Origin of the sequence: Rubellimicrobium sp. CFH 75288, from assembly GCF_009904055.1 — a bacterium.
Classification (GTDB): domain Bacteria; phylum Pseudomonadota; class Alphaproteobacteria; order Rhodobacterales; family Rhodobacteraceae; genus Rubellimicrobium.
Genome location: NZ_WYDP01000001.1, coordinates 111,002 through 167,024, shown reverse-complemented (window position 1 = coordinate 167,024; position 56,023 = coordinate 111,002). Strand labels below are relative to the sequence as shown.

Annotated in this window: 49 protein-coding genes and 1 tRNA gene (2 of these 50 cut by a window edge); 21 read left to right on the top strand and 29 right to left on the bottom strand. The window is 70.0% G+C overall.

The features are described from left to right. Positions 1–628: the 5' portion of an ABC transporter ATP-binding protein gene (locus tag GT358_RS00790; RefSeq protein WP_166580668.1), read on the bottom strand. It extends 401 nt beyond the left edge of the window; only the first 628 of its 1,029 coding nucleotides appear in the window; it begins with the start codon at positions 626–628; its stop codon lies off the left edge, out of view. A gap of 187 nt (positions 629–815) precedes the next feature. Between GT358_RS00790 and GT358_RS00785 the strand changes: the two genes are divergently transcribed. Then, positions 816–2,003, top strand: a complete 1,188-nt coding sequence (locus GT358_RS00785; protein ID WP_166580667.1) for a M20 aminoacylase family protein — start codon at positions 816–818, stop codon at positions 2,001–2,003. Here the strand turns inward: GT358_RS00785 and GT358_RS00780 are convergent. Genes GT358_RS00780 through moaA form a run of 3 tightly spaced genes read right to left on the bottom strand, consistent with a single transcriptional unit; the run spans position 1,906 to position 5,290 of the window. Continuing rightward, positions 1,906–3,015: a glycosyltransferase family 4 protein gene (locus GT358_RS00780; protein ID WP_166580666.1), complete on the bottom strand. Its 1,110-nt coding sequence runs from the start codon at positions 3,013–3,015 to the stop codon at positions 1,906–1,908. The genes GT358_RS00785 and GT358_RS00780 overlap by 98 nt on opposite strands. Continuing rightward, positions 3,012–4,283 (bottom strand): 3-deoxy-D-manno-octulosonic acid transferase, encoded by a 1,272-nt coding sequence (locus GT358_RS00775; RefSeq protein WP_166580665.1) that lies wholly within the window; start codon positions 4,281–4,283, stop codon positions 3,012–3,014. Before GT358_RS00775 ends, GT358_RS00780 begins: the two co-directional genes overlap by 4 nt. Next, positions 4,283–5,290, bottom strand: a complete 1,008-nt coding sequence (gene moaA, locus GT358_RS00770) for a GTP 3',8-cyclase MoaA (RefSeq protein ID WP_166580664.1) — start codon at positions 5,288–5,290, stop codon at positions 4,283–4,285. Before moaA ends, GT358_RS00775 begins: the two co-directional genes overlap by 1 nt. 130 nt (positions 5,291–5,420) lie before the next feature. On the opposite strand from moaA, the gene GT358_RS00765 reads away from it, so the two are divergent. Then, a complete protein-coding gene (locus tag GT358_RS00765; RefSeq protein ID WP_371416182.1) occupies positions 5,421–6,011 on the top strand; it encodes a D-galactarate dehydratase in 591 nt (196 codons plus the stop codon). A gap of 11 nt (positions 6,012–6,022) precedes the next feature. Here GT358_RS00765 and GT358_RS00760 read toward each other — a convergent pair whose 3' ends face one another. Continuing rightward, on the bottom strand, positions 6,023–7,042 hold the full coding sequence (locus GT358_RS00760; protein WP_166580662.1) for a LacI family DNA-binding transcriptional regulator: 1,020 nt from the start codon (positions 7,040–7,042) through the stop codon (positions 6,023–6,025). Positions 7,043–7,130: 88 nt separating this feature from the next. Then, complete coding sequence (locus tag GT358_RS00755; RefSeq protein ID WP_166580661.1) at positions 7,131–7,940, bottom strand: response regulator; 810 nt, start codon at positions 7,938–7,940, stop codon at positions 7,131–7,133. A 111-nt stretch (positions 7,941–8,051) separates the two neighbouring features. On the opposite strand from GT358_RS00755, the gene GT358_RS00750 reads away from it, so the two are divergent. The 5 genes from GT358_RS00750 (at position 8,052) to clpX (ending at position 12,805) form a co-directional block, all read left to right on the top strand. After that, positions 8,052–8,255: a hypothetical protein gene (locus GT358_RS00750; RefSeq protein WP_166580660.1), complete on the top strand. Its 204-nt coding sequence runs from the start codon at positions 8,052–8,054 to the stop codon at positions 8,253–8,255. After that, positions 8,252–8,872, top strand: coding sequence for an RNA polymerase sigma factor (locus GT358_RS00745; RefSeq protein WP_166580659.1), 621 nt, complete (start codon positions 8,252–8,254; stop codon positions 8,870–8,872). The genes GT358_RS00750 and GT358_RS00745 overlap by 4 nt, the downstream gene beginning before the upstream one ends. Continuing rightward, positions 8,869–10,668, top strand: a complete 1,800-nt coding sequence (locus GT358_RS16890; protein ID WP_166580658.1) for a sensor histidine kinase — start codon at positions 8,869–8,871, stop codon at positions 10,666–10,668. The genes GT358_RS00745 and GT358_RS16890 overlap by 4 nt, the downstream gene beginning before the upstream one ends. A gap of 72 nt (positions 10,669–10,740) precedes the next feature. After that, a complete protein-coding gene (locus tag GT358_RS00735) occupies positions 10,741–11,382 on the top strand; it encodes an ATP-dependent Clp protease proteolytic subunit (RefSeq protein WP_166580657.1) in 642 nt (213 codons plus the stop codon). Positions 11,383–11,536: 154 nt separating this feature from the next. Then, positions 11,537–12,805, top strand: coding sequence for an ATP-dependent Clp protease ATP-binding subunit ClpX (gene clpX, locus GT358_RS00730; protein WP_166580656.1), 1,269 nt, complete (start codon positions 11,537–11,539; stop codon positions 12,803–12,805). Between the two features lie 21 nt (positions 12,806–12,826). Here the strand turns inward: clpX and GT358_RS00725 are convergent, their stop codons facing one another. Further along, entirely contained in the window at positions 12,827–14,197 is a 1,371-nt protein-coding gene (locus GT358_RS00725) for a M20/M25/M40 family metallo-hydrolase (RefSeq protein WP_166580655.1), read from the bottom strand. A 170-nt stretch (positions 14,198–14,367) separates the two neighbouring features. Here GT358_RS00725 and hemA point away from each other — a divergent pair, with 170 nt between their 5' ends. The 3 genes from hemA to ispG all read left to right on the top strand — a co-directional run bounded on the left by hemA (position 14,368) and on the right by ispG (position 18,299). Continuing rightward, positions 14,368–15,591, top strand: a complete 1,224-nt coding sequence (gene hemA, locus GT358_RS00720; RefSeq protein ID WP_166580654.1) for a 5-aminolevulinate synthase — start codon at positions 14,368–14,370, stop codon at positions 15,589–15,591. A 117-nt stretch (positions 15,592–15,708) separates the two neighbouring features. Further along, positions 15,709–17,091, top strand: coding sequence for a helix-turn-helix domain-containing protein (locus tag GT358_RS00715; protein ID WP_166580653.1), 1,383 nt, complete (start codon positions 15,709–15,711; stop codon positions 17,089–17,091). 80 nt (positions 17,092–17,171) lie between these two features. Then, entirely contained in the window at positions 17,172–18,299 is a 1,128-nt protein-coding gene (gene ispG / locus GT358_RS00710; RefSeq protein WP_166580652.1) for a flavodoxin-dependent (E)-4-hydroxy-3-methylbut-2-enyl-diphosphate synthase, read from the top strand. 6 nt (positions 18,300–18,305) lie between these two features. Here ispG and GT358_RS00705 read toward each other — a convergent pair whose 3' ends face one another. Next, positions 18,306–19,064, bottom strand: a complete 759-nt coding sequence (locus GT358_RS00705; protein ID WP_166580651.1) for a DsbA family protein — start codon at positions 19,062–19,064, stop codon at positions 18,306–18,308. A 160-nt stretch (positions 19,065–19,224) separates the two neighbouring features. Between GT358_RS00705 and GT358_RS00700 the strand changes: the two genes are divergently transcribed. After that, a complete protein-coding gene (locus GT358_RS00700; protein WP_243730637.1) occupies positions 19,225–20,466 on the top strand; it encodes an N-acetylmuramoyl-L-alanine amidase in 1,242 nt (413 codons plus the stop codon). Between the two features lie 13 nt (positions 20,467–20,479). Here GT358_RS00700 and GT358_RS00695 read toward each other — a convergent pair whose 3' ends face one another. Further along, positions 20,480–21,088 carry a trans-aconitate 2-methyltransferase gene (locus GT358_RS00695; RefSeq protein ID WP_166580650.1) on the bottom strand — a complete coding sequence of 203 codons (609 nt, stop codon included), beginning with the start codon at positions 21,086–21,088 and terminating at the stop codon, positions 20,480–20,482. Positions 21,089–21,238: 150 nt separating this feature from the next. Between GT358_RS00695 and GT358_RS00690 the strand changes: the two genes are divergently transcribed. From GT358_RS00690 to GT358_RS00675, 4 genes are all read left to right on the top strand, one after another. After that, positions 21,239–23,743 carry a penicillin-binding protein 1A gene (locus tag GT358_RS00690; RefSeq protein ID WP_371416180.1) on the top strand — a complete coding sequence of 835 codons (2,505 nt, stop codon included), beginning with the start codon at positions 21,239–21,241 and terminating at the stop codon, positions 23,741–23,743. A 63-nt stretch (positions 23,744–23,806) separates the two neighbouring features. Next, the gene (prfB, locus tag GT358_RS00685; protein ID WP_166580649.1) at positions 23,807–24,934 is read left to right on the top strand and encodes a peptide chain release factor 2; all 1,128 of its coding nucleotides are present in this window, start codon (positions 23,807–23,809) and stop codon (positions 24,932–24,934) included. A gap of 54 nt (positions 24,935–24,988) precedes the next feature. Then, a tRNA-Pro gene (locus GT358_RS00680) sits at positions 24,989–25,065 on the top strand. 357 nt (positions 25,066–25,422) lie between these two features. Beyond that, positions 25,423–29,028 carry a vitamin B12-dependent ribonucleotide reductase gene (locus tag GT358_RS00675; RefSeq protein ID WP_166580648.1) on the top strand — a complete coding sequence of 1,202 codons (3,606 nt, stop codon included), beginning with the start codon at positions 25,423–25,425 and terminating at the stop codon, positions 29,026–29,028. 10 nt (positions 29,029–29,038) lie between these two features. Here GT358_RS00675 and GT358_RS00670 read toward each other — a convergent pair whose 3' ends face one another. From GT358_RS00670 to GT358_RS00645, 6 genes are read right to left on the bottom strand one after another with little or no spacing between them, the layout of a single operon-like run. Continuing rightward, a complete protein-coding gene (locus GT358_RS00670; protein ID WP_166580647.1) occupies positions 29,039–29,899 on the bottom strand; it encodes a dihydrodipicolinate synthase family protein in 861 nt (286 codons plus the stop codon). After that, entirely contained in the window at positions 29,893–31,041 is a 1,149-nt protein-coding gene (dgoD, locus tag GT358_RS00665) for a galactonate dehydratase (RefSeq protein WP_166580646.1), read from the bottom strand. Before dgoD ends, GT358_RS00670 begins: the two co-directional genes overlap by 7 nt. Then, positions 31,038–32,081, bottom strand: a complete 1,044-nt coding sequence (locus GT358_RS00660; protein ID WP_166580645.1) for an ABC transporter permease — start codon at positions 32,079–32,081, stop codon at positions 31,038–31,040. Before GT358_RS00660 ends, dgoD begins: the two co-directional genes overlap by 4 nt. Beyond that, positions 32,078–33,580 carry a sugar ABC transporter ATP-binding protein gene (locus tag GT358_RS00655; protein ID WP_166580644.1) on the bottom strand — a complete coding sequence of 501 codons (1,503 nt, stop codon included), beginning with the start codon at positions 33,578–33,580 and terminating at the stop codon, positions 32,078–32,080. Before GT358_RS00655 ends, GT358_RS00660 begins: the two co-directional genes overlap by 4 nt. A 58-nt stretch (positions 33,581–33,638) precedes the next feature. Next, complete coding sequence (locus tag GT358_RS00650) at positions 33,639–34,601, bottom strand: substrate-binding domain-containing protein (RefSeq protein ID WP_166580643.1); 963 nt, start codon at positions 34,599–34,601, stop codon at positions 33,639–33,641. A 34-nt stretch (positions 34,602–34,635) separates the two neighbouring features. Then, positions 34,636–35,466 (bottom strand): FadR/GntR family transcriptional regulator, encoded by an 831-nt coding sequence (locus GT358_RS00645; RefSeq protein WP_166580642.1) that lies wholly within the window; start codon positions 35,464–35,466, stop codon positions 34,636–34,638. A gap of 156 nt (positions 35,467–35,622) precedes the next feature. On the opposite strand from GT358_RS00645, the gene GT358_RS00640 reads away from it, so the two are divergent. After that, positions 35,623–36,519 (top strand): N-acetylmuramic acid 6-phosphate etherase, encoded by an 897-nt coding sequence (locus GT358_RS00640; RefSeq protein WP_166580641.1) that lies wholly within the window; start codon positions 35,623–35,625, stop codon positions 36,517–36,519. Here the strand turns inward: GT358_RS00640 and GT358_RS00635 are convergent. Continuing rightward, positions 36,491–37,294 (bottom strand): lytic murein transglycosylase, encoded by an 804-nt coding sequence (locus tag GT358_RS00635; protein WP_166580640.1) that lies wholly within the window; start codon positions 37,292–37,294, stop codon positions 36,491–36,493. The genes GT358_RS00640 and GT358_RS00635 overlap by 29 nt on opposite strands. 131 nt (positions 37,295–37,425) lie before the next feature. Here GT358_RS00635 and GT358_RS00630 point away from each other — a divergent pair, with 131 nt between their 5' ends. The 3 genes from GT358_RS00630 (at position 37,426) to GT358_RS00620 (ending at position 42,472) form a co-directional block, all read left to right on the top strand. After that, the gene (locus GT358_RS00630) at positions 37,426–38,538 is read left to right on the top strand and encodes a S1C family serine protease (protein WP_371416179.1); all 1,113 of its coding nucleotides are present in this window, start codon (positions 37,426–37,428) and stop codon (positions 38,536–38,538) included. A gap of 111 nt (positions 38,539–38,649) precedes the next feature. Continuing rightward, a complete protein-coding gene (locus tag GT358_RS00625) occupies positions 38,650–40,461 on the top strand; it encodes an ABC transporter transmembrane domain-containing protein (RefSeq protein ID WP_166580639.1) in 1,812 nt (603 codons plus the stop codon). A gap of 118 nt (positions 40,462–40,579) precedes the next feature. Further along, positions 40,580–42,472, top strand: a complete 1,893-nt coding sequence (locus GT358_RS00620; protein WP_166580638.1) for an acyl-CoA synthetase — start codon at positions 40,580–40,582, stop codon at positions 42,470–42,472. A gap of 28 nt (positions 42,473–42,500) precedes the next feature. Here GT358_RS00620 and GT358_RS00615 read toward each other — a convergent pair whose 3' ends face one another. From GT358_RS00615 to GT358_RS00570, 11 genes are all read right to left on the bottom strand, one after another. Next, positions 42,501–43,430, bottom strand: a complete 930-nt coding sequence (locus GT358_RS00615; RefSeq protein ID WP_166580637.1) for a LysR family transcriptional regulator — start codon at positions 43,428–43,430, stop codon at positions 42,501–42,503. Positions 43,431–43,559: 129 nt separating this feature from the next. After that, a complete protein-coding gene (locus GT358_RS00610) occupies positions 43,560–44,399 on the bottom strand; it encodes a sulfite exporter TauE/SafE family protein (RefSeq protein ID WP_371416178.1) in 840 nt (279 codons plus the stop codon). Positions 44,400–44,436: 37 nt separating this feature from the next. Continuing rightward, positions 44,437–45,099 (bottom strand): amino acid ABC transporter permease, encoded by a 663-nt coding sequence (locus GT358_RS16555; protein ID WP_243730636.1) that lies wholly within the window; start codon positions 45,097–45,099, stop codon positions 44,437–44,439. Continuing rightward, entirely contained in the window at positions 45,089–45,829 is a 741-nt protein-coding gene (locus GT358_RS00605; protein ID WP_166580635.1) for an amino acid ABC transporter permease, read from the bottom strand. Before GT358_RS00605 ends, GT358_RS16555 begins: the two co-directional genes overlap by 11 nt. Beyond that, entirely contained in the window at positions 45,826–46,848 is a 1,023-nt protein-coding gene (locus GT358_RS00600) for a Gfo/Idh/MocA family protein (protein WP_166580634.1), read from the bottom strand. Before GT358_RS00600 ends, GT358_RS00605 begins: the two co-directional genes overlap by 4 nt. A gap of 21 nt (positions 46,849–46,869) precedes the next feature. After that, positions 46,870–47,679, bottom strand: coding sequence for an ABC transporter substrate-binding protein (locus GT358_RS00595; RefSeq protein ID WP_166580633.1), 810 nt, complete (start codon positions 47,677–47,679; stop codon positions 46,870–46,872). A gap of 79 nt (positions 47,680–47,758) precedes the next feature. Next, positions 47,759–48,997 carry a diaminopropionate ammonia-lyase gene (locus GT358_RS00590; RefSeq protein ID WP_166580632.1) on the bottom strand — a complete coding sequence of 413 codons (1,239 nt, stop codon included), beginning with the start codon at positions 48,995–48,997 and terminating at the stop codon, positions 47,759–47,761. An 8-nt stretch (positions 48,998–49,005) separates the two neighbouring features. Continuing rightward, on the bottom strand, positions 49,006–49,524 hold the full coding sequence (locus GT358_RS00585; protein ID WP_166580631.1) for a VOC family protein: 519 nt from the start codon (positions 49,522–49,524) through the stop codon (positions 49,006–49,008). Then, positions 49,521–50,615: an acetoin dehydrogenase dihydrolipoyllysine-residue acetyltransferase subunit gene (locus GT358_RS00580; RefSeq protein ID WP_166580630.1), complete on the bottom strand. Its 1,095-nt coding sequence runs from the start codon at positions 50,613–50,615 to the stop codon at positions 49,521–49,523. Before GT358_RS00580 ends, GT358_RS00585 begins: the two co-directional genes overlap by 4 nt. Then, complete coding sequence (locus GT358_RS00575) at positions 50,612–51,625, bottom strand: alpha-ketoacid dehydrogenase subunit beta (RefSeq protein ID WP_166580629.1); 1,014 nt, start codon at positions 51,623–51,625, stop codon at positions 50,612–50,614. Before GT358_RS00575 ends, GT358_RS00580 begins: the two co-directional genes overlap by 4 nt. Then, on the bottom strand, positions 51,625–52,605 hold the full coding sequence (locus GT358_RS00570; protein WP_166580628.1) for a thiamine pyrophosphate-dependent dehydrogenase E1 component subunit alpha: 981 nt from the start codon (positions 52,603–52,605) through the stop codon (positions 51,625–51,627). The genes GT358_RS00575 and GT358_RS00570 overlap by 1 nt, the downstream gene beginning before the upstream one ends. Positions 52,606–52,751: 146 nt before the next feature. Between GT358_RS00570 and GT358_RS00565 the strand changes: the two genes are divergently transcribed. After that, positions 52,752–53,231, top strand: a complete 480-nt coding sequence (locus GT358_RS00565) for an Lrp/AsnC family transcriptional regulator (RefSeq protein ID WP_166580627.1) — start codon at positions 52,752–52,754, stop codon at positions 53,229–53,231. 6 nt (positions 53,232–53,237) lie between these two features. Here the strand turns inward: GT358_RS00565 and GT358_RS00560 are convergent, their stop codons facing one another. After that, on the bottom strand, positions 53,238–53,987 hold the full coding sequence (locus GT358_RS00560) for an SDR family NAD(P)-dependent oxidoreductase (RefSeq protein ID WP_166580626.1): 750 nt from the start codon (positions 53,985–53,987) through the stop codon (positions 53,238–53,240). Between the two features lie 59 nt (positions 53,988–54,046). Here GT358_RS00560 and GT358_RS00555 point away from each other — a divergent pair, with 59 nt between their 5' ends. Further along, positions 54,047–55,219, top strand: a complete 1,173-nt coding sequence (locus GT358_RS00555) for a M20 family metallopeptidase (RefSeq protein ID WP_166580625.1) — start codon at positions 54,047–54,049, stop codon at positions 55,217–55,219. 2 nt (positions 55,220–55,221) lie between these two features. Here the strand turns inward: GT358_RS00555 and GT358_RS00550 are convergent, their stop codons facing one another. Further along, on the bottom strand, positions 55,222–56,023 hold the 3' portion of the coding sequence (locus tag GT358_RS00550; RefSeq protein ID WP_166580624.1) for a gamma-glutamyltransferase family protein. It continues 671 nt past the right edge of the window; the window shows 802 of its 1,473 coding nt (coding positions 672–1,473); its start codon lies off the right edge, out of view; it ends in the stop codon at positions 55,222–55,224.

Here is a 56,023-nt window from a genome sequence, read left to right as displayed (position 1 = left end):
CGAGGCGCGCGCGCAGCTCGGCCATGAGTTCGAGGATCTGGGCCTGGATGGTGACGTCGAGCGCGGTGGTCGGCTCGTCGGCGATGAGCACCTGCGGATCGCAGGCCAGCGCGACCGCGATCATCACGCGCTGGCGCATGCCGCCCGAGAACTGGTGGGGATAGTCGTCGAGCCGGCGCGCGGCGTCGGGGATGCCGACGAGCGCCAGAAGCTCGGCCGCACGGGCGCGGGCGGCGCGGCGGCTCAGGCGCAGGTGGCGGCGCAGCGGCTCCATGATCTGGAAGCCCACCGTGAAGACCGGGTTGAGGGAGGTCATCGGGTCCTGGAACACGAAGCCGATGCGCGCGCCGCGGATGCGCCGCAACTCCGCCTCGGGCAGGCGGAGGAGGTCGCGGCCGTCGAACAGGGCCGGTCCCCCCGAGACGACCGCCGGCGGCGAGGGCACGAGACCCAGAAGCGCCATCATCGTGACGGACTTGCCCGAGCCGGATTCGCCCACCACGCCCAGAAGCTCGCCCGCGCGCAGCTCGAAGGAGACGCCGTTGACCGCGTGGATGTCGCCGGCGCGGGTGCGGAACACCGTCCGCAGGTCCCGCACGTCGAGCACGGGCGCGGCCCGATCGGGCATCGGAGGATCTCCCTGTTCCCCTCTGTTCTTGCGCCCGCCGCCGGGGGCAGCGCTTGACCCGGCACGCTAGCACCGCCCTGCTGCCGCACAAGCCCTTGCGTGGCGTCATCCGGCATGTGCGATCGGGCGGGCTTGAACCGGCCGCGGCGCGGGAGGCAGGATGCGGCGGTCCGCGAGGAGAGAACCCATGCCGCCGCGCAACGCCCTGGCCGCCCTTCTGCCCGAGATCCGGGAATGGCGGCGCGACATCCACCGGCACCCGGAGATCCTGTTCGACACGCATCGCACGGCCGCGCTGGTGGCCGCCAAGCTGCGCGAATGGGGCTGCGACGAGGTGGTGGAGGGGATCGGGCGCACCGGGGTGGTGGGCGTGATCCGGGGGCAGCGGACGGAGTCCGGCCGGACGGTGGCCCTTCGGGCAGACATGGACGCGCTGCCCATCGAGGAGGCGACGGGCCTGCCCCATGCCTCCACGGTCAGGGGGGCGATGCATGCCTGCGGACATGACGGGCACACGGCCATGCTGCTGGGGGCTGCGCGGTATCTGTGCGAGACGCGCGCCTTCGACGGCACCGCGCTGGTGGTGTTCCAGCCGGCCGAGGAGGGCGGCGGCGGCGGGCGCGAGATGGTCGAGGACGGCCTGATGGAGCGCTGGGGCGTCAGCGAGATCTACGGGATGCACAACTGGCCCGGCCGGCCCGTGGGCAGCTTTGCCATCCGCGAGGGCGCGTTCTTTGCCGCAACCGACCAGTTCGAGGTGGTGGTGGAGGGGCGCGGCGGCCATGCGGCCAAGCCGCAGGAGACGGTGGACCCGGTCGTGGCGGGCAGCGCCATCGTGCTCGCCCTCCAGACCATCGCGAGCCGCAACGCCGACCCGGTGGAGCAGATCGTCGTCTCGGTGACGAGCTTCCGCACCGCGTCGGACGCCTTCAACGTCATCCCGCCGCGGGCGGTGCTGCGGGGCACGGTGCGGACCCTCTCGGCCGGCCTGCGCGAGATGGCCGAGCGGCGGCTGCGCACCATCTGCGAGGCGACCGCGGCAGCGCACGGGGCCGAGGCGCACGTGGACTACCGGCGCGGCTATCCGGTGATGGCCAACCACCCCGCCGAGACGGAGCATGCCCGGGCCGTGGCGCGCGAGGTCTCGGGCGGGTGCGAGGAGGCGCCGCTGGTCATGGGGGGCGAGGATTTCGCCTACATGCTGGAGGCGCGGCCGGGGGCCTATATCCTGCTCGGCAACGGCGACAGCGCGCCGGTCCACCACCCGGAATACGACTTCAACGACGAGGCGATCCCGGCGGGCTGCTCGTGGCTGGTGGGGATGGTGGAGTCGCGCCTGCCCCTTCGCCCAGAAGGCGACGATAGAGGGCGTTGAGCGCCGCCGCCTCGTCCTCGAGCCGGAAGCGCGACAGGACGCGGGCGCGACCCGCCTCGCCCCAGCGGGCGAGGCGGGCAGGGTCCGACAGCGCCTCTGTCAGCGCGGAAGACAGGGCGGGGCCGTCGTCGCGCGGCACGAGAAGACCCGTCTCGCCCGGCACCACGAGGTCGGGGAAGGCGCCCGCATCGGTGGCAAGGACGGGGACGCCGCAGGCCATCGCCTCGAGCGGGGTGACGCCGAACCCCTCCCACCGCTGGGGCGCCACGAAGAGGTCGAGCACGGCATACCAGCGGGCGACCTGGTCCACCGGCACCTCTCCGCGGAACAGGATGCGGTCGCCGAGGCCCGCCGCGGCGACGCGCGCGCGCAGGCCGTCGAGGAAGGCGCGGTGGTCGGGCGTGGCGCGGCCCAGCACGACCGCCGCGCCGTCGGGGCGGCCGGCCAGCGCGGCGATGACGGCGTCCACGAACAGGTCGGTGCCCTTCTGAGCGCGGATGCGGCCGAAGCAGCCGAGGATCGGCCCCGCCTCGGGCAGGCCGAGCATGCGGCGGAGCGCGGCGCGGTCGGGCGCGGGGCGGAAGGCCTCGGCGTCGATGCCGTGAGGGATCACGAAGGCGGGGCGTTCGAGATAGGCGGCACTCTGCGAGGAGGTGGCCACGACCGCATCCATCCGCGCGATCAGGGCGCGGGTCCAGCGCGTGTGCCGCCGCTGGGAGGCGGAGGTGAAGACGAGGCGCAGGTCGTGCCCCATCGCCCGCAAGGCGAGGCCCAGCAGCATCTCGGAATTGCGGCGGGCGTGCCAGACGCGCGGGCGGCGCGGCATGAGGGGGAGCGCGGAGAGGCGCATCCGCGGCAGCCCGGGCGGCAGGGCGGGGCCCACCACCGCGAGGGGGATGTCGCGCGCCTGAAGGGGGGCGAGGCGGAACAGGGTGGACGTGACGCCCGACAGGCGCCGCTTGAGGTTGGGGGCGATCACCGCCACCCCGGCCGGATCGAGCCACCCGCTCATCCGCGCATCCCGTGCAGGGCCCTCGCGATCGCCTCGGCCCGGCCCGCCTGCGCCTGCCAGAGCGCGCGGCCCGCCGCGCCCATCGCGGCGGCGCGGGCGGGATCGGAGAGGAGGGCCGCAACCGCCTCGGCCAGCGAGGGGGCGTCGCGCACCTCGGCCGCGGCGCCCGCAGCGGAGAGGGCGGCCCAGTCGGCGGCGATCGTCCCCCGCGAAGGGCCCATCAGCAGCGCCGCGCCGCAGGCGGCGGGCTCCCACGGGTTGTGGCCGCCCTTGGGGACGAGCGAGGCGCCGAGAAAGGTCACGAGAGACAGGCGCAGCCACAGCCCCGCCTCGCCCAGCGTGTCGGCGAGAAGCCCCGCCTCGGCCCAGCCTTCGCCCCGGCTGCGCCGGCCGAGGGGCAGGCCCCGCGCCTGCGCGAGGGCGGCGACCTCCCCGCCGCGCTCGGGGTGGCGAGGGGCGAGGACGAGGCGGGCACCGGGCAGGCGGGCGCGCAGGCGGGCATGGGCGTCGAGCACCGCCTCCTCCTCGCCGGGATGGGTCGAGAGGGCGGTCCAGACGGGGGCGTCCCCGAGGGCGGCGGAGAGGGCCGCGCGCTCCGCGTGGTCGGGGGGCGGGGGGGCGGCGGCCTTGAGGTTGCCGCCCACCGCCGTGCGCGCCGGCTCGGCGCCGAGCGACAGGAGCGCTGCGCGCCCGTCCTCGTCCTGGGTCCAGATCCGGTCGAAGAGGCCGAGGAGCGCGCGCGCGCTGTGGCCCAGCCGCGCCCAGCGGTCGCGCGAGCGGGGCGAGAGCCGCGCGCCGACCAGCGCGAGGGGAATGCCGCGGGCGGCGGTCTCGCGGAGCGTGCGGGGCCAGATCTCGCTTTCGGCGAACACGGCGAGGTCGGGGCGCCAGGCATCGAGAAAGCGTCGCACGGGCCGCCCCGCGTCGAGCGGCGCGAAGTGGTGGAGCGCGCCGGGCGGCAGGCGCGGGCCGAGGACGCGGGCCGATCCGGCCGTGCCGGTCGTCACCAGCACCGGTCCATCGGCCGCGAGCGCCGTCGCCAGCGGCAGGATGGAGAGACCCTCGCCCACGCTCGCGCCGTGGAACCAGACGAGGCGCCCGGGGGGGCGGGGCAGGGATGCCCGGCCCAGCCGCTCGGGGGCACGGGCGCCGAAGCCGCCGGCACGGAGGCGGCGGGCCGCGCGGACCTGCGCGACGGGCAGGAGCAGGTCGGCAGCCCCCTCGTAGAGGCGCAGCGGCAGGGGCCAGCGCCCCGCGGGCCGGACCATCAGCCGCCCGTGTGGCTCATGTGGCGGGAGATGCGCCCGCCGACCGTGCCGGGACGCGAATAGTCGAAGTCGTGGCCGCGCGGCTTGAGGCGGATGGCGGCGCGGATCGCTTCCTCGAGGGCGGCGTCGTCCCCGGAGGCGCGCAGCGCTGCGCGCAGGTCGGACGAACCCTCCTGCCCGAGGCAGGTATGGAGCTGGCCGGTGCAGGTCAGGCGCACGCGGTTGCAGGATTCGCAGAAGTTGTGGCTGAGCGGCGTGATGAAGCCGAGACGCTGGCCCGTCTCGGCCACGCGGACATAGCGGGCAGGCCCGCCCGTGCGCTCGGGCGTGTCGATCAGGGTGAGGCGCTCCTCGATCCGGCGGCGCAGGTCGCGCAACGACAGGAACTGGTCGAGGCGCATCTCGTTGCCGATGTCGCCCATCGGCATGACCTCGATGAAGGTGAGGTCGTGCCCCTCCTGCGCGCACCAGGCCATGAGGGCCCACAGCTCGTCCTCGGTCTCGCCCTTCAGGGCGACGGCGTTGATCTTGACGGAGAGGCCCGCCACGCGCGCGGCGCGGATGCCCTCCAGCACCTGGTCGAGGCGGCCGCGCCGCGTCAGACGGGCGAAACGGTCGGGGTCGAGCGTGTCGAGCGAGACGTTGACGCGCCGGACGCCTGCCTCGCGCAGCGCCTCGGCATGGCGGGCGAGCTGGCTGCCATTGGTGGTGAGCGTCAGTTCCCGCAGGGCGCCCGAGCGCAGATGCCGCCCCATCGCACGGAAGAACGACAGGATGTCGCGGCGCACCAGAGGCTCGCCCCCGGTGATGCGCAGCTTCTCGACCCCAAGACGGATGAAAGCCGAGCAGAGGCGGTCCAGCTCCTCGAGAGACAGGATCTCGGCCTTGGGCAGGAAGGTCATCGACTCCGCCATGCAATAGACGCAGCGGAAGTCGCAGCGGTCCGTCACGGACACGCGCAGATACCGGATGGTGCGGCCGAACGGGTCGGAGAGGGGCGCGTCCATGTGGCCAAGGTAGGAGACAGGACCCGGCGCGGCAAGCGCAGGCGGTGCGCCGCCGGCGCCTGATCCTGCCGGACCGGGGGCGTTGCGGGCGACGAGGGGGCAAGCTAGCGTCGCGGCCATGACAATCCGCGTGATCCCCCTTCTTGCCGCCCTGCCGTTGCTGGCCGCCTGTGTGCAGCCGGATGCCGCCCAGCAAGCCGAGGAGACGGTGACGGTCGCCGCGCCGGCGGCTGCTCCCGTTCCGGCCGCCAGGCCGGAGCCGGTTCTCGTGACGCCGCCGCCCGCTCCGCCGCCCCCGCCGCCGCCGGCCGAACTTCCGGCCGTCGAAGGCGGCATTCCTGCGGCGCTGCCGCCGGGGGGCCTCGAGGTGGGCGATCCGCTTCCGGGGGCGGTTCCCCCGCCGCCACCCGCTGCGGCGGACGAATCGGCACCGGCATCCCCGGCCTCTGCCCCGGCCCCGACCGGCGGCGCGAACCGGCTGGGGACCACGGTGGCCTCGCTGGGGCCGCCGGGCCAGGGCGGGATGTGGCTCGAGACGCCGCTGGTGACGGAGGTGACGCGGGGCCGGATCGAGTATCCCGTCACGGGACGCAGCGTGACGGTCGAGCTGCGTCCCTCTGGAGGAGAACGGGGTTCGGGCAGCCAGATCAGCCTCGAGGCGATGCGCGAGATCGGGGCGCCGCTGACCGCCCTGCCGGAGATCGTCGTCTTCCGGAGCTGAGAACGGCTCCCCTACTCGGCCGCAAGGGCGGGTCTCGCCGCCGGCGGGCGGAGCGTGCCGCGTTCCACGAGCACGGCTTCGAACCGCCTTTGCGGCGCGGCGACCGGCTCGCCCCGCAGCGCCGCAAGCAGCAGCTCCGCGGTCTCCGTCACCATCCGGTCCATGGGCGGGGCCAGGGTGCTCAGGTCGATGCCGGTCCAGCCCCCGGCCTCGATGCCCCCTAGGCCCAGAAGGCCCGCGCCGTCCGGCACTGCCACGCCGCTCTCCCGCAGGGCGGCCAGGGCGCCGATGGCGAGACGGTCGTCCGTGCAGAAATACGCGTCCGCCCCTCCGGCGGCGAGAAGGTCCAACACCTCGCGCCGACCTTCGGCATAGCTCGAGGCGGCGGCGAAGCGGACGGCGATCGTGGCCCCGTGCCGTTCGGCCAGGTTGCGGAACCCGGCCCAGCGGTCCCGGATCGCCGGCTGGACTGCAGGACCTCCGACGAAGGCCAGATGCCGATAGCCGCGCGACAGCAGGATGGAGGCCGCCATGCGGCCGACCCCCGTTTCGCCCAGCGCCACCAGCGGCGCGTCGGCGGCTGCGGGCTGGGATGCAAGCGCCTGCACGACGGGCCAGCCCGCTCCCCGGAGAGCGCGCGCCATGGCCGGATGCGCCGCGGCCGACGCGATCACGACGGCTTCCGGCGGATGTTCGCGCAGAGCCCGCAGCACCGCACGCGGATCGCGCCCCGGCGGAGCGTGAAGGAGGGTCGGTCGCAGCCCTTCACCGGCGAGGCGCTCGGCCAGCAGGGAGACGAAACGAAGCGTCTCGGGGTCCGTGTCGACTTCGACGAGCATCGCGATCAGCCGTGTCCGCCCGGTGGTCAGCCCTGCGGCGAGATGGTTGCGCTGATACCCCATCCGGGCGGCGATCCGCAGGATCCGGGACCGTGTCGCCGCGGCGATGGGCGCCCCCGGCGTGAAGCTGCGGGAGACGGCCGACACGGAAACCCCCGCCGCGGCCGCGACATCCTTCAAGGTGACGGTCATGCCTGGTTCTGCCCTGCTCTTCCGGGCAGAGGATCGCCGCCCCCTCAAGCGCTTGCAAGGAGGCGGCGACGAACAGGCGCGGACCGTGTCAGGCGTGCAAGGTCTCGGTCGAGGAGAAGAACATCGCCTGGGAGATCGCCGATCGCACCTGATCCTCCCGGTAGGGCTTGGAGATCAGGAAGGCGGGTTCGGGGCGCTCGCCCGTCAGGAGCCGTTCGGGGAAGGCCGTGATGAAGATCACGGGGATGTCCCCGCGAGCCTCGAGGATCTCGTTGACGGCATCGATGCCCGACGAATTGTCGGCGAGCTGAATGTCCGCGAGGATCAGGTCCGGCTTCTCGATCCCGGCCAGAGCCACCGCCGCGTCGCGGGTGCGCGCCACGCCGATGATCGCATGACCCATGTCCGCCACGATGGCCTGAAGATCCAGCGCGATGATGGCCTCATCCTCGATGATCATGACGCGGCCGGAGATCGAGTCCTCCATCTCCGCGCGGGCGCGCCCGATGAGATGGCGCACCTCGTCCACGTCGGTGCGCATGATCGTGGCGATCTCCTCGGGCTGGAAGTCCTCGATCGTGGCGAGCAGCAGCGCCTCGCGCGTGTTGGGGGTGAGCGTCGCCAGATGGCGCTGCGCCGCCTTGGCGAGCCCCGTCTCCTCGTCGGCCACGGGCGCCCCGGAACTCTGCCAGATCGTATGAAACACGGTGAACAGCGCCACGCGGGGACCGAGATCGGTCTCGAAGAGCGCAGGCTCCTCGAGAATGGCTTCGAGCGTCGCGATGGCATAGGCGTCGCCGCTCGACTGGCTGCCGGTGAGGGCGCGGGCATACCGGCGCAGGTACGGCAGTTCCGACCCGATCATGGCGGACAGGTCGGCTGTGTCGGTCTTGCTCATGTGAACGGTGATCCCCTCGAAGATTTGGAACCAAACGATGCCCGCAAGATTACGGTTCCGAAGGACGAGACTAGCCCTCGAGACGGCGCAACGGAAGGGTGGCGACAAGCCATGGACGAGCAATCCCCCAAGGAGCTGCGGGAGGCCGCGACGGCGGCCAATCTGCGCCGGGCCTTCGGCCAGCCGACGACCGACGCGCTGCCGCCGGTCTTCGGCGCCCTTCTGGCGCGCCTTGCTGCGATGCAGCAAGGCGATGGCGACAGACCGGCGAACCGGACCGGGGCCGGCGGCTCCACGCGGCGGCTTGCTACATGAGCGATGGCAGAAGGACGTCCGCACCGCCGCCGGGCCCTGGCCCGGAGCCGGCGGCCCCGGCGGCCGCGACGGACCCGCGGGACGAGCTGATCGCGCATCTGCCGGCCATGCGGGCCTTTGCGCTGTCCCTGACGCGCAATGCCAGCGCGGCGGACGATCTGGTGCAGGACACCGTGGTCAAGGCGTGGTCCAACTTCGACCGCTTCGAGGCCGGGACGAACATGCGCGCGTGGCTGTTCACGATCCTGCGCAACACCTTCTATTCGTCGCGCCGGCGCACCGTCCGCGAGGTGAGCGACAGCGACGGCACGCTGGTCAGCTCGCTGGCGGAAAAGCCCGCGCATGACGGCCGGCTCCAGCTTCAGGATTTCGTGCGCGCCTTTCAGCAGCTTCCGGTCGAACAGCGCGAGGCGCTGCAACTGGTAGGGGCCTCGGGCTTCTCCTACGAGGAGGCGGCGGAGATGACCGGGGTGGCGGTGGGCACGGTCAAGAGCCGCGCCAACCGCGCCCGTGTGCGCCTGGCCCAGCTTCTGAACCTCAAGGAGGGGGACCGGCTGGAGTTGACCGACGGCGCGACGCTGGCCGTGATCGCGGCGCAGGGCGGGCCGCATCTGTGAGCGACGGGCCGCCCTCACGCTGGCGGCTGCGGCGCGACGGGCTGGCGGTCCGTCTTGCGGGGGCCTTGTCGCTGGCGCTGCTGCCGCTGGGCCTGGTCGCCCTGTTCCAGACGGCCGAGCTGCGGGACGAGGTGCAATCGCGCACGGATCTGTCGCTGGTCGCCGCGACCCGCCGCGGAGCCGAGCCGGTCCAGACGGCGCTGGAGCAGGCGCTGGGCGCGGCCGAAGCCCTGCGCGAGACGGCGGTGGTCGGCACGGACCTGGCCCAGTGCAACGCGGACATGGCCCGCTTTGTCGAGGCGCGCGGCTTCTACAGTTTCGCCGGGGTCGTCACCGTCGAGGGCAGCGTCCCCTGCTCGTCCGCTGGCGGTCCCTTTGCTGTGGAGGACGAAAGGATCCTCACCCTTCTGGCGGAGCCCCTGCGGGTTCACATCCGTCCCGATCTCGTGGCGGATGTGCCGAGCCTCGTGATCGGCGTCCCCCTTGTCGTTCCGCCCGGTCCGACGGTGGGACCCAGCGGGCGGGCCTATGTGGCCCTGGTCATCCCGCGCGACAATCTGGCCGTGGCGCCGCCCGCCGGTCCTGCGCCGGTCGCGCATCTGACCTTCAACGACAGGGGCGAGATCCTGACGGTGGGTGTCCAGAACGAGACAGCGCTGCCGCGCGACATCGCCCTCTCCGACCTGGCGACCGGGTCGGGACGGGCCTTCACCGCGCCCGGCCGCGACGGAGTGGAGCGCCACTACACGGTTGCGCCGCTCGCCTCCGGCATGGCCTATGCGCTCGGCGCCTGGAGCCTCGCGCAGGCCGGCCGGTCGCCCGAGCGGGTCTGGCCGCCGCTGCTGTTTCCGCTGCTGATGTGGATCGCCAGTCTGCTGGTCGCCTATTGGGCTGTCCATCGCCATGTCGTGCGGCGGGTGGCGGCGCTGGCGGATGCGATGCGTCGCTTCGGGCGGGACCGCTCGATTGCCGCGCATCCGATCATCGCGGCCGGCGCCGCCCACGAACTGCAGGAGATCGAGCGCGCCTTCCGCGAGATGGCGCAGGCGATCCGACAGGACGAGGCACGGATGGAAACCGCGTTCCGGGAGCGCGGCGTCCTGCTGCGGGAGGTTCATCACAGGGTCAAGAACAACCTCCAGTTGATCTCGTCGATCATCTCGATGCAGTTGCGGCGCCTGCCCGATCCGGCGGCGCGCGCCGCTCTCCGGCGTCTCCAGGACCGGGTGCTCACGCTCGCGGCGATCTACCGCAGCCTTTACAACAGCACCGACATGGGCGCGGTCGGCGTCGCGCCGATCCTCAAGGCGGTCGTGGCGCAGGAGCTCGGCGCGCGCGGCGGCGAGATGGACAGCACCGTGGAGGTGGACGACATCGTGCTCGACCCTGACCGTGCCGTGCCGCTGGCCTTTCTGGCCGCCGAAGCGATGTCGAACGCCGTCGCCTTTGCAGGCGGCGGCCGGGGCAGGCCGCGCGTCCTGCTGTCGCTGAGGGCCGAGACGGGTGGCGTGCGGCTGACCGTGGCCAATAGCGGCACGGGTCCGGTGGCCGACGAGGTCGCGGGGCGCGGTCTGGGACGCCATCTGATCGGAGCCTTCGCGGCGCAGCTCGGTGCGTCCGTGGAGGAAGGCTGGCAACCCGACGGGACGTTCCGCGTCAGCCTCCTGGTGCCCCTCGGCGAGGGGGCCGCGCCGCGCGGCGCGTCCGCCGTCGCGACAGTGCCTCCGCCTGGACCGGAAGGCGCCGACCCCGCGAACCGGTTCGTCGCGGCCGGTCCGGTGCCGTTCACGCGATAGAGCGGGCCGTGCCCTTGCAGCCCTGCGGGGGCATCCGTAGATTGCGGCCCTGCGCAATGAGGACCGCCCGCCATGAGAGACCCTGCCGAGCACTACATGAACCTGGTCCCGATGGTGGTCGAGCAGACCAGCCGGGGCGAGCGCGCCTATGACATCTTCTCGCGCCTGCTGAAGGAGCGGGTGATCTTCGTCTCGGGTCCCGTCCACGACGTGATGGCGCAGCTGGTGGTCGCGCAGCTGCTGCACCTCGAGGCGGAGAATCCGAAAAAGGAAATCTCCATGTACATCAACAGCCCCGGCGGCGTCGTGACCTCCGGGCTGTCGATCTACGACACGATGCAGTACATCCGCCCCAAGGTGTCCACCCTCGTCATCGGGCAGGCTGCGTCGATGGGCTCGCTGCTGCTGACCGCTGGCGAGAAGGGAATGCGCTTCTCGCTGCCCAACAGCGAGATCATGGTCCACCAGCCTTCGGGCGGCTATCAGGGGCAGGCCACCGACATCCTGATCCACGCCCGCCGGACCGAGGCGCTGCGCAAGCGCCTCAACGAGATCTACGTCAAGCATACCGGCCAGACCATGGAAGCGGTGGAGGCCGCGCTCGAGCGCGACCGTTTCATGGACCCCGAGGAGGCCAAGGCATGGGGCCTCATCGACGACATCCTGACGAGCCGCGACGGCGGCAAGGAGGGCGCGCAGGCGAGTGCCGCCTGAGCGCCACGCCCGGAACCCCGACCGGGGTTTTTGGCGTTGTGGCGGTCAGGGCCGTGCCCTAGTCTCGCAACGGGTCGCGCCTGCCGCGGCCCCCGCACCCGGAGCTCGAGGCCCCGGTGCCGACCTGAGGGCCCGACAGGGCCAGAGGAGACCCATGGCGAACGCACCCGGCGACGGCAAGAACACCCTCTACTGCTCCTTCTGCGGCAAGAGCCAGCATGAGGTGCGCAAGCTCATCGCCGGGCCGACGGTGTTCATCTGCGATGAATGCGTCGAGCTCTGCATGGACATCATCCGGGAGGAGACCAAGACCTCCGGACTGAAATCGGCGGACGGCGTGCCCACCCCGCGCGAGATCTGCGACGTGCTCGACGATTACGTGATCGGGCAGGAGCACGCCAAACGGGTGCTCTCGGTCGCGGTGCACAACCACTACAAGCGCCTGGCTCATGCGCAGAAGTCGCAGGACATCGAACTTGCGAAGTCGAACATCCTGCTGATCGGCCCGACCGGCTGCGGCAAGACGCTGCTCGCCCAGACGCTGGCGCGCATCCTCGACGTGCCCTTCACCATGGCGGATGCCACCACGCTGACCGAGGCCGGCTATGTCGGTGAGGACGTGGAGAACATCATCCTCAAGCTGCTGCAGGCCAGCGAGTACAACGTCGAGCGCGCGCAGCGGGGCATCGTCTATATCGACGAGGTGGACAAGATCACCCGCAAGTCCGACAACCCCTCGATCACGCGGGATGTCTCGGGCGAGGGCGTGCAGCAGGCGCTGCTCAAGATCATGGAGGGCACGATCGCCTCCGTGCCCCCGCAGGGCGGGCGCAAGCATCCCCAGCAGGAATTCCTGCAGGTGGACACCACGAACATCCTGTTCATCTGCGGCGGCGCCTTTGCGGGGCTCGAGAAGATCATCGCCCAGCGCTCCAAGGGGACGGGCATGGGCTTCGGCGCCAAGGTCGTCGCTCCGGACGAGCGCAGCATCGGCGAGATCTTCAAGGATCTCGAGCCGGAGGATCTCCTGAAGTTCGGGCTGATCCCGGAATTCGTCGGCCGCCTTCCGGTGATCGCGACGCTGACCGACCTCGACGAGACGGCGCTGGTCAAGATCCTGACCGAGCCCAAGAACGCCCTCGTCAAGCAGTATCAGCGCCTGTTCGATCTCGAGGACACCAAGCTGACCTTCACCGACGACGCGCTTCGCGCCATCGCCAAGCGGGCCATCGAGCGCAAGACGGGTGCGCGGGGTCTGCGGTCGATCATGGAGGACATCCTTCTGGATACCATGTTCGAACTGCCGGGTCTGACGTCCGTGCGGGAGGTCGTGGTCAACGAGGAGGCGGTGAGTCCCGGCGGCAAGCCGCTCATGATCCACACGGATCAGGGCCAGAAGAAGGAGGTGGCCTCGGCGCGGTGACGCCGGGGCCGGGTTCGGCTCCTAGCGGGTGAGCGCGTGCAGGATCCGGGCCCAGGACCGGATGCCCTTGTGGAAGCTGCGCAGGTCGTACTTCTCGTTCGGCGAGTGGATCAGGTCGTCGTCGTTGGCGAAGCCGATCAGCATGGAATCCATGCCGAGGATCGTCTTGAAGTAGCCTGCGACCGGGATGGACCCCCCGGAGCCCGTGAAGGCGGCCGGTCTGGGCCATTCGGCCGACAGCGCCTCGCGGGCGCGGACGAAGTCGTCGCCCGAGATGTCCATCACCGCTGCCGGCGAGGCGCCGTGCTCGGCGAATTCCGCGCGGCAATCCGGCGGCAGGTGGGCGCGGACATGGGTGCGGAAGGCCTCGCGGACCGCCAGCGGGTCCTGCCGTCCGACGAGCCGGAAGCTGACCTTGGCCGTCGCGCGGGAGGGCAGGACGGTCTTGAACCCCTCGCCCGTGTAGCCGCCGACAATGCCGTTGATCTCGCAGGTCGGCCGCGCCCAGATCGATTCGAGGACGCTTCGGCCCTCCTCGCCCGCCGGATGGGACAGGCCCGCGACGCCCAAGAAGGCGCGCTCGTCGAAGCCCAGCGCCTCCCACTGGCTCCGCAGGTCGGAGCCGATCTCGTCCACGCCGTCATAGAAGCCGGGCAGGGTCACGCGCCCCCGGTCGTCGTGCAGTCCGGCGAGGATCCGGGCAAGCACCCGGATCGGGTTGACGGCCGCCCCGCCGTACATGCCCGAATGCAGGTCCATCCGGGGACCTGTGATTGTCACCTCCTCGCCCACGAGGCCGCGCAGCATCGTGGTGATGGCAGGCGTGTCCCGGTCGAACAGGTCGGTGTCGCAGATCAGCGCGATGTCGGCGCGGAGCCTGTCGCGCTGCGCCTCCAGAAAGGGCACGAGAGAGGGCGAGCCCGATTCCTCCTCGCCCTCGAGAAACACCGTCACGCGCGCCGGAAGGCTGCCGTGCACCGCGATCCATGCGCGGCAGGCCTCGACAAAGGTCATGAGCTGGCCCTTGTCGTCCGAGGCTCCGCGGCCGCGGATCACCGGTCCGGCCGGCGTCTCCTCGAGCCGGGGAGCGAAGGGGTGATGGGTCCAGAGGTGGAGCGGGTCCACCGGCTGCACGTCGTAGTGACCGTAGAAGAGCAGATGGCGCGCCCCCTCTCCGCCATGGCCGAGGACCATGGGGCGTCCGGGCGTGTCGTGGCGTGCGGCATCGAAGCCCATGTCGCGCAGGTCCTGCACGAGCCAGTCCGCCGCCGCCGCACAATCGGCGGCATGGGCCGGGTCGGTCGAGATCGACGGAATCCGCAGCAGGGCCATCAGACGGTCGGTGGCAAGCGGCAGGTCGGCGTCGATGCGGTCCAAGACGGGGTCGAGCATGGTGTCCTCCGGGTTGGCCGGACGCTAGGATGGCGCGCGTGCGGGAGCAACGGCGGCCGAGCGGCGATTTGTCCGGTAGAAGCCGATTTGAAATTGATCTAAGACAAGGCGATGCCGGCCTTCGGGCGGCTAGCTGTGTGACGAAAGACGCCCCGAGGGAAGGAACGCCTGTGGATTACGACGCGCACATCGACGCTGCCCTCGCCAAGCTCCACCAGGAAGGCCGGTACCGGACCTTCATCGACATCGCCCGGGACCGGGGACATTTTCCGCATGCGACCTGGCACCGCGCCGACGGGACGACGCAGCCGATCACCGTCTGGTGCGGGAACGACTATCTGGGGATGGGCCAGCATCCTGCGGTCCTCTCCGCCATGCACGAGGCGCTCGACGCCGTCGGGGCGGGCTCGGGCGGCACGCGCAACATCTCGGGCACGACGATCTACCACAAGCGGCTGGAAGCCGAGCTGGCCGACCTGCACCGAAAGGAGGCGGCGCTTCTCTTCACCTCGGCCTACATCGCCAACGACGCGACGCTGTCCACGCTCCAGCGGCTGTTTCCGGGCCTCATCATCTATTCGGACGAGCTGAACCATGCGTCCATGATCGAGGGCATCCGCCGGGGTGGCGGTCCCAAGCGGATCTGGCGGCACAACGACGTGGGGCATCTGCGCCAGCTGCTGGAGGCGGACGACCCGGCGGCGCCCAAGCTGATCGCCTTCGAATCCGTCTATTCGATGGACGGCGACTTCGGCCCCATCGCGGCCGTGTGCGATCTGGCGCGGGAGTTCGGTGCGCTGACCTATCTGGACGAGGTCCATGCGGTCGGCATGTACGGGCCGCGCGGCGGCGGCGTTGCCGAGCGCGACGGTCTCCTCGACCGGATCGACATCGTGAATGGCACGCTCGGCAAGGCGTTCGGTGTCGTGGGGGGCTACATCGCCGCGAATGCCCGGATGGTGGATGCCATCCGGTCCTATGCGCCGGGCTTCATCTTCACCACCTCGCTTCCGCCCGTGGCGGCGGCCGGGGCAGCCGCCTCGGTCGCGCATCTCAAGACGGACAGCGCCCTGCGCGAGCGCCATCAGACGCAGGCGCGCATCCTCAAGACGCGGCTCAAGGGGCTCGGGCTGCCCATCATCGATCACGGCAGCCACATCGTGCCGCTGATCGTGGGCGATCCGGTCCATACCAAGCTGATCTCGGACATGCTGCTCGAGCGCCACGGCATCTATGTCCAGCCGATCAACTTCCCCACCGTCCCGCGCGGAACGGAGAGGCTCCGCTTCACGCCGTCGCCGGTTCACGGACCGCGCGAGATGGATGCGCTGGTGCGCGCGCTGGATGCGCTCTGGTCCCATTGTGCGCTGAATCGCGCCGAAATGGCGGGTTGAACCTTTCCGCCTCTGGTGCGTTGAAGTCACGACCGTGTTACGGTTGCCACAAAGGGACCGGCGGTGTAGCGAATCGCCGAGTTCCGGAGGGGCGGGACAGGACATGGGGCGTACCGGATGATCGGGCGAGGCTATCTTCGCACCAGGCCCATTGCCGAGGACGAGGCGGGGGAACCCGGCGGGTTCGACGCCTACGAACTGCGGCTGGGCGATCTGATGCGCGGCGAGCGGGCGACGATGGGCAAGTCGCTCATCGACGTGCAGCGAGAGCTCAAGATCAAGGCCGCCTATATCGCGGCGATCGAGAATGCCGATCCGACCGCCTTCGACACGCCGGGTTTCATCGCGGGCTACGTGCGCTCCTATGCGCGGTATCTCAACATGGACCCCGACTGGGCCTTCGAGACGTTCTGCCGCGAATCCGGCTTCTCGACCGCCCACGGGATGTCTCCCGGCGCTTCGGGCCTGCGGCCGCGCGAGGAGCGGGGACCTGCCCACGGTCTGGGCAAGGACATCTTCGCCGGGCGACCGGCGGCCTTTCTTCCGCCGGAGCCGGGGATCTTCTCGAATGTGGAGCCGCGGGCGGTCGGCTCGGTTCTCGTGCTGGCAGCCCTTCTGGCGGGCCTCGGCTATGGCGGATGGCTCGTGCTGCGCGAAGTCCAGAAGGTGACGTTCGCCCCGGTGGAGCAGCCCCCTACCGTCGTGGCAGAGATCGACCCCTTGGCCGGCGGCGTCCGCCCCCGGGGCGAGGGCGAGGAGGCCGTGGCCGCGCTTCTGGCGGCACCCTCCACCGAGGCCCTCGATCGCCTGTATCGCCCCGAGGCCTTGGAGGTGCCGGTGCTTGTTCCGCGCGACGGTCCCATCGTGGCGCTCGATCCGGGCCGGACCGGACCCTTGGCGCCGCGCGCTCCGGCGCTGGCGGGCGGAGCAAGGCCGGACGGCGCCACGCTGCTTGCCCAACAGGCGGCAGCCGCCGACGAGGATCTGCCCGTGGATGGTGCGCTGGCCGCGGCCGCTGCCGACACGGCCACCGTGCAGGGGGTCGAGGATGCCCTGGCTCAGGCGCTCAACCTGGACGGGACGGGCGAGCCGTCGGCAGTGGTGCAGGTCACGGCCGATGCGCCTCCGCCCGTTCAGCTGGTCGCGATCCGCGAAGCCTGGGTGCGGGTGCGCAGCCCGGACGGCGCCGTGCTGTTCGAGGGCATCCTCCAGCCGGGCCAGACCTACGATGTTCCCGCCTTTGCCGAACCCCCGACGCTGCGGATCGGCGAGTCGGGGGCGGTGTTCATGGCCCTCGGCGGGGTGCCCTACGGGCCGGTCGGCCCCGACGGCGCGGTCTCGAACAACGTGCCGCTCTCGGCCGAGGCGATCATGGCGAACTACCAGCCTGCCGACCCGGCCCGCAGCCAGATCCTCGCCGATTATGTCGCTGTCGCGTCGGCCGCGCAGGCCGCAGGCCAGTCTCCGCTGACGACGGCCGAGGGAACGTCCCTGGAGTGAGGCGCGACGCCGCGCCTGTTGCCCCTGGCCGGCAGCGGGCCTAGGTCTGCCCCGGACCCCGACCTCCTGCGGAGCCTGGCATGTCGATCAATCCGATCCGCCCGTGGCGCAACATCGAGCGGCGGCCGAGCCGCCGGATCATGGTGGGCCGGGTCCCGGTCGGCGGCGATGCGCCGATCAGCGTCCAGACCATGACGAACACGCTGACGACCGACATCGCCGCAACGGTCGCCCAGGTGGCCGCGGCGGCCGAGGCGGGGGCCGACATCGTCCGTGTCTCCACACCGGACGAGGACAGCACGCGCGCGCTGCGCACCATCGTGCGGGAAAGTCCGGTGCCCATCGTGGCGGACATCCATTTCCACTATCGCCGCGCCATCGAGGCTGCGGAGGCCGGGGCGGCCTGCCTGCGGATCAACCCCGGCAACATCGGCAGTCCCGACCGCGTGCGCGAGGTGGTCCGAGCCGCTCGGGATCACGGCTGCGCCATGCGCATCGGGGTCAATGCGGGCAGCCTCGAGCGGCATCTGCTCGAACGGTATGGCGAGCCCTGCCCGGAGGCCATGGTCCAGTCGGCGCTGGACCACATCAAGCATCTGCAGGACCTCGACTTCCACGAGTTCAAGATCAGCGTGAAGGCGTCCGACGTGTTTCTGGCCGCCGCGGCCTATCAGCAGCTGGCGGAGGTGACGGACGCGCCGCTGCATCTGGGGATCACGGAAGCGGGCGGGTTGCGGACCGGGACCGTCAAGAGCGCGGTCGGTCTGGGCTTCCTGCTGTGGATGGGGATCGGCGACACGATCCGCGTGTCGCTCTCGGCCGACCCCGTCGAGGAGGTCCGGGTGGGCTTCGAGATCCTCAAGTCGCTCGGTCTTCGTACGCGCGGGGTTCAGATCATCTCCTGCCCCTCCTGTGCACGGCAGGGCTTCGATGTCATCAGGACGGTGGAGCGGCTGGAGGAGCGTCTGGCGCATATCCGGACGCCGATCAGTCTCTCGATCATCGGCTGCGTGGTCAACGGGCCGGGCGAGGCCCTGATGACCGATCTCGGGTTCACCGGGGGAGGCGCCGGGCATGGCATGGTCTATGTGGCCGGGCGTCAGAGCCACCGGATGGACAACGACGCCATGGTGGATCACATCGTCGAACTCGTCGAACGGCGCGCCGCCGAAATCGAGGCGCGCGGTCTTGCCCCGGCGGCCGAATGATCCGCCTCAGCCTTCCTCTGCCCGCGCATCCGCGACGATCCCCTCCATGACGCTGGCGGGCACATAGCCCCGGACGATCCGTCCGCCGATGAGGAAGGTCGGCGTGCCCGAGATGCGCAGACGCTGGGCGAGGAGGCGGTTCGACTCGATGGTTTCGGTCACTGCGGGCGAGTCCATGGCGGCGAGGATCGGCGCCGGCTCTAGGCCCAGACCCTCGGCCAGACGCGACAGCGTTTCGGACGTCACGTCCGTTCGCAGCGCCATGAGCGCGTCGTGCGCATCCTTGTAGGCCTCATCCCCATGAAGCTCTCTCACGGTCAGGGCGAAGCGCGCCGCGAGGAGGCTCTGCTCGCCGAGGATGGGCAGTTCGCGAAGCACGAAGCGGATGTTGCCATCGCCCGCGACCAGACCCTCGACATCCTCGAAGGCACGGCGGCAATAGCCGCAGCGATAGTCGAAGAACTCGACCAGGGTCACGTCGCCGTCCGGGTTGCCACCGACCCAGGCGTGGCCGTCGCCCTCGGCTGCGTCCCGGTTGGCTGCGACCAGGGCGGCGTCGGCAGCGGCCTGAGCCTCCTGCTCCCGCGCCTCCAGAACGCCGATGGCCTCCATCAGCACCTCCGGATTCTCCAGAAGGTAGGCACGGACCTCGGCCCGGAACGCCTCGCGCTCGGCGGCCGTCATGGCGGTCAGGTCAAGGGCTCCGGCGGACGGCGCGGCCGCCAGCGTGGCGAGACAAAGGGCGGCAAGGGTCGATCGAGCCATGGCAGATCCTCCGGGATTGGGCGCGATGTGGACCGGAAAGCCGCATCGGTGCAAACACGAAATCCCGTCTCACGCAGGCGTGACGGGTTCGTCCCAGAGCGCGGGCATTGACGTCCGGCCCGAGCAGCGGCAGCACCGGTCGCGAGGGCAGGGGGCAGGCATGATCGCACGGGTCGTCTTGGCGGGGTGGATGGTCGCGGCCGTCGTGGCGCTGATCCTGCCGGGTGCGGCTGCCGCTCAGGCTCTGGCGGGGCTTGCGCGCGTGGAGCCGGCCGGAAGCCGCGTGGCGGACGAGGGTCGCGAGCTGGCGGTGGATCTGTCGCTGAGCCAGGCCGTTCCTTGGCGCGCCTTTACACTCGATGCTCCGCCGAGGCTGGTCCTCGACTTCCGCGAGGCCGATTTCCGTGCTGTGGACCCGGCGGCGTTCCTCCGGCGCGGTCTGGCGACGGATGTGCGCTTCGGCTCGATCCGGCCGGGCTGGTCGCGGATGGTGGTCGTCCTGGACGGGCCGCTCGGCGTCCGGGAGGCAGGGATGCAGGTGGACCCGCAGACGGGCCGGGCGCGACTCGTGCTGCGGCTCGCGCCGCAGGACGCCGCGACCTTTGCGGCCGAGGCCGGGCCTCCGCCCGGACCCGACTGGGAGCTGGAGCTTGCAGTGCCCGATGCGCCCCCGCCCCCGCCGGTCACTCCGGCGGACGATGGGCGGTTCGTCGTGGTCATTGATCCCGGACATGGCGGCATCGATCCGGGGGCCGAGCGGGGCGGTCTGCGCGAATCCCATCTGATGCTGGCCTTGGGAATCGAACTGGCCGATGCGGTCAGCCGTGCGGGGATGGTCGCGGTACTGACACGGCGCGAGGACGTGTTCGTTCCCTTGCAGGAACGGATGACCATTGCCCGCGCGGCCGGGGCCGATCTGCTGATCTCGCTTCACGCCGATGCGCTGGAGGAGGATCAGGCCCGGGGAGCCTCGGTCTACACGCTGAGCCGCGAGGCCGCGGACCGCGCGTCGGCCCGGCTGGTCGAGCGGCACGGCGGAGACGATCTAATCGCAGGTCTCGACCTGACCGGACAGGGCGACGCCGTGGCACAGGCCCTGCTGGATCTGGCCCGGCAGGATTCCGGGCCACGCAGCGAAGCGTTGGGGGATGCCATCGCCCGCGGGCTGAGCGAGGCGGGGGCCGTCGTGAATTCCCGTCCCCGTCGGCAGGCGCCGCTCGCGGTCCTGAATGCAGCCGATTTTCCCTCGGTCCTGGTCGAGACGGGTTTCCTGTCGGATGCGGGGGATCGCGCGCGCCTGGCCACCCCCGAAGGTCGGGCGTCCCTTGTGGCCGGAATCCTCGCCGGCATCGTGCTGTGGCGGCAGGACGAGGATGCGCTGCGACCGCTGCGCCGTCGCTGACTGGACGATCCGATCAGCCGCGCCGCCGCGCCATCCAGATGGACCGTCCGCCGCACGCCTCCTCCTCCGGCCAGAAACCGAGAATCTCCCACCCGGCTTCCTCGAGGAGGGTCCGGTATTCGTCCGGGTCGAGGCTGGCATGATACACGTCCGAATCGCCGATCCGGCCCGTCGCGGTGCCCTCGCAAGGCCCCGTCGTCATGAGCAGGACAGCCCGGGGTGCCGCATGCGCCGTCAGCACGGGAACCATTCCGCGCTGATGATCGGGGGTCAGATGGAAGAGGCTGTCCCAGACAAGGATCAGGTCGAACACGGCATTCAACCGCAGGCCGCGCATGTCGGCATGAAGCGCCGTCGCCGCCGGTACCACGCGGGCGAACAGCTCGATCATCGGACGCGAGGCGTCCACGCCCGTCACCAGGCAACCCCGATCCACCAGATACTCCGCCAGCGGCCGCCCGGCGCCGCACCCCAGATCGAGCACCCGGCGTTTCCCGGCTTCGCGGGGAGCAAGGGCGAGAGCACGATCAAGCCACGGTCGCTCCGTCAGACGCCGGTCGCGAGAGGCCGCCCAGACGCGTCCGTTGCGATCATAGGCGGCGATGACGTCATCCGGGTCCATCTGCCCCTGTTTCAACCACTTGTCGGCCCCTGCGTCCAGCCGCAGCAAAGCTGCCGCGCGCCTTTGCGCCGAATCCGCATGCAGGTGTTTTGACCCGGCCCCGCCGGGCGGATAAGGCTGGGAGCATCCACGATCCGGGGGACGGGTTCGGTGCTGCGACTTGTCATGTCCTTCTTCGGGGGCATCTTCTCGATGCTCACCCTCTCCCTCGCCTTGGCCGCCGTCTCCCTCGGGGCGGTCTTTGCCATGTACGGCCGAGACCTGCCCTCCTACGAGGCGCTGTCGCAATATTCGCCTCCGACGATCAGCCGCGTCTACAGCGCCGAAGGCCGGATCATCGACGAGTTCGCCCACGAGCGGCGGCTGTTCACCCCCGTGGAGGACATCCCCGACCTGGTCCGCTTTGCCTTCATCTCGGCAGAGGACCAGAACTTCTACAGCCATCCGGGATTCGACCTGCGCGGCATGGCCTCGGCCGTGCTGGACTGGGCGCGCTCGGGCGGGCGGATGCGGGGCGCATCGACCATCACCCAGCAGGTGATGAAAAACTTCCTTCTCGACGGCTCGCGAACGGCCGAGCGCAAGGTCAAAGAGATCATCCTGGCCGTGCGCATCGAGCAGGCCATGAGCAAGGACCGCATCCTCGAACTCTATCTCAACGAGATCTTCCTGGGGCAGAACAGCTACGGCGTCACGGCCGCGGCGCAGACCTACTTCAACAAGCCCCTCACCGAGCTGTCGGCCGGCGAGGCCGCCTATCTCGCCGCGCTGGCGCAACGGCCCGGCAACCTCCATCCCGTGCGCGACCGCGAGGCGGCCGTGGCACGCCGCAACTATGTTCTCGGCCGCCTGTTCGAGGACGGCCATATCGACCGCGCGACGCTGGAGGCCGAACGGGCCGCGCCGCTGCGCACGGTGCAGGGGGGCGACTATCCCTCGTTCCGGGCATCGGTGCCGCCCCGGGACTACTTCACCGACGAGATCCGCCGGCAATTGTCCGTGAACTTCGGCGAGGAGGAGTTCTTCACTGGCGGCCTCTCCATCCGCGCGACCATGGACCCCGAACTGCAGGTGGAGGCCGCCCACGCGCTCCAGCGGGCGCTCGAGAATTTCGACCGGGGGCTCGGACGGTGGCGGGGCACGGGTGTCCGGCTGCCGGAGGAGGTGCTGGGGTCCGAAGCCGGCTGGCGCGAGGCCCTGGCAGCCGCGCAGGTGCCCCGCGACATCACGCTGAACGGGACCTGGTATCCTGCGGTCGTCCTCGAGGTCGGGGAGGCGGAGCTCCGCCTCGGAATCGAGGGAAACCACCCGGAGCCGCCCGTCGTCCCCCGCGAGGACATCCAGTGGATGCGCGGGAGCTTCCGCGACAATTTCGAGCGCGGCGATGTGGTGCTGGTCCGGCGCATGACGGCGGACGCCGACGGGTCCTTCATCCGCTGGACGCTGCGTCAGGTGCCTGAGGTCCAGGGCGCCTTCATGGCCATGGATGTCAACACGGGGCGCGTGATCGCCATGCAGGGCGGCTTCTCGTACCAGGCCAGCGTCTTCAATCGCGCCACGCAGGCCCGGCGGCAGCCCGGCTCCGCCTTCAAGCCGTTCGTCTTTGCGGCGGCCCTCGATTCAGGCTACTCGCCCGCCTCGATCGTGGTGGACGCACCGATCGAGATCAACACGCCCCAAGGGCTCTGGGTGCCGCAGAACGCATCGGGCCGCTACTACGGGCCGACCCCCCTCCGGACCGGCATCGAGCAGTCGCGCAACCTCATGACCATCCGTCTTGCGCAGGAGATCGGAATGGAGACGGTCGCGCAATATGCCGAGCGGTTCGGGGTCTACGACCGGATGAGCCCCTTCCTCTCCAACGCGCTGGGCAGCCAGGAGACGACGCTGTTCCGCATGGTGGCGGCCTACGCGATGTTCGCGAATGGCGGCGAACGGGTGGAGCCCACGCTCGTGGACCGGGTGCAGGACCGCTACGGCGTGACGATCTACCGCCACGACCAGCGGGAATGCCTCGACTGCGACACCCTGGCCCTGCCGCAGGGGCAGGCGCCGCGGATCGTGAGCGACCGGCGGCGCATCATGAACGCCGTCACGGCCTATCAGCTCACCTCGATGATGGAAGGGGTGGTGCAGCGGGGCACCGCGGCCCGTGCCATCAACCTGCCGGTGCCGGTCGCCGGCAAGACCGGTACCACGAACGAGGCCAAGGACGTCTGGTTCGTCGGCTATACGTCCACCATCGCGGCGGGTTGCTATATCGGCTACGACACGCCGCGGCCGATGGGCGGGGCCTCGGGCGGCGGACTCTGCGCCCCGGTCTTCCAGGAGTTCATGCAGAAGGCGGTGGCGCGCTTCGGCGGGACGGCCTTTGCGGTGCCGGACGGATGCCGCTTCATCAACATCGATCGTTTCACGGGCTCGCGGTTGCCCGACAGCGCCTCGGGCGAGAACGTCGTGAGGGAGTGCTTCCGCGAGGGCGAGGAGCCGGTGTTCGGCGTCACCTATGACGGGGGCTTTGCGGTGTCCGAGAACGTGCCGCTGGTGGACGAGGTGCGCGCGGCCGCCCGTCAGGTCACCACCTCGACGGGGGGAACCGCCGTGGTCGGACCCAATGCAAGCTTCGGCACGCTGTCGTCCGGCGGGCTCTACTGAGCATGCCTTGAACGTCCCGGCAGGGGCGCCTAAGACCGCCTGCACCCCGGCAGGAGAACGTCCATGCGGACCGAGACGCAGACCATCGTGGAAGGCATCCGTCGCTCCGTGGACCTCGTGAGCCGCCGGATGGATCGCGAGACGGCCGCCCATCGGCTGGAGGAGCTGAATGCGCGCGTCGAGGACCCGACGCTCTGGGACGATCCCCAGGCCGCGCAGAAGCTGATGCGTGATCGTCAGGTGCTTGCGGACAAGCTGGCCGCGGTCGAGGCGCTTGAGCGCGACCTCAACGACAACGTGGAGCTGATCGCGCTGGGCGAGGCCGAGGGGGACAGCGAGGTGGTGGCGGAGGCCGAGGCGGCCCTGCGTGCCTTGCGCGAGCGGGCTGCCCAGCAGGAGATCGAGGCGCTGCTCGACGGCGAGGCCGATGCCAACGACTGCTACCTCGAGATCAATGCCGGTGCCGGCGGAACGGAAAGCTGCGACTGGGCCGCGATGCTGGCGCGCATGTATGTCCGGTGGGCCGAGCGGAAGGGGTATCAGGTCGAACTCCAGTCCGAGACGCCCGGCGAAGAGGCGGGCATCCGCTCCGCCACCTACCGCATCGCCGGGCACAACGCCTATGGCTGGCTCAAGACGGAGGCGGGGGTGCATCGCCTGGTGCGGATCTCGCCCTTCGACTCCTCGGCCAGACGGCACACGAGCTTCTGCGCCGTCTGGGTCTATCCGGTCGTGGACGACTCCATCGAGATCGAGATCCCCGACAAGGACATCCGGATCGACACCATGCGATCCTCCGGCGCGGGCGGACAGCACGTCAACAAGACGGAATCGGCCGTGCGGATCACGCACCTGCCCACCGGCATCGTCGTGACCTCCTCGCTCAAGTCGCAGCACCAGAACCGCGACATCGCCATGCAGACCCTGCGGGCCCGCCTCTACCAGATGGAACTGGACCGCCGGAACGCGGCCATCGCCGCGCAGCACGAGGCGAAGGGCGATGCAGGTTGGGGCAACCAGATCCGCTCCTACGTCCTGCAGCCCTACCAGATGGTCAAGGACCTGCGGACGGGTCACGAGACATCGGACACCCAGGGCGTCCTCGACGGCGATCTGGACCCCTTCATGGCGGCGACCCTGGCTCACAACGTTGCCGGCAAGAGCCGGGCCGAGGCTCTGGCAGAGGACTAAGGCCCTGCCCGTGCTTTCCAAGCGCTGCCGCGTGCCTTAGATGTGGGCGCGGTTCGGGGCGTAGCGCAGTCTGGTAGCGCATCTGCTTTGGGAGCAGAGGGCCGGAGGTTCGAATCCTCTCGCCCCGACCATCTCCTCCATCCTGCGGTTTTTCGCTCGGTCCGGCGGCGTAATGTCACACCGATGTTGTGTGTGGCCGCTAGATCACGGGCCTGTGGGCGACTCTGGGGGCCGCCCGATGAGAATCGACGGCAATCCAGCAGGCTCCGCCGACCGACGGGGTCAAGCGGAAAAGTTGTCTCATCCACAGCAAAATCGACTTCCCCTCAGGGACCCGGATGCGCCAGATTGTGTTGGTGCAAACGAGCCCCACAAGATATGGTGGGGTAGAGCAGTGATGACCCAGATTCCCGGAGGGCCGAGAGGCTCGGGACCGTGCAGGCTCCCTGCACGCGCCGGAAATCTGCGTCCCATGAGGAGTCGGTTGGATGAAGATCGCCCGCGCGTTTACGACCGAAGGCCAGGATGCCTACGAGGGCATCCCCTTCCGCATCACCTCGTCGGAAATCCGCAACCCTGACGGGTCCACCGTGTTCCGGCTCGATGCGCTGGAAGTGCCGGAAAGCTGGAGCCAGGTCGCCGCGGATGTGATCGCGCAGAAGTATTTCCGGAAGGCCGGCGTGCCCTCGCGGGTCGAGCGAATTCCCGAGGACGGAGTTCCCGAGTTTCTCTGGCGCGGGCGGCCCGCCGAGGGCGCGACGCTGGGAGGGGAGACCAGCGCAAGGCAGGTCTTCGACCGGCTGGCGGGGGCGTGGGCCTACTGGGGCTGGAAGGGTGGCTACTTCACCTCCGAGGCGGACGCCCGCGCCTATTACGACGAGATGCGTCACATGCTGGCGCGGCAGATGGGCGCCCCGAACTCCCCGCAATGGTTCAACACCGGGCTGCATTGGGCCTACGGGATCGACGGACCCGCCCAGGGCCACTTCTATGTGGACTACCGCACGGGCGAGCTGACGCGCAGCGACTCCGCCTACGAGCATCCCCAGCCCCACGCCTGTTTCATCCAGTCGGTCAAGGACGACCTCGTGAACGAGGGCGGGATCATGGACCTCTGGGTGCGCGAGGCGCGGCTCTTCAAGTACGGCTCCGGCACGGGGACCAACTTTTCCTCCCTGCGGGCCGAGGGTGAGAAGCTCTCGGGCGGTGGGCGGTCGTCGGGACTGATGGGGTTCCTGCGCATCGGCGACCGGGCTGCCGGGGCGATCAAGTCGGGCGGCACCACGCGGCGCGCGGCCAAGATGGTGATCGTGGACGCCGATCACCCCGACATCGAGGAGTTCATCAACTGGAAGGTGCGCGAGGAGCAGAAGGTGGCGAGCCTCGTCGCCGGCTCCAAGATGCATGAGAAGCGACTCAACGCGATCCTGGCCGCCATCCGGTCCTGGGACGGAGCGCAACAGGATGCCTATGACCCGGTGCACAACGCCGCGCTGAAGATCGCCATCCGCGAGGCCAAGGCAAGCTCCATTCCCGACACCTACATCAAGCGCGTCCTCGACTATGCGCGGCAGGGCTACAGCTCGATCGAGTTCCCGGTCTTTGATACCGATTGGGATTCGGAGGCCTATGCCTCCGTCTCGGGCCAGAACTCCAACAATTCCATCCGGGTGACCGATGCCTTCCTTCGTGCGGTCGAACAGGATGGCGACTGGCACCTGACGGCGCGCCGCGACGGGAAGGTGGTCAAGACGGTCAAGGCCCGCGACCTGTGGGAGCAGATCGGCCATGCCGCATGGGCCTGTGCCGATCCGGGCATCCAGTTCCACGATACGGTCAATGCCTGGCACACCTGTCCGGCGGACGGGCCGATCCGCGGGTCCAATCCGTGCTCGGAATACATGTTCCTCGACGATACGGCCTGCAACCTTGCCTCGCTGAACCTGCTGGCCTTCCTCCGCGGCGGCACGTTCCAGGCCGATCTCTACATGCATGCGGTCCGGCTCTGGACCGTCACGCTCGAGATCAGCGTGCTCATGGCCCAGTTCCCGTCGCGGGAGATCGCACAGCTCAGCCACGACTTCCGCACGCTGGGTCTCGGCTATGCCAATATCGGCGGCCTCCTGATGAACATGGGCCTGCCCTACGACTCGCGCGAAGGGCGGGCGCTTTGCGGCGCCCTGACGGCGATCATGACCGGCGTCGCCTATGCCACCTCGGCCGAGATGGCCTCCGAACTAGGGCCGTTTGCCGGTTTTGCCCGCAATCGTGACGCGATGCTGCGCGTGATCCGCAATCACCGGCGCGCGGCGCACGGCCAGTCGGGCGGATACGAGGGACTGGCCGTCAAGCCCGTGCCGCTCGATCACGAAGGCTGCCCCGACAAGCGGCTGTCGGTTCTGGCCATGCAGGCCTGGGACGAGGCGCTGACCCTGGGCGAGGCCCACGGCTATCGCAACGCGCAGGCGACGGTCATCGCGCCCACGGGGACGATCGGGCTGGTGATGGACTGCGACACGACCGGCATCGAGCCCGACTTCGCCCTCGTGAAGTTCAAGAAGCTGGCCGGTGGCGGCTACTTCAAGATCATCAACCAGTCCGTGCCGGCCGCCCTGCGGCGGCTGGGCTATTCCGAGGGAGAGATCGAGGCGATCGTCGCCTATGCGGTCGGACATCGCACGCTGGAGGGCGCACCGGGGATCGACCACACGGCCCTGATCGGTCACGGCTTCGGCCCAGAGGAAATCGCCAAGATCGAGGCTGCGCTGCCGCAGGCCTTCGACATCCGCTTCGTGTTCAACCAGTGGACGCTGGGCGAGGCCTTCTGCACCGGCACGCTGGGCATTCCGGCTGACAAGCTGGCCGATCCGAGCTTCGACCTGCTGCGGCATCTGGGCTTCACCCGCCAGCAGATCGAGGCAGCCAACGATCATGTCTGCGGGACCATGACGCTGGAGGGCGCCCCCTTCCTGCGGGAGGAGCACCTGCCGGTCTTTGACTGCGCCAATCCCTGCGGTCGCAAGGGCAAGAGGTTCCTGTCGGTTCAGAGCCACATCACCATGATGGCCGCCGCCCAGAGCTTCATTTCCGGGGCGATCTCCAAGACCATCAACATGCCCAACAGCGCGACCATCGCCGACTGCCTCGACGCCTATCGCCTCTCCTGGTCGCTGGGGGTGAAGGCCAACGCGCTCTATCGCGACGGCTCGAAGCTGAGCCAGCCCCTGGCCGCGGCCCTGATCGACGGCGACGAGGAAACGGAGGAGGTGCTGGCGACCGGCGCACCGGCCGAGAAGGCGGCCGTCCTCGCCGAGCGGGTCGTCGAGAAGATCGTGGTGCGCGAAGTCCGCTCGCGCGAGCGCGAGAAGATGCCGGCGCGGCGGAAGGGCTATACCCAGAAGGCGATCGTGGGCGGCCACAAGGTCTATCTCCGCACCGGCGAGTACGAGGACGGCCGGCTGGGCGAGATCTTCATCGACATGCACAAGGAGGGCGCGGGCTTTCGCGCCATGATGAACAACTTCGCCATCGCCGTGTCCGTCGGGCTCCAGTACGGCGTTCCGCTGGAGGAATTCGTGGATGCCTTTACCTTCACGCGCTTCGAGCCGGCCGGTCCGGTCCAAGGCAACGACTCGGTCAAGTCCGCAACGTCCATCCTGGACTACATCTTCCGCGAACTGGCGATCTCCTATCTCGACCGCACCGATCTGGCCCATGTCGCGCCCAAGGGACCCAGCTTCGATGAGCTCGGCGCCGGCGAGGCGGAGCGCAACGTCGTCCCCGTGAGCGAGGGAGCCGCCTCGCGCTCCATCGAGGTGCTCAAGCAGATCAGCTCGACGGGCTACCTGCGCAAGCGTTTGCCGCAGGACCTGGCGCTGCTCAACGGCAACTGGACCGTGACCGAGGCGGGCTTGGGTCTCGAGGCGCAGACGGGCCTTGCCACGGTGGCGGCGGCGCAGATCAGCGCGCGCGACAAGGCGCGGATCCAGGGCTACGAGGGCGACCCCTGCGGAGAATGCGGCAACTACACGCTTGTGCGCAACGGAACCTGCCTCAAGTGCAACACCTGCGGCGGCACGTCGGGATGCAGCTGAGCAGGGCCCGCTAGACCCCTGCCCAGCGCCGGGCGAGGCGGAGACCCGCCTCGCTCGGCCGCAAGGCCGGCGCGCGATCGTGGATCGTCATGCCGACCCGTGCGCCCCACACGCGCTTGCCGTAACAGGCCAGATGGTCCAGCGACTGCATCCCGAACAGGGCAGCCGGCAGGAACGCGGCATATGCTGCCTCGGCCTCGCACTGGCGGCCGGCGCCCCAGGCCTTCCAGCAGGCGACGACGCCCTCGAGCACGTCCGGTGCGACGATGAAGCCGCGGGCTCCGACGCGAAGTGCGTCGGTCATCTCCAGACCGCCCCGGCCATTGAGAACCGTCAGGTCGCCGCAGGCCGCGACAAAGGCCGCCAGATCGACCGCCGGCAGTTCGGCCTTGACATGGGTGAGCCGGGGCAGACGGTGTCGCAGGTCGATCATGTCGGCCCCGCCCAGCGAGCGGCCGAGATATTGTGGCGCGTTCTGGATGGCGAGAGGGATGGTCGCGTCCTCTCCGACCCGCGTGAAGAAGTCCAGCAGCTCGGCTGCCGCGCCGGTGCCGACGGCCGGAGGCTGAAGGATGGCGAGGGCGGCTCCGCTGTCTTCGGACAGGCGCACCAGTTCCCGCTGCTCGGCCACCGAGTTGCCTGTGATCGTGACGGCGAGGGGCAGGGCGCCCCGATCCCGGGCAGCCCAGCGGATGGCGCTTCGGCGCTCCTCCAGCGACAGCTTGCCCACCTCGGTGGCCAGGCCGAGGATGACGAGGAAGTCTGCGCCGGCGGCGGCTGCCCATTGCGCCTGCCGCGCCATGGCCCCGCGGTCGAGACGCTCCGCCTCGTCCCACAACGCGAACAGGACGCAACCGATTCCTTCTACCATTCGGCGATGCTTCCGTCGCTGTGTCGCCAGACCGGAGCCCGCCAGCGGTGCCCCTCGCGTGCAGCGTCCGCGACGCGGTCCTCGTCGATCTCGATTCCCAGTCCCGGACCCTGCGGGATCAGAAGGAAGCCCTCCTCGATCCGGAAGCCGGTTCCGTCCTGCATGTAGCTGCCCAGATCGCCGCCGCGATTGTAGTGGATGCCGAGCGACTGTTCCTGGATGAAGGCATTGTAGCAGACGGCATCGATCTGCAGGCAGGCCGCCAGGGCGATCGGTCCCAAGGGACAATGCGGAGCAAGCCCGACGTCATAGGCTTCGGCCCAGTTCCCCAGCCGCACCGTCTCGCTGATGCCCCCTACATGGGCGGGATCGGGATTGACGACCTGGGCGATGCGCCGTTCGAACAGACGCTTGAACTCGGCGCGGCTGTGCATGCGCTCGCCGAAGCAGAGCGGAATGGACGTCAGCTGGGCCAGCCCCTCTGCTTCCTCGACCGCTCCGGCGGCAACAGCATCCTCCACGAAGATGGGACGCAGCGGCTCGATCTCGCGCAGGAGGACGCGGGCCATGGGCAGATGGACCCGGCCATGGAAGTCGAAGGCCAGATCCATGCGGCTACCCAGCGCGGTGCGCAGGTCGTGAAGGGTGCGCAGGATGCCGTCCAGCTTGGCATGTGTATCGACGATCTGCAGCTCGTCGCAGATGTTGAACTTGCAGGCGGTCAGGCCCTGCGCGAGCAGCGCCTCTGCGCCGGCGATCAGGTCGCGCGGCCTGTCGCCGCCGATCCAGCAATAGGTCCGCACCCGGTCGCGAACGGGTCCGCCGAGCAGCGCATGGACCGGCTGACCCAGCCAGCGGCCCTTGATGTCCCACAAGGCCGTGTCGATGCCGGCCAGTGCGCTCATCAGGACAGGGCCCCCCCGGTAGCAGCCGTTGCGGTAGATCATCTGCCATGTGTCCGCGATCAGTCGCGGATCGCGTCCGATCAGCACATCGCCGAGTTCGCGAACCTTGGCGGCCAGCGTCTCGGCATGCCCTTCCAGGATCGGTTCGCCCCAGCCGCTCACGCCCTCGTCGGTCTCGATCTTGAGAAAGAGCCACCGGGGCGGGACGAGGTAGGTCCGCAGAGCCGTGATCTTCATGATGAGGCCGCTGTCAGCCGCGACTGCCGCCGCTCGGCCAGGGTCATCCGCCACTGGCCGATGGCGACGGCCACCACGAGAAGCAGGCCCTTGGCAACGAGCTGATAGAAGGTGGGGATTCCTAGCAGGTTCATCCCGTTGGACAGGACCGCAAGGAGCAGCACGGCCAGCATGGTGCCGGCAATCGTGCCCTTCCCACCCGCGAGCAGGGCGCCGCCCAGAAAGACGGCGGTGATCGACTCGAGCGCGAGGTCCTGGCCGGCAAGGGGCTGCCCCGAGGAGGTGCGCGCCGCGATGATGATGCCGGCGAGGCCCGACAGCGCCCCGGCCAGCGTGTAGATGGCGAGCCGCATGCGGTTGAGGTCGATCCCGGCCAGGCGCGCCGCGGCCGGATTGCCGCCCATCGAATAGATCTGTCGCCCGAATACGGTGGAGGACATGACCACATGCCCCACGATCACGGCGGCGAGCATGATGGCAAAGGCGATCGGAATGCCGGGAAACCCCTCGGTTTGGAACAGACGTCCCGAGCCCAGCAGGGCGAAGGTCGGGTCGAGCACCCCGACAGGCTTGCCCTCCGGCGCGATCAGGAAGGCGACGCCGCGGAAGGCCGACATGGTCGCGAGCGTGGCCACGACCGGGTTCACCTTGAGGTAGTTGATGATCCCGGCATTCACGAGGCCGAGCGCGGCGCCGGTCGCGACACCGCCGGCCACGCCTCCGAGGACGGTTCCCGATCCGGTGACGATCAGCGCGCAGACCACGCCCGCGCAGGCGGCGATGGAGCCGGCAGAAATGTCGAGGCCGGCGGAGACGATCACCATGGTCATGCCCACGGCCACGAGGCCCACCACTGCCATGTTCTGCGCGATGTTGAACAGGTTGCGCGACGTGAAGAAGGCGGGCGATTGCGAGGCGATCAGCGCCACCAGGATGACCAGGGCGATGATCAGCGAGAGGTTCTCCGCTCCGATGGCATCGAAGACGCGGCCCAGCGAGCGCTTGCGCGCGCGGGGCGCATGATCCCGGGCGATGCTCATGCAGCCAGACCTTTCCCCAAGGCGTGCGAGACGATCATCTCTTCGGTGGCATCCTTCTTCTCGATCACGGGTGACAGCCGACCGTTCGCCATCACCACGATGCGGTCGGACAGGGCCAGGAGTTCGGGCATCTCCGAGGAGATCAGCATGATGGCCATGCCGTCCCGGGCCAGCCGGTCGATCAGGCGATAGATTTCCGCCTTGGCGCCGACGTCCACGGCTCGGGTCGGTTCGTCGAGGATCAGCAGGCGGGGACCTGCGGCCAGCCATCGGGACAGGACGACCTTCTGCTGGTTGCCTCCCGAGAGCTTGGACACCTCCTGGGCGAGGGAGGGTGTCTTGACATCCAGCGCCCGGATGACGGGGCCCACGCGCTCGAGCATCATCCGGTCGCGCAGCAGGCCCCAGCGGCTGAGCCGGCGGTAGACGGCCATGGAGGCGTTCTCGATCACCGACCGCACGAGGATCAGCCCTTCGGCCTTCCTGTTCTCGGGAGCAAAGCCGATATCGGACGCGATTGCATCGGCGGGGGAGCGGATGGTCCGCTCCCGCCCCAGGATGCGGATCGTCCCGCGGCTGTGCGGGAACTCTCCGAAGATCACCTTGGCGAGTTCGGTCCGGCCCGCCCCCACCAGCCCGCCGAAACCCAGGATCTCGCCCGCGCGGATCCGGAACGAGACGTCGCGATGCCAGCGCGACCAGAGACCCTCGACCTCCAGGACCACCTCGGGGCGGGTCGTCTCGTCCCGGCGAAAGTCGTGAACCAGCTCCCGGCCCACCATGAGGCGCACGATCTCGTCCTCGTCCGTCTCGCGGGTGCGCAGCGAGCCGGTCACGCGACCGTCCTTGAGGACCACCACTCGATCCGAGATGGCGAGAACCTCCTTGAGGCGGTGGGACACGTAGATGATCCCGAGCCCTTCCGCGCGCAGCTGCCGGATGAGGGCAAAAAGCCGCGCCACCTCGTCGGAGGTCAGTGACGAAGTCGGCTCGTCGAAGGCCACGACCTTCATGCCGGGCTTGAGCGCGCGGACGATCTCGACCAGGTGCATCTGGGCCGGTGACAATGTCCGGCCCAGCGCGTCGGGGTCCACCATCCCCGCGAAACCGTAGCGCTCCAGCTGGCCCAGCATCAGCGCGCGCATGGCGCGGTGATCCACCCGCCCCAGCCGCCTGCGGGGATATTCTCCCACAAAGACGTTCTCCGCGGCCGAGATGTCGGGAACGATCTCGGGCTCCTGGCGGACGAGGCGGAACCCGGCCTGCCGCGCCTCGAAGGGCGAGGCGTGACTGACCTCGCGTCCCGCCAGCCTGACCCGGCCCTCGTCCAGATCATAGTCGCCGCACAGGATCTTCAGAAGCGTGGACTTGCCGGCGCCGTTCTCCCCCACGAGGGCCACGACCTCGCCGGCTGCCACCTCGAGCGACACGTCGGCCAGCGCACGGACGCCGGGAAAGGTCTTGCCGACGCCGGCGACGGCGAGAACGGGGTCGCTCATGCTCTGGCTCTCACGGGACGGGGCGGAGCGCGTCGCCGCGCTCCGCGGGGTTCGGACCTCAGTCGCAGGGCATGACGTCGGCCCAGGTCTCCGGCGTCACCATCGTCGTGTTTGCGACGGTCTCCGGGGGCAGCGGTGTGCCATCCTGGATGTTGGCGATCAGCGCGCGGGCGGCCGCCTCTCCCACATCCTCGCCCGAGAGATAGAGGGCAGCGCGGAACCCGGTCGGAATGCCCTCTTGCCAGGGGCGGCAGGCCTCGTAAGCGCCCAGGCCGACGGCGATCACGTTATCGGGCTCGTAGCCGGCGTTGCGCAGGGCGTTGGTCGTTCCCAGAACACCCTCGTCGTTGCAGGCGACGACGACGAAGTTGTTGACCGTCGAATTCGCCGTGATGACAGGACCGGCTGCGGAGAGGGCCGCGTCCACCGTCCCGTCATACGGCACGGTGATGAAGCGGTCGTCCGTCACACCGACGGCCGCAAGCTGCTCGCGCGCGGCATTGGTGCGGTCCATGCAGACCGTGAGGGTGGACACTTCGGTGACAAGAACGGCGTAGTCGCCGGACTCGAGCCAGCCTGACTCCTGAAGAAGCTGGGCGGCGGTCTGTCCGACCTTGGTGCCCATGTCGCGGCCGTTGAAGCCGACAAAGGGCACCGGGTTGCCGTCGCCGTCCACGATCGCATCGTCCGTCGCCACCAGCGGGATTCCCGCTTCGGCCGCCGCAGCCGCGATGGCAGGTCCGAGCGCCTGATCGGGCACGGTGATGGCAATGCCTTGGGCTCCGGCAGCGATCGCGTCGGAGACGGCCGAGATGGCGAGGTTGGAGTCGAGCTCGACGTTGATCGTCCGCGCCTCGAAGCCGAGCTCTTCCGCAGCCTCGGTGAATCCTCGGGCCTGGTCGATGAAATATTGCTGTGTGCCCGACTTGTAGATGGCCACGACGAGCGGCCGGTCCTGGGCAGCGGTCGCCGTCGCCATCAGCACCACCGCAAGGGTGGCCAGAGGTCTGCGAATGTCCATTGTCTCCTCCCTTGGACGTCGCGGTGTCCGCAGGCTATGATGCTTTGTCTGACAAACGCAAGCGCGATCCGGCGGGCGAGCCCCCGCTTCTCGAACCGGGCATGCGCTGCATGGCGGCCTCGGCATCCCGAACGGCTTCGCGCAGAAGCTGCCGCATTGCGGCCGAGGCCTCGGCGCACTCGCCCCGCTCCCATGCCTCCATCACTGCGGCATGGAGACGGTGGCCGTCCTCCAGCCCCACCATGCCGCTGTCGAAACCCCGCGCCTCGATCTGGAGTTCGAACAGGAGCTTCAGAGCGGCCTCCACGACGTTGAAAAGCTGGTCCAGAAGCGGGGAATCGACCGCGGACAGAAAGGCCCGGTGAAACTCGATGTCCGTTTCCACGAAAACGTGCCGGCGGATGGCCAGATCCGGATCGGGCGACTCGAAGGCTGCCACCTTGGCGGCCCAGGCCGCCCGAATCCGCTCGCGCGCGGCGGGCGAGGCAGACCGCGTCGCTTCCCAGACCACACCCGGCTCGATCACGGAGCGGACCCGAAGCAGTTCGAGCAGCAGCGTCGCCCGGTCGCCAGCCCTGATCCGCCATCCGATCACATCCGGATCGAGGAGCCGCCAGTGATCGTGCGGCAGGACGCGCGTGCCGTCGGAGGTCCGGCTGCGCACGAGGCCCTTGGCACCGAGGATCCGGATCGCCTCCCGGATGACGGAGCGGCTCACTCCCAGGCTTTCCACCAGATCGGCCTCGCGCGGGATGGTGGAGCCCGGCGCCCATTCGCCTCCGACGATCCGCTGGCCCAGGTCGGCCACGGTCTCGCCCAGGATGCCACGGAACTGGATGGTCCCCTCCAGGGGCTGATGGCGCATCGTCCGGCGGAGGGCGGCTGGGTTCGGCACGGGACAACCTCGATCCTGCATGGAGGATAAGTCGGCTCGCTGTGTTCTGACTAGCATTCGCGGCGGGGGAAACCCGGCGGCCCCACGCCCGTTCCCATGACGATGCGTCGGCGACAGGGCAGCAGGATGACAGAGACGCTCGAACCCCGCTTCCGCGATCTCGACCTGTGGCCGCTGCGCACGGCTCTGGACGCCCTCTGGGAGGGCCAGCTGGCCGCAGTGGCGGCACTCGGTCCGGCGCTGCCTGCGCTGGCCTCTGCGGCCGAGGCCGCGGCCAAGCGGCTGAGGGAGGAACGGGCCAGACTCTGCTATGCGGGCGCGGGCAGTTCGGCCCGGGTCGCCGTTGCGGATGGCAGCGAACTGCCGCCGACCTATGGGTGGCCCGAGTCACGCCTGCATTTTCTCGTGGCCGGAGGGGAGCGGGCCCTGCTGCGACCTGTCGAAGGGGCGGAGGATGACCCGGAGGCGGCCCGCTCGGAGGTGCATCGGCTCGGCCTCTCGGGGGCTGACGTCCTGGTAGCCGTCGCGGCGAGCGGTGGAACGCCCTACACCCTCGCCGCCGCCGAGGAGGCCAGGCGCCGCGGGGCGCTGGTTGTCGGGATCGCCAATGCAGAGGGGTCGCCACTTCTTCGCGCTGCGCATCATCCGGTCTTCTTGCCGACCGGTCCCGAGGTCCCGGCCGGATCCACGCGGATGAAGGCCGGCACGGCCCAGAAGGCGGCGCTCAATCTTCTCTCCACCGCCGTGATGATCCGCCTCGGCGGCGTGCATGACGGCATGATGGTCGGCATGCGGCCGCTCAACGCCAAGCTGCGCCTGCGCGCAACGGGAATCGTGGCGCGGATCGCCTCCTGCACCGAGGACCGCGCAGCCCGCGCCCTCGAGGCGTCGGGAGGCTCGATCAAGGCAGCGATCCTGATCGCCGGGGCCGGTCTGTCGCCCGAAGAGGCCGACCGCCGGCTCAGCGAGGCCGGCGGCCGTCTGCGCGAGGCGCTCAGCCCCCGTCGATCTGGCGGCCCATGATGGCAAGGGCGCGCTGGTAGACGCTTGCCGCGTTCCACAGGCCGAGGACGGGGAAGTTTGGCTCGCCCTCCTGATAGCCTGCGCCGGGCTGCCAGCCCTTCTGGCGCAGGAAGTTGGCGGTGGAGGCCATGGCATCGGCGAGGTTGTTCAGGTCAACCCGTCCGTCGCCGTTCCCGTCCTGCCCATAGCGCAGGAGGTTGGCAGGCAGGAACTGGGTATGACCCAGCTCGCCATGCATCGCGCCCACCGAACTGGGCGAGATGGATCCCCGATCGACCAGAATCAGCGCGGCGAGGGCATGCTCCTGGAAGAGCTGCGGTCCGCGACGGCAATCGTAGGCAAGCGTCGTGATAGCCGACAGGACGTTCGCATCGCCCATGAAGTTCCCGAAGCCCGTTTCCATGCCGTGAATGGCGATCAGGATGCCAGGGGGAACGCCATAGGCCCGCTCGAGCGACTCGTAGAAGGCGCGGTCGCGCTCCAGCCGCTGCCGGCCCTGGCGCACGATCGTCTCCGATCCGCGCACGCGCATGAACTCCTCGAGCGAATAGCGGAAGCTGCGCTGGTTGCGGTCGGCCTGGATGGTGCGTTCGGCATAGCGCGTGCCGGCCAGGGCATCGAGCCCCCGCTGGCCCACACCATTGGCAGCGGCATATTGCGCGAATTGCTGTTTCCAGGATTCGAAGCCCGAGGCGTCGTTGCCGCATCCCACGCCCTGGGCCGAGGCGGCTGCGGGCAGGATGGCTGCGGCAAGAGCAAGAAGTTGGCGGCGCAAGGGGGTTCTCCTCGTTGAGTCGCCTTGTGGCGGCTGCGGATGGTCTTAGTTTGCCACGGCGAACATGGCTCGGGTCAAGCCGTGGTCCAGCCTTTGTGAACGCCTCGCTATCGGATAACGGAGGGTGATCGGTGATCCGCGGGTTGCTGACCGTCACGGTGGCGGCGCTGGTCCTCGGCCTGGGGATCGGGCTGGGACTGGGGCTTTCCGGCTTTCTGCCAGACCGCCGCATTGCAACCCCCGTGGCGCCCCTGGCCGTCTCCGTCGCTCCGGAGGGGTCGGAGGAGGCGGCGACCATCGCCCTTTTCCGCAACGCCCGCGACAGCGTCGTGTCGATCGCAACCAGTGCGGCCCGGCGGGGGCTGTTCGGGATGGTGACAGCCGAGGTGCCCTTGGGCGCCGGCTCGGGCTTCATCTGGGACGGCAACGGACATGTGGTGACGAACGCCCATGTCATCCGCGGAGCCACCGCAGCCGTCGTCACGCTGGCGGACGGCCGCAGCTTCGATGCGCGACTCGTGGGTCGCGACGAGCGCCACGATCTGGCCGTCCTGCGCATCCGCGGCAGCGACCTGCCGCCGCCCCTGCCACTCGCCCCCCCCGAGCCGCCCGAGGTCGGCGCGCGGGTCCTCGCCATCGGCAACCCGTTCGGTCTCGACTGGACCCTGACCACCGGGATCGTCTCTGCTCTCGATCGGGAGATTCCCGGGCGCGGCGGCACCAGCATCCGCGGCGTGATCCAGACGGATGCCGCCATCAACCCCGGCAATTCGGGGGGACCGCTTCTCGACTCGGCCGGGCGCATCATCGGGGTCAACACCGCCATCTACTCGCCATCCGGCGGCAGTGCGGGGATCGGCTTTGCCGTCCCGGTCGCGGCCGTCCAGCGCGTCGTGCCCCAGCTCATCCGCACGGGGCGCTACAGCCCCCCGAGCCTCGGCCTGGTCTTCGACCCTCGCCTGAATGCCCTGGCGAACCGGCAGGGCCTGGCCGGCGTGGTGGTGCTCGACGTGCCTTCGGGCTCCGCCGCGGCGCAGGCGGGGATCGAGCCTGCCGAGATCCTGCGCGACGGTCGCATCCGCACGGGCGACGTCATCGTGGCCGTGGAGGGCGCCCGGGTCGAGACGCTCGACGATCTTCTGGCCGCGCTCGAGGCGCGCGAGATCGGCCAGACCGTGCGCGTCACCCTGTGGGACGGGGCGCGAGAGCGGGATGTGGCGCTTCCGCTGGTGGCGGAGGGCTAGGCCGACCGGCCGGGCGCCCCGGTTTCGGCAGAGACCGGCATGGTGTGGCGGCTGCCCGGTTGTCTCCGTCCGCGCGGCTGGGTATCTGCCGCGAAGCTTCGAGGGTGCCGCATGGCCCAGACTTCGTCTCCCGCGCTCCCCGCCTCCCCTGCGGCCTCGCCCGACAGGGCGCCCTCACGGCGGGTGGCGGCTCTGGCAGCGCTCTGGCCGTTCGTCCGCCCGTACCGTACGACGGCAGTCCTGGCCCTGATCGCCTTGGTGCTGACGGCGGCAGTGTCGCTGGTGCTGCCGCTCGCCGTCCGGCGGGTCGTGGACAATTTCGGGGCGGCCGAAGTGCTGCTGGACCGGTACTTCGCGGGCGCTCTCGTGATTGTGGGGCTGCTGGCCGTGGGCACCGCGCTGCGCTACTACCTCGTCACCCGTCTGGGAGAGCGGGTCGTGGCCGACATCCGCCGGGCGGTGTTCGACCGCATGATCGGCATGAGTCCCGCGGTGTTCGAGCGCCTCATGACAGGCGAGGTTCTCAGCCGGATCACCACGGACACGACCCTGATCCTGTCCGTTCTCGGCTCCTCCATCTCGGTCGCCCTCCGCAACGCGTTGATCTTCCTGGGCGGCATGGTCCTGCTGATTGCGACATCCGCCAAGCTGACCGGCCTCGTCCTTCTGCTCGTGCCGGCGGTGATCGTGCCCATCGTCATCCTGGGCCGGCGCGTCAGGCGGCTGTCACGCGAGAACCAGGACTGGATTGCCGCCTCGTCCGGCGCGGCGTCCGAAACTCTTCTGGCCGCCCCCACCGTCCAGGCTTTCACGGCCGAACAGGCCACGCGCGACCGGTTCGCCGACCTGACGGAGCGCAGCTTCGACTCGGCGCGTCGGCGGATTGCCGTCCGCGCCGTCATGACGGCGATCGTCATCTTTCTCATCTTCTCGGGCGTGGTGGGCGTCCTGTGGGTCGGGGCGCGCGACGTGGCGTCGGGCAGCATGACCATCGGCCAGCTGGTCCAGTTCGTGATCTACGCGATCATGGTCGCCGGGGCGGTCGGCAGTCTGACCGAGGTGTGGGGCGAGGTGCAGCGCGCGGCGGGCGCGACCGAGCGGCTGCTCGAGCTGCTTGCCCTAGAGGACAGCGTCCGCGATCCCGACCGTCCCCGCCCGGCCCCCTCGCCTTCGGCGGTCGAGGTGCGGCTCGAAGGGGTGACCTTCCGCTATCCGAGCCGCCCGGATCAAGCGGCGCTTCATGGCGTCGACCTCGTCGTGCGGCCCGGCGAGACGGTGGCGCTCGTCGGCCCGTCGGGCAGCGGCAAGTCCACGGTGATCCAGCTTCTCCAGCGCTTCTGGGATCCGCAGGAGGGGCGCATCACGCTGGGCGGTGTCGATCTCCGGGACATGCAGCGCGAAGACCTCCGCCGCCAGATCGCCCTGGTCCCGCAGGAACCCGTCATCTTCGCCGACACTGCGCGGGCCAACATCCGCTTCGGTCGGCCCGATGCCACCGACGAGGAGGTCGAGACCGCTGCACGGGCTGCCGCGGCCCACGACTTCCTCAGCGCGCTGCCGCAGGGCTATGACACCTATGTGGGCGAACGGGGTGTCATGCTGTCGGGCGGGCAGAAGCAGCGGATCGCCATCGCTCGCGCCATCCTGCGGGATGCACCCCTCCTGCTGCTGGACGAGGCCACGAGCGCCCTTGACGCGGAGAGCGAACGCGCTGTGCAGCAGGCCGTGGACCAGCTCGCCCGGACGCGGACCACGCTGATCGTCGCGCACCGCCTCGCGACCGTGAAACGGGCCGATCGGATCGTGGTCATGGAGGGTGGCCGTATCGTGGCCGAAGGCACGCACGATGCGCTTGTGGCGCAGGGCGGACTCTATGCACGCCTTGCCCGGCTGCAGTTTACCGAAGGTCTCGCCGCAGAATGACGCCACGGCCTGCCGGACGTCCAGGCGGCCTGAAGCCTTGCAAGAGGGGTCCCTCGCTCCCATTGTCGTGAAAATGGGAGGGCCGGTGTCTCAAGGCTGGCCAGAAGGGAGGAAAGCCATGGGATTCGCCGGGTTGGCCGACGCTGCCGCCATCGAGGCGGAGGGGCCTTGGGATGAACGCGACCTGCCCCGGACGATGTGGAGCATGTTGTCCCGGACCGCTGCCCGTGTGCCCGACCGGCCTGCCGTCACGTTCCAGATGTTCTCCGATCCCAAAGCGCCGGCCGAGACGCTCAACTGGGCCGAGCTCCAGGGCCGCGTGGCGCAGGCAGCCAACCTGTTCCGCAGCCTCGGCATCGGCGAGACCGACACGATCGCCTATCTGCTGCCGAACTGCACCGAGGTCGTGCTGACCTATCTCGGAGGCCAGATCGCCGGGATCGTCAACCCGATCAACCCCCTGCTCGATGCCGAGCAGATCGCCGGCATCCTTCGGGAAAGCCGCGCCAAGGCCCTTGTGACGCTCAAGGCCTTCCCGCGCACCGATGTCGCGCAGAAGGCGGCGGCTGCCGCCGCGCTGGCGCCCGACCTGCGCGTGATCCTGGAGGTGGACCTTCTCCGCTACCTCACGGGCGTGAAGAAGCTCATCGTTCCCCTGATCCGGCCCAAGAACCCCTTCGTCCACAAGGCCCGGGTGCTCGACTTCAATGCGGAGCTGTCGCGTCAGCCGCGCACGCTGTCCTTCCAGGACAGCGCGGGCGACCGGGTTGCGGCCCAGTTCCACACGGGCGGCACGACGGGGCTGCCCAAGCTCGCCCAGCATCGTTACCGGGGTCTGGTGTACAACGGCTGGGTCGCCAACCGCCTCCTGTTCACCGAGCGGGATACGATGATCTGCCCGCTGCCCATGTTCCACGTCTTTGCGGCCGTGGTCTGCATGGGGGCATCGGTCGCCTCCGGCGCCCATATCGTGTTTCCGACGCCGCAGGGCTATCGCGGCGAAGGGGTGATGGACAATTTCTGGAAGCTGGTGGAGCGCCACCGCGTGACCTTTGTCATCACCGTGCCCACGGCGATCTCGGCCCTCATGCAAAGGCCCGTCAACGCCGACATCTCGTCGCTTCAGCTGGCCTTCTCGGGCTCTGCTCCGCTCCCGGTCGAGCTGTTCAACCGGTTCGAAAAGGCCGCAGGGCTTACCATCATCGAGGGATACGGCCTGACGGAGGCGACCTGCCTCGTTTCGGTCAACCCGCCCGATGGAGAGCGCAAGGTGGGATCTGTCGGCCTGCCGTTCCCGTACACCAAGGTTCGCATCATCGACCCGGCGACCCAGAGGGACTGCCCCCCCGACGAGATCGGAGAGATCTGCGTGTCCAATCCCGGCGTGTGGGGTGGCCACACCTACACGGAGGCCGAAAAGAACCGCGATCTGTTCTATCCCGGTCCGGATGGCGAGCCGACCTGGTTGCGGACGGGCGACCTGGGCCGCCTGGACCCGGACGGGTATCTGTGGATCACGGGACGGGCCAAGGACATCATCATCCGCGGCGGCCACAACATCGACCCGGCCGAGATCGAGGAAGCCATGGTCCGGCACCCGGCCGTGGCCCTCGCCGGCGCGATCGGTCAGCCCGACGCGCATGCGGGCGAAGTGCCTTGCGTGTATGTCGAACTGGTGCAGGGCGCGTCCGTGACACCGGAGGAGCTGCTCGACCATGCGCGCGCTCATGTCCATGAGCGGGCCGCCCATCCCAAGCATGCCGAGATCCTGCCGGAACTGCCCAAGACGGCGGTGGGCAAGATCTTCAAGCCCGACCTGCGCAAGCTGGCGATCCGGCGGATCTACAACGAGGCTCTGGCAGCCGCAGGGGTACAGGCCGAGGTGGCCGAAGTCGTGGAAGACCGCCGCCTCGGCCTCGTGGCGCGGCTGCGTCGCGCAGGACAGGCGACGGACGAGGACGTGCAGCGCGCTCTCGGCGCCTTCACGCGCCCCTGGACCTGGGCCGATTAGGCGCCGCGCTGCCCGGCCCCGCAGCCCCTCAGCAGGCGCGGCTCGTCGGCGGAGCGGGGAAGGTCCGCTCTGCGTCGTGCCGCTCCGCGACCGGGCGGGGGAGGTCGCAGACGGTCCTCAGATCCCCTGCCAGCGCGTCGATCAACCGTCGTACCCGCACGGGAGGATGGAGTCCCGGCACGAGAGCATGGACGGGAACGGGGTCCTCGGCGTGGTCGTCGAGAACGGTCTCGACACGCCCCGCTGCGATAGACGCCGCCGCGAGATAGTCGGGCACCCGTGCAAGGCCCAGACCTTTTTCGGCTGCCAGCAGGCAGGCCGCCGGCTCGGACAGCCGCAGCCGGCCCGAGACCGCGATCCTCCGGCCGCCCCGAAAGGTCCATTGCAGTGCATCGCTGTGACCCGGGTCGAGGATGCAGGTGTGGTTGGACAGATGCTCGGGTTGCGACGGCCGTCCCATGTCGTCGAGATAGGAGGGAGAGGCCACCACGACCTGCCGGATCGTCGTCAGGCGCCGGATCGACAGCGCAGGATCTGACGGCAGGCCCGGCTGTACCACAAGGTCAAGCCCGGACGACACGATCTCGGGCAGGCGCTCCCTCAGGGTCAGTTCCACCGATACCCCCGGATGGGCCCGTGCGAAGTCCAGCACCAGCGGCGCGATGCAGACCGCCCCGAAATCCTGCGGTGCGCCCACACGGATCGTTCCCCGCAACTCGGCCGATCCGTCGCGGATCTCCGCATCGATGGCCTGATATTCGTCGAGAAGCCGGCGCAGACGGGCGTGATAGGTCTGTCCGGCCTCCGTCGGATGGAGAGCCCGCGTCGTGCGGTGAAGAAGCCGGGTGCCGAGTTCCGCCTCCAGACGAGCGACCAGCTTCGACGCCTGACCGGCGCTGGTGCCGAGGCGGTGGGCGGCTGCGGCGAAGCTGCCGGCTTCCATGACCGCAACAAACATGCGGTCTGCGGCAAGACGATCCATGTTCGGGTACCCATCCAACACATACGGTCACAACTATAGGTGGTGGCGCCGCACTTGTAACCCGTTCGCGAGCGTCGCACGGGGACAGAATGTTTCGAGCCCGTCTCAGGTGCCGTTCGCCCACAGGTCAAGCGCCATCCGGATCGCCGTGGCCGCCAGGAACAGGCCAAAGCAGATCCGAAGCGCGCGCATGGGGATCGCGTGGGCGATGCGGGCGCCCCAGGTTGCGAAGTACATCGTGAACGGCGTGATGATCGCCACCGCCAGCAGGTTGACATAACCGAGCGAGAAGGGCGGCAGTCCCGTCTGACCCAGGCCCGAAACCATGTAGACGATCGTGCCGGGCGCTCCGATGAGAAAGCCGAGCGCCGCCGAGGTTCCGACGGCGCGCCGGATGTCGTAGCCGAGCCAGCTCAGCAACGGAACGCAGACCGTACCGCCGCCGATGCCCATCAGGGCGGAGACGGCGCCTGCTCCGATCCCCGCGGCGGCCCAGGCGGCCGGAGGGGCGGTGCGGGGTTCGGGCGCTACCCGGCCTCGCCCGACGAGCATGTTGACCGCGACGGCGCTCGCGACCACGGCAAAGACCGCGACCATCAGGCGCCCGTCCACGACGGAGCCGAGCAGCGCCCCCAGCACCACGCCGAGAACGATCCACGGAGCCCATCGCCGCAGCAGTGCCATGTCCACGGCACCCTTGCGGTGATGCGACCGGCCAGACGACAGGGCGGTGAACACGATCGTGGCCAGGGATGTCGCCACGGCAACCTGCATCCGCAGGGCTGGGTCCATGTCGGCCAGGCCGAGGCTCAGATACAGCGCCGGCACGATGACGATCCCGCCGCCGACCCCGAGAAGTCCCGCGAGGATGCCCCCGCCGATGCCTGCGGCAACCGCGACGCCCAGAAGAAGCGCGAGGATGGACCAGTCGAAGGAGGCGGTCACGGCACGGACCGGACGGGTAGGGGCATGATGGACAGGCTCAGCGTGTGGCGGCGGCAAGCCGATGCTCGATCCGTTCGGCGAACCGGGCAACCGGAAAGATGATGACGAAGTAGATGATCGCGATGGCGGTGAGGAACTCGAGATACCGGAAGGTCTGCGATCCGAGCACATAGGCCCGGAGCGCAAGGTCTGCGACGCCGATGGTCGCCAGAAGCGTGGTTCCCTTCAGGAGTTCCGTGAGGAAATTGATGAAGGGCGGCGTCGCAAACCGCGCCGCCTGCGGGATGATGATGCGGGTCCAGGTGATCCAGCGCGGCAGCGCCATGGCCTTGGCCGCCTCCCACTGGCCGCGGTCCACCGACTGGATGCCGGCCCGGAAGATCTCGGCCAGATAAGCGCCCGAGATCAGGGCGAGGGCGAGCGATCCCGACCAGAGCCCGCTGACCGCATATCCCGTCAGGGGTGGCAGGCAGTAGAACATCCAGAAGATCATGACAGCCTCCGGAATGATCCGGAACACCGTCACGTAGCCTGCCGAAAGCCCGGCCAGAACACCGCCGCCGCGAAGCCGGCCGGCGCAGACGATGGTGGCGATGGGTATTCCAATGGCAAGCGCGATCCCGAAGGCGAGCAGGGTGATGCGGGCTCCGTCGAGAAGCTGCGGCCAGAAGCGCAGCACGATCCAGGGATCAAAAACCATGACGGCTGGCCTCCACGGCAGGGTTCAGGGCAAGGTTGGTGGCCGCGGCGCTCCGCCCCCTCTGGGGTGTCGCATAGCGTCGCTCGATGGTGGCAGCGCCCCAGGCCAGAAGAAGGCCGATGGCCAGGTAGATCAGGGCCACCACGGTATAGACCTCGAGCGGCCGGAACACGAAGGTGTTGATGCGGTTCGCCGCGCGGGTCAGGTCGGTGACGGCGATGATGCCCAGGATCGCCGTCAGCTTGAATGTGCCCACGGCCGTATTGGCGAGCGGGGGCAGGACCAGCGGCCAGACCTGCGGCAGGATGACCAGCCGGAAGATGGACCATGGCCGGAAGCCGAGCGCGCGCGCCGCCTCCCACTGACCCTTCGGGATGGCCACGATGCCAGCCCTCATGATCTCGCAGATATAGGCCGAGACATGAAGCGAGAGCGCGATCAAGCCGGACTGGTTGGGGCTGAGGCTGTAGCCCGTCAGCACCGGAAGGGCGAAGTGGATCCAGACTGCCTGCACGAGCAGGGGCGTGAAGCGCACCACGTCCACGAAGGCCAGGATCGGCCAGCGCACGAACCAGCCGCCCCGCACGCGACCCAGGGCCAGGATGAGGCCCGAGGGGACGGCGATCAGGAAGGCCGCCACGGCCAGCCACACGGTCGTCCAGAGTCCCCAGCTCAGCGGGATGATGAAGCGCGGCAGCCAGGTGAAGTCGAGGTTCGTCAGATCGATCATGGCGCCTCCGCTCCCGGTCGGGTCCGCGTCGCAAGGCCGCCTCGCGGCGCGGGAAGGCCCGAGGCATCCCCCATCAGGCCGAGAGGCGGAACGGGTTCGCTGCGGCCCTCATGGCCGGCGCTTCGCTCTGCCGCCAGCAGCATGGCCAGCGTCCCCGCTGCGTCGCGGGGACCCGGCTCCGGATGTCGCCCGTCCCGAAGCGCCGCGGCAACGGAACCGATCACCAGGGAAGGAGTCGCGTCGCCCACGTCGTGCCGCAGCAGATGGCGACGGTTGCCGTCCGCCTCGCACGTCCAGGTTTCGGAGCCGGATGCGCGGTCCTTCCCCGGCTCGACGGACAGGTCGAGCATCATGCCGTCGGTCAGGGCAAAGGTCGCTGCCAGGTGGCGGCCGCTCTGCCGGCACCGCACCTCGATGGCCTCGCGGCCGGTCAGGGCGCGCACCGCATCGATCGCATGCCCCACCGGTCCGTTCGACAGCAGACCGGCCCGCCCGGGGACAGGAAGGGGTCCGGTCTCCGGCAGGACGATCCGGACGGAGAGCCGGCGCACCATCGTCCCGGAGATCCCGCGCACGACCGGGCGGAGGGCGTGCAGGTCGGGCCTGTGCCGCCCGGCATATGCGACTGTCAGCGAACCCGGAGCCCGCGCTGCCGCGCCGATGAGCGCGATCGCACTCGATGCGTCTGCGGCCAGGGGCGGCTCGCACAGGACATGGGCGCCCACCCGCAGCGCCGCCCCGGCGATGGCCGGACGCGCATGGATCGAGGTGCAGTCCACGACCAGGTCAGGCCCTCTCGCAAGCGCCTCGTCGAGATCGTGGACCACCGCGGTGCCGTTGCCGAGGGCCGGGAGAGCCCCTTCCGCGGCGCTGTCGACGCAGCAGACGGCTTCCAGAGCGACGCCCGCCCTGCGGGCTTCCGGCGCCAGCAGCGCCGGAAGCCAGGTGCCGACCTTTCCCGACACGCCCACCAGCACCGTGGAGATGCAGCGCTCGGGTGCAAGGGACAAGGTCGGCATGCCCTCAGCGCCCCGCCGGTCTCACTGTTCGGCCATGCGGTCGAACCACTCGTTGCGGAGCGGGATCAGCACGTCGTTGGCCGAGCGGTCTCGGATGAACACGTTCAGAAAGCCGAGAAGGTCCTGATCCTCGTAACGGACGGCATAGCTCAGCGAGACCGGCTTGAGCAGTTCGTCCTCGGTGTTGAGGAGCCTGAGCTGATCGGCCATGGCCGGGTTCTGGGAGCGCAGGATCCGCATGTAGCCCGGATCGACGAACGAGGCCGTGGACTGGCCGGAAATGACCGAGGTGAAGCCGACGCCGGCCTGATCCGTCACCAGTTCGTTCACCGTGGCGAGCGGGAAGAGTTCGCGCGGATACTGCGCCTCCACCGTTCCGGCCACGCCGGCAAAGGACACGGACGGATCGTTGAGCTCCTCGAGCGACTGGATCGGGCTGTCGGCCCGCACCATCACATGGAAGCCGTAGGTGTCGTAGGGATCGGTGAAGGCGACCGACAGCGCGCGCTCGGGCGTGGCAAAGAGGTTGGCGAAGATGACATCGTACTGGCCGACCTCCAGACCCGTCACCAGCGTCGCCCAGGTGGCGGGGACGATCTCGAGCCGCACCCCCATGATGTCGGCGACCTGATTGGCCAGGTCGATGTTCATGCCGACCCACTCGCCGGTCGTGGGATCGGGGAACTGGTAGGGCGGTCCTTCGGCCACCCCGATGCGCAGCACGCCGCGGTCGCGGATCTCCTGGATTCCGGCCAGCGCGAACGTCGCCGTGGACGCCAGCATGGCCCCCAGCAGAGTCCGGCGGGACCAGATGGTGAGGGGATGGGTCATCGCGTCTCCCTTTCCGCGGGGCTCGGACCCCGCTGCTGTTGGACTGCGGCCGCCCTGCCTGCAGGGGCGACCTCTGAGGTCACGCCGGGGTTTTCTCCCCGGTCACGTCTTGGGGCCTGAGGCCGGTCGCCTCTGCCCAGAGGTCGGGGGCCGTGGCGCCTTCGCTGCCGATGCAAACCACGCGCGCCTCGCGTCCCAGGTCCAGCGCTTCGCGCAGGGCGTCATCCGCGCCCGCGGCCAGAAGCGCGGCCACCGCGGCACAGCCCGACTCGCCCGAGACCAGCGGCGCATCGCCCCAGGCGCCATGCGCCAGCCTCCTCATCGTCTCGCGGGCCAGACCGTCGGGGATCGCCACCGCGTCGTCGGCCACGGCCTTCAGGATCGGCCAGGCCGCCGGCGACACCTCGCCTGCCGACAGACAGGCCATGAAGCTGTTGACGTCGCCCTCCACCGGGCGCGGCACCCCGTCGCGCAGCGCGCGAAAGACGCAATCGGCCACCAGGGGCTCGACGACGACGATCCGTGGCCGCTCGGCGCCTGCCCTGACGGCCCAGCGGCCTGCGATGGCGGCGGCCAGTCCGCCCACGCCGGCCGGCACGAACACATGCGTCGGCGGCTCGGGCAGCTGGTCGATCAGCTCGTCCACGATCAGCGTGTAGCCCTGCATGACCAAGTTCGGCACCCGGTCGGACCCGCCGCCCGCATTGGTGTCGGCCACCAGGTGCCAGCCGTTCGCTTCGGCATCGCGGGCCGCCGCGCGCACGCTCGCGTCATAGTCGCCCGGCAGGCGCACCATCGTCGCGCCATAGGCGGCGATGGCGGCCTCGCGATCTTCCGACACGTTCTCGTGGATGTAGATGCGGCAGGCGCAGCCGAACATCCGCGCCCCCCAGGCGACCGACCGGCCGTGGTTGCCGTCCGTCGCGCAGACCACGGTTTCGCGCGCCACCCGATCGCGCAGACGCCCGGCGATCAGATCCTGCGCCGACACGTCCCCGTGCCCCTCGGCCGCCAGGATGTCCTTGAGGAGCCGCAGCACCGCATAGGCCCCGCCCAGCGCCTTGAACGAGCCCAGCCCGAACCGGTGTGCCTCGTCCTTGTAGAGGACCTCCGCCACGCCCGCGGCCGCGGCCACGCCGCGCAGGCCCACCACCGGCGTCGGCGCGTATCCGGGCCACGAGGTGATCTCGCGCCGCGCCGCCTGATGCTCGGCCTCCGTCAGCAGCGCCTCGACCTCCGGGGTGAGCGTCGGACGGGCGGCGGCGTTGTGCGCGTGGCGCGCCTCGGCCTGCCGGACGGGCAGGGGTGTCGCGGTCATGATCGTCCTCATCGCTCGGGAAAGCGGGGGTTCCAGAGCGTCACCTCCGCCCCCTTCTCGTAGGCCTTGCCGCCCGGATAGCTGACCAGCTCCATCTGCAGGCCCCAGGGCGCCCGGAAATACACCCAGTCAGAGCCCGCGGCCGGCCCATCCTCGATATGTTCGGGGTCGTCCACGGGGACCCCGTGGGCCCTCAGATGCGCCACCGCCGCGCCGATGTCCTCCACATAGAGCGCGAGGTGATGCCCTCCCGCCTGATGGTTGCCCGGATGGCGCCCCGGGTCGTCGGCGGTCTCGTACTCGAACACCTCCAGGTTCAGCCCGATCCCCAGCCGGTAGAAGCGGTAGCGCGCCCGGTCGCCCGCCTGCGCGCCCAAGACGCGCGTCATGACGTCCGGGTCCCCAATCGCGCCCCCGTCGAAGACCATGCGCGCGCCTAGCACGTCCACGAGGAAGCGATGCGCCTCCTCCAGGTCCGGCACCGTCAGCCCCACATGCTCCCCCCCCACGAGGCCCGGCAGGCTCATTCCGCGCCCTCCAGGTGGCGGGCCATGCGCGCGGCAATCCGGCTTGCCGCCTCCATCTGCGGCAGGTGGCCCACGCCCTCCAGGACCTCCGCCCCTTCGGCAGGCGGGGCGATCACCCGGTCCTCCGCTCCCCAAAGGACCAGCACAGGCGCCGAGATCGCGGCGCGGTCCTCGGCCACCCCCTCGGGCGCATTATCCCCCAGACACGCCGCGGCGATGGCCTCCAGTGCCTCCTGCGCGCCGTCGATCCTCTTGGCGGCGAGCGCCCGCTCCACCATCTCGGAGGTCACGGCCCCCTCGTCCGCGACCAGCAGACGCAGCGCCTCCTTCATCGGCCGGCGCTTGTCGGCACGCAGGAACCCGTCCACGAAGTCGCGGCTGACCGGGCCGCCGCCCATTCCTGCCGGCGCGATCAGCGTCAGGGACCGGACCCTCTTGCCCCGCCGCGCCGCCAGGCGCAGCGCGATCCGTCCGCCCAGCGAGTGGCCTGCCAGATGCAGCGGCCCGTCCGTCAGCGCGTCCACCGCGGCGCCGACCCGTTCGGCCAGCGCCTCCAGCGTCGCCACGCCGGCATCCACGTCCGAATCCCCGTGCGACGGCAGGTCGATCGCATGCACCGCACGCCCCTGCGCCAGCGCCTCCTGGACGAACATCCACGCCCCCGCATCCGAGCCGAAGCCGTGGAGCAGGATCAGCGGCGCGCCCTCGCCACCGCCCGCGCTCGTCACGCGCAGCGACAGGCCGCCCGCATCCACGCGCGCCGTCGAGAGGCCGCCTCCCTCCGCAACAGCCGACTCCGCGCCCTCGGCCACCGCGTCCAGCTCCGCCTCCGTCACGTCCGCCTCCGCGATCAGGGCGAGAGGGGCGCCGCAAGGGGCTGTCTGGCCCGGCTGAACGAGGATCCGGCGCAGCACGCCGCTCTCCTGTGCCTCGACGGCGTTCGCGATCTTCTCGGTCTCGACCTCGAGCAGCTCCTCGCCCGGCTCGACGGGGTCGCCCGGCTCCTTGAGCCAGGCAGAGACCTTTCCCTCGGTCATCGTCATGCCCCATTTGGGCATGGTGACGATGCGGATGCGGTTGTCGGCGGTCATGCCTGATACCTCGCGGCCCGGCGCGCGGCCTCGGCAATGCGGGCGGCGTCCGGCAGATAGGCGTCCTCGAGCGAGGGCGCATAGGGAACGGGCGTGTGGGGCGGCGTGACCTTCAGGATCGGCGCCTTCAGCGCTCCGAACGCCTCCTCCGCCACCAGGGCCGCGATGTCGGCGGCCATGCCGCAGCGGGGATTGGCCTCGTCCACGACCACGACGCGTCCCGTCTCCTCCGCGAATTCGAGGATCGTGTCGGCGTCGAGCGGCGAGGTCGTGCGCGGGTCGAGGATCGTCGCCTGGATGCCCTCGGCCGCCAGCGTCCGCGCCGCCTCCTCCGCGCGGCCCACCATCCGGCCCAGCGCCACGATCGTGACGTCATCCCCCTCGCGCACCACCCGCGCCTCGCCGAAGGGCGTGACATAGGGCTTGTCCGGCACCTCGCCCACCGTGTCGTAGAGCATCTTGTGCTCGAGGAAGATCACCGGGTCGTCGTCCCGGATCGCCTGGATCAGGAGGCCCTTCGCGTCGGCCGGATTGGAGGGCACGACGACCTTGAGGCCGGGAATGTGGGTGAAGATCGGATAAAGCGCCTGGCTGTGCTGCGAGGCCGAGCGCGCGCCGGCCCCGAAGGTCGCGCGCAGCACCATCGGCGTGCGCGCCTTGCCCCCGAACATGTAGCGGAACTTGGCCGCCTGGTTCATCACCTGATCGAGGCAGACGCCGATGAAGTCCACGAACATGATCTCGACCACCGGGCGCAGGCCCATCAGCGCGGCCCCCGCCGCCGCGCCGACAAAGGCCGACTCGCTGATCGGCGTGTCCAGCACCCGCTCGGGGCCGAACTTCGCCAGAAGGCCCTTGGAGACGCCGAACGCCCCGCCCCAGGCATCCGCTTCGCCGTCGCCCCCCACGCCCCCGGTGATGTCCTCGCCGAAGATCACAACGCGCGGGTCGGCCGCCATCTCCTGGTGCAGCGCCTCGTTCAGCGCGGCGCGAAAGGTCTTCTGCGGCATCAGAGGCGCCCCTCGTAGGAGACATAGACATCCGTGGTCAGCACGCGCGCGGGGTCCGGCTCAGGCGCGGCGCGGGCGGCGCGCACGGCCTCGTCCAGAAGGGCCGCCACCTCGCGGTCGATGGAGTCCAGATCCTCCGCCGCGACCAGCCCCGCCTCGGTCGCCATCGCCCGAAAGCGCAGGATGCAGTCGCGGTTGGCGCGCTGCTCGGCCTTCCACGCCTCCGAGCGATAGGTGTCCACGTCGCCGTTGAAATGGCCGAAGAACCGCTCCGTCTTGACGTGGAGGAGCGACGGCCCGCCCCCCTCGCGCGCGCGTCCGACCGCCTCGCGCGCGGCCTCGTGCACCTCGGTCAGCGACAGGCCGTCCACCCGCACGGCCGGCATCCCGTAGCCCCTGGCGCGCTCAACGATGTCGCCCGCCACCGCGAACTCGGCCGAGGTCGCCTCGCCCCAGCCGTTGTCCTCGACCACGAAGATCACGGGCAGCGTCCAGACCATCGACAGGTTCAGGGACTCGGCCGTCGTGCCCTGGTTCACCGCCCCGTCGCCCGAGAAGCAGACCGAGACCGCCCCCGTCCCCAGCGTCTTGGCAGCCAAGGCCGCGCCGCAGACCAGCGGCGGCCCGCCGCCCACGATGCCGTTGGCGCCCAGCATCCCCTTTTCGAGATCGGCGATGTGCATCGACCCGCCCTTGCCCTTGCAGGTGCCGGTCGCCTTGCCCAGGATCTCGGCCATCATCGGCCCGACATCGAGGCCCATGGCGATGCAATGCCCGTGCCCCCGGTGGGTCGAGGCGATCGTGTCGCCCTCGCGCAGGGCCATGCACACGCCGGTCGCCACCGCCTCCTGCCCGGCATAGAGATGGGTGGAGCCGGGCACCCTGCCGGCTTGCGCCTCCGCGTGAACGCGGCTCTCGAACTCGCGGATGGTCCGCATCGTGCGATAGGCGGCGAGAAGGTCGTCACGGGAAAGCTGCATGGAAACGGCGCGGTCCTGATCGGCTGCTGCGGCTCTCGCGCCGCCCTCCAAGCCTAGGCGGGGCAGGGGGAGTGCGATTTCCCGACTTCTGCGCAAAGCAGAAACCTTCTTGCGCTCGAATGCACGTCCGGTGGAAAACGTCCCGCATGGGACTGGACGCCTTCGACCGCAAGATCCTGGCGCAGGTGCAGCGCAACGCGCGCATCACGGCCGCCGAACTGAGCGAACGCGTCGGTCTGTCGCCGTCGGCCTGCCATCGCCGCCTCGCCGCGCTGCGCGAGTCGGGCGTCATCCAGGCCGAGATCGCCGTTATCGACCCGCGCGCCGTCGGCCGGCGCATCACCATGCTCGTGACGGTGACGCTCGAGCGCGAGCACTCGGACGTGATTTCCGAGTTCAAGCGCGCCGTCCGCGAGATGCCCGAGATCATGCAGTGCTACTATGTCACCGGCCAGGCGGATTTCGTGCTGATCCTCACCGCACGGTCCATGGAAGCCTATGACGCCTTCGTGGAGCGCTTCCTGTTCTCGAACCGCAACGTGCGCCGCTTCGAGACGATGGTCGTGATGGACCGCGTCAAGGTGGGCTTCGACCTGCCCATCGACTCGGGCGAGGAAGCGGAGTGACACCCGTCAGCCCACCTGCCAGCCGCCATCCACGGTGATCGTCTGACCCGTGACATAGGTGGCGAGCGGCGAGGCAAGCCAGACATAGGTCCCGGCCAGTTCTGCCGCGCTGCCCAGCCGTCCGAGCGGGATGCGCGCCCGCAGCCGCTCGCGCGGGTCGGGCAGGCCCATCGCCAGGCGGTCCTGCACCAGCTTGGTCATCATGTCCGTCTCGATCTGGCCCGGTGCCACGCAGTTGACGAGGATTCCCCTGGGCGCCAGATCTGCCGCCATGCTCTCCATCAGGCCCACCATTCCGAATTTCGAGGCCGAGTAGGCGGCGTTCTGCGCCCCTCCCCTCAGGCCGAACAGGGACGCGGTAAAGATGATCCGGCCGTCCGCGACCATGCGGCGGGCCGCGGCTCTCGCCGTCAGGAACGCACCGGTCAGGTTGACATCGACGACGGCGCGGAAACGGTCCGCCGGCAGCGTCTCCACGCCCTCCAGATGAAGGATGCCCGCGTTTGGGACGACGATGTCCGGCAGCCACCCCTCGGCCGCGAGCCGGTCGAAGGCCGCTTCGGTCGCCGCTTCGTCCGTCACATCGAGCGCGACCGCGCGAGCCCCCGCGATACCGGTTGCCGCGGCATCGGGAGCGAGATCGGCGAGGATCACCCGAGCGCCATGTTCGGCCATGGCCTGGGCCACGGCCAGCCCGATTCCCCGGCCAGCGCCCGTGATCAGCGCGGTCCTGTCCCTCAGAAGCGGTGCTGTCATGGAAATTCTCCTGTCCCTGTCCCGCTAGGTCCCGAACGGATGATCGAAAGGGTCGACCGATGATCGACAGACGAGCCGATGCCGCGGAGGCAGATCAGGCCGTGGCGCTGCTGCGCGCCCTCGTCCGCGCCGAGAGCGTCAACCCGCCGGGAGATACGACCGGACCGGTCCGGGTGGCGCAGGCCGCTCTGGCCGGCCTGCCGGTCGAGGTCGTCGCGGCCGAGCCGACCAAGCCCAACCTTCTGGTGATCCTCGCGAACGGCGAGGGGCCCTCGATCCACCTCAACGCCCATCTGGATACCGTTCCACCCGGCGACCCCGCAGCCTGGAGCGTGCCTCCGCTCGACCTGACGGAGCGGGAGGGGCGCCTTCACGGACTGGGAACCGGCAACATGAAGGGCGCGGCGGCGGCCATGATCCTCGCCGTTCGGCGCCTTGCAGTGTCGCGGGACCGCTGGCGGGGCACTCTCGTGCTCAGTCTTGTGGCGGACGAATGCGTCTTCGGTCCCCATGGGGCCGCCCATCTGCTCGCGCAGCGGCCGGATCTGAGGGGCGACGCCCTGATCTGCGGCGAGGGACCGGGGGCGATGAACCTCGCCGTCGCCGAAAAGGGTCTCATGTGGGTCCGGCTGCGCGCGGCCGGACGGAGCGGGCAGGGGATGCTGACCACGCGCGGCAGCTCCGCGGCCGCACGCCTCGCGGCCGCCCTGGTCGCGGCCGATGCCTGGAACGAGATCCGCGCCGCCCCGCCGCTGCGGTCTCTCGACCATGCGGGGAACGCCGAAGGGATGCGGCTGTCGGTCAATGTGGGTCATCTGCGCGGCGGGGCCGGCCACAGCCAGGCCATGTCCGAGGCGGAGGCGTGGCTCGACCTGCGCATTCCTCCGGGCCTGACGCGGGAGGCGATCGCCAGCAGGCTCGATGCCCTGACCCGGGAACACCCCCTCTCCTGGGAGGAGGTCAAGGGATGGGAGCCGAACTGGTCCGATCCGGCCTCGGCCCCTGCCTGCGCGGTCCGCGAAGCAGCGGCCCGCCTGCGCGGCCGCCCCCCTCTGGACGTGACGCGTCTGCCGGCGTCCGATGCCGCGCGCTGGCGCAGTCTGGGGGTGCCGGCGGTCTGCTTCGGTCCGCAACCGACCCTCGCCGCCGGACCGGACGATTTCGTCCACCGGGCCGACCTGCTCGATTGCGTCGCCATCTATGCCGGGGCCGCAGCGGCCCTGCTGCGCTGACCTCACGCCACCCCCGCCCAGGTCGTGCGTCGCCAGTCCCCCAGCGACCAGGGGGTGGCCCCGCTCAGCCCCGCGGCCGTGACGGCGCCAAAGCGGATGTCGCCGGGCGCGACCTCCTCGACCGCATGGCCGCGGGCGCGCAGATCGGCCGTCGCCTCATGGCCGCGCTCGACCAGCAGGCGTCCGTCCTCGCTGCGCCAGCGAGGCGCGTCCACTGCGCTCGCCAGATCGTCCTGTCGCACGAGCCAGCGCAGGATCACCTGCAGCAGGGTCTGCACCTGGCCGTCCGCACCGGGGGTGGACAGCGCCGCGACGCCGTCCGGATGTTCGATCAGGGCCGGGGCGAGCGTGTGGACGGGTCGCTTGCCAGGCGCGAAGGCGTTGGCGCCGCTCGTGAACCCGCCTGCCCGGTTGTTTAGCGTGAACCCGCCTTCCGGCACGAAGACCCCGGAGCCGAAATCGTCGAACACGCTGAGGAGCGACGAGACGACCAGACCCTCCGCATCGGCGCAGGCCACCCCGGCGGTGTGGAGATAGGCGCGGGGTCCGCCGCGGCGGCTGGCCCGCTCCGGATCCACGTCGGGGAGGCGGTCGAACAGCGCCGCGCCCTCGGCCGCGTCGTCGCGCAGCGCAAAGGCGGCCTGGGTCAGCTCGACGCCCAGATGGTCGAGCGGTGCTGCGCCGTCCCATCCGCCCCGGCGCCAGCCGTGAAGCGCCAGGGCCAGCAGCACCCCCTGCGAGGCGGGCGGCTGAACGTGGATGCGAATGTCCCCCCATTCCACGCGCAGCGGCTCGGCCAGCTGA

Coding starts and splice junctions, on each gene's coding strand:
- GT358_RS00655 (WP_166580644.1), bottom strand. CDS start 33,580: ATGAGCGACCCCGTTCTCGCCGTCGCCGGCGTCGGCAAGACCTTTCCC.
- GT358_RS00735 (WP_166580657.1), top strand. CDS start 10,741: ATGAGAGACCCTGCCGAGCACTACATGAACCTGGTCCCGATGGTGGTC.
- GT358_RS00760 (WP_166580662.1), bottom strand. CDS start 7,042: ATGACCGTCACCTTGAAGGATGTCGCGGCCGCGGCGGGGGTTTCCGTG.
- GT358_RS00725 (WP_166580655.1), bottom strand. CDS start 14,197: ATGCTCGACCCCGTCTTGGACCGCATCGACGCCGACCTGCCGCTTGCC.
- GT358_RS00620 (WP_166580638.1), top strand. CDS start 40,580: ATGGGATTCGCCGGGTTGGCCGACGCTGCCGCCATCGAGGCGGAGGGG.
- GT358_RS00570 (WP_166580628.1), bottom strand. CDS start 52,605: ATGCAGCTTTCCCGTGACGACCTTCTCGCCGCCTATCGCACGATGCGG.
- dgoD (WP_166580646.1), bottom strand. CDS start 31,041: ATGAAGATCACGGCTCTGCGGACCTACCTCGTCCCGCCCCGGTGGCTC.
- GT358_RS00745 (WP_166580659.1), top strand. CDS start 8,252: ATGAGCGATGGCAGAAGGACGTCCGCACCGCCGCCGGGCCCTGGCCCG.
- ispG (WP_166580652.1), top strand. CDS start 17,172: ATGTCGATCAATCCGATCCGCCCGTGGCGCAACATCGAGCGGCGGCCG.
- GT358_RS00650 (WP_166580643.1), bottom strand. CDS start 34,601: ATGGACATTCGCAGACCTCTGGCCACCCTTGCGGTGGTGCTGATGGCG.
- prfB (WP_166580649.1), top strand. CDS start 23,807: ATGCGGACCGAGACGCAGACCATCGTGGAAGGCATCCGTCGCTCCGTG.
- GT358_RS00785 (WP_166580667.1), top strand. CDS start 816: ATGCCGCCGCGCAACGCCCTGGCCGCCCTTCTGCCCGAGATCCGGGAA.
- clpX (WP_166580656.1), top strand. CDS start 11,537: ATGGCGAACGCACCCGGCGACGGCAAGAACACCCTCTACTGCTCCTTC.
- GT358_RS00615 (WP_166580637.1), bottom strand. CDS start 43,430: ATGTTTGTTGCGGTCATGGAAGCCGGCAGCTTCGCCGCAGCCGCCCAC.
- GT358_RS16555 (WP_243730636.1), bottom strand. CDS start 45,099: ATGGTTTTTGATCCCTGGATCGTGCTGCGCTTCTGGCCGCAGCTTCTC.
- GT358_RS00625 (WP_166580639.1), top strand. CDS start 38,650: ATGGCCCAGACTTCGTCTCCCGCGCTCCCCGCCTCCCCTGCGGCCTCG.
- GT358_RS00675 (WP_166580648.1), top strand. CDS start 25,423: ATGAAGATCGCCCGCGCGTTTACGACCGAAGGCCAGGATGCCTACGAG.
- GT358_RS00695 (WP_166580650.1), bottom strand. CDS start 21,088: ATGGACCCGGATGACGTCATCGCCGCCTATGATCGCAACGGACGCGTC.
- GT358_RS00585 (WP_166580631.1), bottom strand. CDS start 49,524: ATGAGCCTGCCGGGCCTCGTGGGGGGGGAGCATGTGGGGCTGACGGTG.
- GT358_RS00780 (WP_166580666.1), bottom strand. CDS start 3,015: ATGAGCGGGTGGCTCGATCCGGCCGGGGTGGCGGTGATCGCCCCCAAC.
- GT358_RS00660 (WP_166580645.1), bottom strand. CDS start 32,081: ATGAGCATCGCCCGGGATCATGCGCCCCGCGCGCGCAAGCGCTCGCTG.
- GT358_RS00750 (WP_166580660.1), top strand. CDS start 8,052: ATGGACGAGCAATCCCCCAAGGAGCTGCGGGAGGCCGCGACGGCGGCC.
- moaA (WP_166580664.1), bottom strand. CDS start 5,290: ATGGACGCGCCCCTCTCCGACCCGTTCGGCCGCACCATCCGGTATCTG.
- GT358_RS00645 (WP_166580642.1), bottom strand. CDS start 35,466: ATGCGCCATCAGCCCCTGGAGGGGACCATCCAGTTCCGTGGCATCCTG.
- GT358_RS00580 (WP_166580630.1), bottom strand. CDS start 50,615: ATGACCGCCGACAACCGCATCCGCATCGTCACCATGCCCAAATGGGGC.
- GT358_RS00600 (WP_166580634.1), bottom strand. CDS start 46,848: ATGCCGACCTTGTCCCTTGCACCCGAGCGCTGCATCTCCACGGTGCTG.
- GT358_RS00775 (WP_166580665.1), bottom strand. CDS start 4,283: ATGGTCCGGCCCGCGGGGCGCTGGCCCCTGCCGCTGCGCCTCTACGAG.
- GT358_RS00555 (WP_166580625.1), top strand. CDS start 54,047: ATGATCGACAGACGAGCCGATGCCGCGGAGGCAGATCAGGCCGTGGCG.
- GT358_RS00560 (WP_166580626.1), bottom strand. CDS start 53,987: ATGACAGCACCGCTTCTGAGGGACAGGACCGCGCTGATCACGGGCGCT.
- GT358_RS00705 (WP_166580651.1), bottom strand. CDS start 19,064: ATGGCTCGATCGACCCTTGCCGCCCTTTGTCTCGCCACGCTGGCGGCC.
- GT358_RS00605 (WP_166580635.1), bottom strand. CDS start 45,829: ATGATCGATCTGACGAACCTCGACTTCACCTGGCTGCCGCGCTTCATC.
- GT358_RS00755 (WP_166580661.1), bottom strand. CDS start 7,940: ATGAGCAAGACCGACACAGCCGACCTGTCCGCCATGATCGGGTCGGAA.
- GT358_RS00700 (WP_243730637.1), top strand. CDS start 19,225: ATGATCGCACGGGTCGTCTTGGCGGGGTGGATGGTCGCGGCCGTCGTG.
- GT358_RS00640 (WP_166580641.1), top strand. CDS start 35,623: ATGACAGAGACGCTCGAACCCCGCTTCCGCGATCTCGACCTGTGGCCG.
- GT358_RS00590 (WP_166580632.1), bottom strand. CDS start 48,997: ATGACCGCGACACCCCTGCCCGTCCGGCAGGCCGAGGCGCGCCACGCG.
- GT358_RS00575 (WP_166580629.1), bottom strand. CDS start 51,625: ATGCCGCAGAAGACCTTTCGCGCCGCGCTGAACGAGGCGCTGCACCAG.
- GT358_RS00670 (WP_166580647.1), bottom strand. CDS start 29,899: ATGGTAGAAGGAATCGGTTGCGTCCTGTTCGCGTTGTGGGACGAGGCG.
- GT358_RS00595 (WP_166580633.1), bottom strand. CDS start 47,679: ATGACCCATCCCCTCACCATCTGGTCCCGCCGGACTCTGCTGGGGGCC.
- GT358_RS00715 (WP_166580653.1), top strand. CDS start 15,709: ATGATCGGGCGAGGCTATCTTCGCACCAGGCCCATTGCCGAGGACGAG.
- GT358_RS00565 (WP_166580627.1), top strand. CDS start 52,752: ATGGGACTGGACGCCTTCGACCGCAAGATCCTGGCGCAGGTGCAGCGC.